The sequence below is a fragment of the Microbacterium sp. nov. GSS16 genome, assembly GCF_028198145.1.
GTDB lineage: Bacteria > Actinomycetota > Actinomycetes > Actinomycetales > Microbacteriaceae > Microbacterium.
In genome coordinates this window covers 2,333,140-2,389,013 of sequence record NZ_CP116338.1, presented here as the reverse complement: position 1 = coordinate 2,389,013, position 55,874 = coordinate 2,333,140, and the positions used below count along the sequence as shown (strand labels likewise).

The following is a 55,874-nucleotide window of genomic DNA, read 5'->3' as shown; positions in this document are numbered from 1 at the left end:
TCCGCCCACAGCGTGGGAGCCCGCGTGCTGCTGCCCGGCGATGCCCTCTGGCCGGACGGGCTGGGCGACCTCGATGTGCATCAGCCGGTGCTGCTGTGGGCCAGAGGCGACGCGGACGTGCTGGCGGCCGGCACGGCTGCGGCGATCGTCGGCGCGAGGGCGGCCACCGGATACGGCGAGAACGTGGCAGCAGAACTGTCGGGCGACCTCGCGAGCGGCGGCACCCTGATCGTGTCGGGAGGCGCGTACGGCATCGACGGGGCCGCCCATCGGGCCGCGCTGGGGGTGGGCGGCGCCACGGCGGCATTCCTTGCGGGTGGGGTCGACCGGGCGTACCCGATCGGGCACCAGCAGCTCTTCGACCGGATCAGGCAGTCCGGCGTGGTGCTCAGCGAGGTGCCCTGCGGCTCAGCGCCGACCAAATGGCGCTTCCTCGCTCGCAACAGGCTCATCGCGGCCGCCACACTCGCGACGGTCGTCGTGGAGGCGGGATGGCGCAGCGGCACGTTGAACACCGCGGGACACGCGTCTTCGCTGGCGCGTCCGCTGGGCGCGGTGCCGGGGCCGATCACATCTGCAGCCTCGGCCGGATGCCATCGCCTGCTTCGGGAGTACGACGCGGTGTGCATCACGAGCGCTCGCGACGTCAGGGAGCTGTGGGGGGAGTCGGATGCCACGGTCGCACCGTCCGCGACGCCGGACCACGACCGGACGAGACTGTTCGATGCGATGAGCACGCGCAGCGCGCGGGAGACGGCGGACATCGCGCGCCGAAGCGGCCTCTCGGTCGAGCGGGTGCGCTCGCTTCTCGGGCTCGTGGCACTCGACGGCCTGGTCGCCCAGCGCGACGACGGGTGGGTGCGCATCGAGTGACCGCGGGCCGATCAGCGACAACTGCGCCGACGACGCAGCCCGCATGCCGGCGGGGCAGCCCGCCCGCCATGACGCAGCACACCTGATGAGGACGCAGCCCGCGCCACGACGCAGCCCGCGTGCCGGCGGGGCGGGCGTTCTCCCGGCGCGCCCGTGCAGGAAGCGGCGGGGGAGCGGCATCCTGGAGAGGTGAGGTATGCGGACGCGGTGACATCCTTCACGTCGTACCTGGACCGGGTGCGCCGGCTCTCGCCCGCGACCGTGCGCGCCTACCGTTCCGACCTCGCCGACCTCGGCGCCGTCGTCGCTGACGCCGACGTGCGCGAGATCGACCTCGAGATGCTGCGCGAGTGGCTCTGGCGGGCCACACAGCGGGGGGACGCACGCTCGACTCTCGCGCGGCGCGCAGCGGCCGCACGTTCGTTCTTCGGCTGGGCGCACGAGAGCGAGCTCATCGCCGCCGACCCCAGCCTTCGCCTGCTGACGCCGAAACGCGGCAAGACGCTTCCCGTCGTCGCCTCCCAGGACGGCATGCGCGACCTGCTCGACCAGCATCGCGCCGCCGCGGCATCAGGTGATCCGATCGCGATGCGAGACCACGCGATCCTGGAGGTGCTGTACGGCAGCGGCATGCGCGTCTCGGAGCTGTGCGGCGTCGACGTCGACGACGTCGACCTGCACCGTCGCACGGTGCGCGTGCTGGGCAAGGGCGCCAAGGAGCGGGTGGTCCCGTTCGGCGCTCCCGCCGCCGACGCCATCGGTGCGTATCTGAGCAGAGGGCGCCCGGCGCTGATCGCCCGCGCCGAGCACACCACGCCCGCGCTGCTCCTCGGTGCGCGGGGAGCGCGAATCGGCCCCCGGACCGTCTATGCGCTCGTCGCCCGCGTGCTCAGCCCGATCGTCGGTGCCGAGCATGTCGGTCCGCATGCTCTCCGGCACTCAGCCGCCACGCACCTGCTCGACGGCGGTGCAGATCTGCGCGCCGTGCAGGAGATCCTCGGGCACGCGAGTCTCGGCACGACCCAGATCTACACGCACGTCTCGGCCGAGCGTCTGCTCGCCGGGTATCGCCTCGCCCATCCGCGGGCCTGAACCGCCGGCGTCCGGCGTGCGCGTCACCCCTCGCAGCAGGGCAGCAGGATCGCCCGCGGAACCTCCCCGAACAGGGGCAGGGGGTTGATGTAGCTCCCCTCGAGTCGCACTCCGACATGCAGCGTGCCGCGCGCCGCGTGGCCGCCCTCGGCGACCGTCCCGAGGGGGTCCCCGGTGCCGATGGCGTCGCCGGGCGACAGCGCCGATGACACCGGTTCCCACGTGCTCACGCGACCGCCACCGTGGTCGATCGTGATCAGGGGACGATCGACGACAGTGCCTCGGAACGCCACCACGCCGGGCGCGGGCGCCACGACGAGTGCATGGGTGCCGGCCGCGACATCCATCCCACGGTGTCCCGGGCCGTAATCATGCGCGGGAGCGCGGAACGGCTCGACCACCGCACGGGCACCGTCGACGGGCCATCGCCACGTCCCTTCGTCCTCGGCGGCAGCACTCGCGCCGCCGAGGGACACGAGGAGCGAGAGGACGACGGCGATGAAGCGGGCGCGCATCGTCTCACCCTCGCGCATCGAGCGCCGTCGCGCGCGGCGGGACCCCGCGTACGGGGGACAAGCGGCCGACTCGCGCCGCTGTGCAGGGCGTTTAGGCGGAGCCCGATCCTGTACACTGGGAGAGCACCTCGAAATCGAGGTGACTACGCGTGCCCACAGCGACTCAGGTCGTGGCATCCATTCCCACAGGTCCCGCTCTTCGAGCGGGCGGGCGTGTGCCGGGCACCAGGACTGCCGGTCGATCGATCGGCGAGAACAACCTCAACGACGCGACAGCGTCAGAACAAGGAGACGACCATGGCTGTGGTCACCATCCGCCAGCTGCTCGACAGCGGCGTGCACTTCGGACACCAGACCCGCCGGTGGAACCCGAAGGTGAAGCGCTTCATCCTGACCGAGCGCTCGGGCATCCACATCATCGACCTGCAGCAGTCGCTGTCGTACATCGACCAGGCGTACGACTTCGTCAAGGAGACCGTCGCCCGCGGCGGCACCATCCTCTTCGTCGGCACCAAGAAGCAGGCGCAGGAGATCCTCGCCGAGCAGGCCGACCGCGTCGGCCAGCCCTACGTCAACCAGCGCTGGCTGGGTGGCCTCCTCACCAACTTCTCCACCATCGCGAAGCGTCTCGCCCGCATGAAGGAGCTCGAGGAGCTCGACTACGACAACCCCGCAGCCTCCGGCTTCACCAAGAAGGAGCTGCTGCTCAAGAAGCGCGAGCTCGACAAGCTGCACAAGTCGCTCGGCGGCATCCGGAACCTGTCGAAGACCCCGTCTGCCCTCTGGGTCGTCGACGCCAAGCGCGAGCACCTCGCCATCGACGAGGCCAAGAAGCTCGGCATCCCGGTGATCGGCATCCTCGACACCAACGCCGACCCCGACGACTTCCAGTACCCGATCCCCGGCAACGACGACGCGATCCGCTCGGTCTCGCTGCTGACGCGCATCATCGCCGACGCCGCCGCCGAGGGCCTGCAGCAGAAGCACAACCCCGACGCCGGCGACGCTGAGCCGCTCGCCGAGTGGGAGCGCGAGCTGCTCGAGGGCGGCGAGGCGCCGGCTGAGGCAACCACCGAGGCACCGGCTGAGGCAGCCACCGAGGCACCGGCTGAGGCAGCCACCGAGGCACCGGACGAGGCAGCTGAGGCTCCGGCCGAGGCAGACGCCAAGTAAGTCACCCCCACACGTTCAGATACGAAGCAAGGAGCCACCACACATGGCCAACTTCACCATCGCCGACATCAAGGCGCTGCGCGAGCAGCTCGGCACCGGAATGGTCGACACCAAGAAGGCGCTCGAGGAGGCTGACGGAGACGTCGAGAAGGCGACCGAGATCCTTCGCCTCAAGGGCGCGAAGGGCAACGCGAAGCGCGCCGACCGCTCCACGAGCGAGGGCCTCGTCGTCGCTCGCGAGGCCGACGGCGCTGTGACGCTGATCGAGCTCGCCTGCGAGACCGACTTCGTCGCGAAGAACGAGCGGTTCATCACGCTCGCCGAGAAGGTCGCCGACGCCGTCGCGGCCGTCGCCGCCGATTCGGTCGAGGCAGCCCTCGCCGCTCCGGCCGGCGAGCAGACCGTCGAGCAGCTGATCTCGGACGAGGCCGCCATCATCGGCGAGAAGGTCGAACTGCGTCGCGTGCGCACCGTCACCGGTGACGCCGTCTCGGTCTACCTGCACCGCACCAGCAAGGACCTGCCCCCGCAGATCGGTGTCGTCGTCGCCTACAGCGGCTCCGACGCCGAGACCGCTCGCAGCATCGCGCAGCACATCTCGTTCGCGAACCCCTCGTACCTCTCCCGTGAGGACGTCCCGGCCGCCGAGGTCGAGAAGGAGCGCGAGATCGTCACCGAGATCTCCCGCAACGAGGGCAAGCCCGAGGCCGCGCTGCCGAAGATCGTCGAGGGTCGCGTCACCGCGTACTTCAAGCAGGTCGCGCTTCTCGAGCAGGACTACGCGAAGGACAACAAGCTGTCCGTGGCCCAGGTCGCGAAGGATGCCGGCATCACCGTGACCGACTTCGCGCGCTTCAAGGTCGGCGCGTAACAGTTCCCAGGGGGTTCGGATCCGAGATCCGAACCCCCTTCTTCATGCCCAGAAGGCACTATCTTGAATCGGGACGAGAGGAACCCATCCATGACCGAAGGCACCGGACGCCGGCGCGTCCTCCTGAAGCTCTCCGGCGAAGCGTTCGGCGGAGGCCAGCTCGGCGTCAACCCCGACATCGTCAGTCAGATCGCGCGCGACATCGCGGCAGCCGTGGATCGTGTCGAGATCGCCATCGTCGTCGGCGGCGGCAACTTCTTCCGGGGTGCCGAGCTCAGCCAGCGTGGCATGGACCGCGGCCGTGCCGACTACATGGGCATGCTCGGCACCGTCATGAACGCCCTGGCGCTGCAGGACTTCCTCGAGCAGGCCGGGGCCGCAACCCGCGTGCAGTCGGCCATCTCGATGACGCAGGTCGCCGAACCCTACATCCCGCTGCGTGCAGAGCGTCACATGGAGAAGGGGCGTGTGATCATCTTCGGCGCCGGCGCGGGCCTGCCGTACTTCTCCACCGACACCGTCGCCGCCCAGCGCGCCCTCGAGATCGGCGCGGATGAGGTGCTGGTCGCGAAGAACGGCGTCGACGCCATCTACACTGCCGATCCGAACAAGGATGCCAGCGCCGAGCGCATCGAGCGCGTCACCTATCGCGATGCTCTGCAGCGCGGTCTCAAGGTCGTCGACTCGACCGCGTTCAGCCTCTGCATGGACAACAACATGGATATGCGCGTGTTCGGGATGGAGCCGGCAGGCAACGTCACGAAGGCGCTGCTCGGCGAGCCGATCGGCACGCTCGTCACGCCCTGACCGCCTCGTCACTCAGGGTTCTGCGGCACATCGCCGGATAGAATCGTTCGAAAACCACGACCTAAGGAGCACCCGTGATCGCGGACGTCCTCGCAGATACCACCGCACGCATGACCCGCGCGGTCGACGCCGCCAAGGAGGACTTCGCCACCGTCCGCACCGGGCGCGCGAACCCCCAGCTCTTCCAGAAGCTGATGGTCGACTACTACGGCTCGCCGACGCCGATCGCGCAGCTGGCGTCGATGGCGAATCCGGAGGCGCGCACTCTGATCGTCACCCCGTACGACAAGAGCGCGCTGAAGGCGATCGAGCAGGCCATTCGCGACATGCCCAACCTCGGCGCCAACCCTACGAACGACGGCAACATCGTCCGCGTGACGATGCCCGAGCTGACCGAGGAACGGCGCAAGGAGTACGTCAAGCTCGTGCGCTCGAAGGGCGAGGATGCCAAGGTGCAGGTGCGCGGCATCCGTCGCAAGGCCAAGGATCAGCTCGACGCTCTGAAGAACGAGGTCGGCGAGGATGAGATCGCTCGCGGGGAGAAGGACCTCGACGCGCTAACCCGCCAGTACGTCGACGCCATCGATGACGCGCTCAAGCGCAAAGAGGCAGAGCTGCTCGAGGTCTGAGGCATGTCAGGCGACAGCGATCCCGGCGAACAGCCGCTGACCCGTCGAGAAGCCCGGCAGGGGCCCTCTGACGGCGAGGCTTCGCCGCGCCCGGCCTCCGGCGATCGAAGCGGCGGTGCGTCCGATCCGGGGCGGCCCTTGTCGGATGCGGCGTTCCCGGCGTTCGACACCGGGCGCATCCCTCCTCGTCCTCCCCTGCCGGTCGGGGAGGGCGCGGAGTCCCACGCCCTGCGCGAGCAGTGGCGTGCCAGACGCGATGAGTTCGAGTCGCACGTCACGCAGGCTCGTGAGCAGTTCGATCAGGCCAACGAGCGGATCAAGCAGCGCACCGGACGCGATCTGATCGTGGCCATCCTGATCGGCGTCGCATTCGGCGCCGTGCTGATCGCCTCGCTGCTGTTCATCAAATGGCTGTTCCTGCCGATCGCGATCGCGGCCGGACTGCTCGGCACCTACGAGCTCTCCCGTGCGCTTCGAGCAGGAGGCCGTCGCGTCGACATCGCCCCGCAGCTCATCGCGGGCGCGGCCGTGCTGCTGACCGGACCGTTCGCCGCGCTGTGGCTGAGCTGGGTTGTGCTCATCGCTGCGGTCGCGTTCGTCAGCGTCTGGCGGATGATCGGGCAGATGATCGCGGCAGACGGCCGAACGTACGGCGCCGTGCTCGCAGACGTCGTCGTCGGCGCCTTCGTGCAGGTCTACGTGCCCTTCCTGACCTCGGTGGCCCTCATGCTGCTGAGCCGGGAGAGCGGGGAGTGGTGGGTGCTCGGCTTCATCGCCGTCGCGGTCGCCGCCGACACGTGCGCCTACGCCGCGGGTCTCGCGCTCGGCAGGCACCCCATGGCTCCGCGAATCAGTCCGAAGAAGACCTGGGAGGGTTTCGGCGGTGCGGTCGTCGGGTCGCTCGCCGTGGGCGTGCTGCTCGCGATCTTCCTGCTTCAGCTCCCGTGGTGGTGCGGTCTGATCTTCGGCGCCGCGATCCTCATCTGCGCCACGCTCGGGGACCTGGGCGAATCGATGCTCAAGCGCGACCTCGGCATCAAGGACATGAGCTCGTGGCTGCCGGGGCACGGCGGTCTGCTCGACCGTCTCGACAGCATCCTTCCGTCGACCGTTCCCGCTCTCGCGCTGTACTACCTGCTCACCCCTCTGATCGGATCCTGATGACTGATTCCGACCTCGAGACGCTCGTGTCGTCGCGTGACGAGACGCCGCCCGCATTCCCGCTCACCACGGGACGCCATCGCGGATACCATCGAGCGGCGGTCGACAGCTTCCTCGACTCCGCCCGCGCGGCGTTCGAGGAGTCGCGCGCCGACTTCGGCGCCGACGACGTGCGGGCCGCATCCTTCCCTCTCGTCAGGGGAGGCTATGTGATCGCCGATGTCGATGCCGCGCTCGCGCGGGTGGAGGATGCGTTCGCGCAGCGCGCCCGCGAGCGGGCGATCAGCAGCGTCGGCGTCGACGCCTGGGTCGCCCAGGCTCGCGAGGACGCCCAGCGGGTGCTCGATCACCTCAGCAGGCCGCGCAGGAAGCGGTTCGCGCGCACGACCATCCTCACCTTCGGCTACCGGGTGGACGAGGTGGACCACGTCGGCGACCGCATCGCGGCATTCCTGCGCGACGGTGAGCCGCTCGACGTCGAGCAGGTCCGCGGCGCCGCCTTCCGAATGCAGCGCGGCGGCTATCGGGAGGAGCAGGTGGATGCCCTCCTCGACGCGACGGTGGAAGTCATCCTCTCCGTGCGATGAGGTGTTCTCGGTGAGTTCTCATGGATGTGGAGCCGAGGTGTGCGTAGACTGATGGCCATCGTGACTCCCGATAACGAATTGATCTCGAACGCGCCGCGCCCGAACGCATCGCGTGCGATGAAGAAGAACAAGACGCGTCATCGCGTCAGCGCTGTGCTGGCCGGTCTCGCCGTCGTCGGCATCTCGGCGGCCATGATGGCGCCGAGCGGTGTCGCCGTCGCCGATCCCGAGCCGACCGAGACGCCCGTGACGGCGTTCTCGCTGGCGGCCGCCGACACGCAGAGCATCACGGTCTCGGTCGAGGGCGCAGACATCGCTCCCGTGGCCCGCAACGGCTTCGAGGTCTACGTCAAGCCGAAGCCGACCCCGCCGCCCGCACCTGCGCCGGTCGCGAAGGCGGCAGCCGCTCCGAAGAGCAGCGCACCTGCCCAGCCGCCGCGCTATACAGGTGGCGGCTCGAAGGAGGAGTGGATGGCGGCCGCCGGCATCGCCGGCAGCGACTGGCCGTATGTCGACTACATCGTCTCCAAGGAGAGCGGCTGGAATCCGAACGCGACGAACAAGTCGTCGGGCGCGTGCGGACTCGTCCAGGCGCTTCCCTGCAGCAAGGTCCCCGGCAATGGATACGACCCGGTGGACAACCTCCGCTGGGGCAACGGCTACGCCGTGGGGCGCTACGGAAGCTGGGCCGGCGCGTACAACTTCTGGACCCGCAACCACTGGTGGTGAGCAGGCGGCATGCCACGCTCCCGTCGACGCAGACCTGAGCGCTCCGCGTCCGATGAGTCTTTCGACCGGCTCCTGGCCGGGTGGAAGCGCACCGAGACCAGACGGGGTCGGGACTGGGTCGTCCAGCCGATCTCAGCGGTGAAGGCTGTCAAGGAGTACCGGTGCCCCGGCTGCGCGGGTATGGTCGCGCCAGGGACGGCGCACGTCGTCGTCTGGCGCGCGGACGGCGTGATGGGCGAGAGCGCGGATCTCGCCGCCCGGCGCCACTGGCATTCGCACTGCTGGCGCATCGCCTGAATGCGCCGGCCCCGCTCAGCGCTCGTTCATGCGGGGGATCAGCACCTGCCGGTAGATGATCAGCACGCTCGCGGCGACGGGGATGGCGATCAGCGCACCGAGGAGCCCGAGCAGCGCGCCGCCGGACAGCGCCGCGATGACGACCACGGCTCCGGGAACCGACACCGCGCGGCTCATGATGCGGGGTGCGATGAAATAGGCCTCGACCTGCATGTAGATCAGGTAGTAGATCGCGGCGGCCAGAGCCGTCCCGGGCGATCCGACCCCGGGCAGCAGGCAGGCGAGCACGATGATCGTCGAGCCGGTCAGCGTCCCGACCAGCGGGATGAGCGAGAAGAAGAAGGCGACCACGGCGAGAACCGCGGTGAACGGCGCGTCGATGATCGACAGGAAGACCATGCTCAGGATGCCGTTGATCACGCCGAGCGTGACCTGGCCCATGACGTAGTGGCCGACCGAATCGGTGATCTGGTCGGCGATGTCGATGAAGCGCTCGCGCCTGGAAGCCGGCACGAGCTGATAGACGGCGCGCTTGAGCGACGGTGTCGAGGCGGTCATGTAGATCGTGAGGATCAGCACGATGAACGCACCGAACGCCCCGGCCAGCACGGCGCCGCCGACGACCCACACGCCTTCGCCGATCGTGGTGCTCCACTGGGTCACGTTCTTGGTCCACTCCTCCGACGTGATCCAGCTGTCGATGTAGTCGAAGACCAGGTTCACCTCGAGATCGGGGAACGCGTCCGCCAGCCAGGCCTTGATGTCGCTCACGGTCTGCTCGCCGTTCACGAAAAGCGGGGTGATGCGTGTCACCAGCTGCGTGATCTGATCGGTCACGACCGGCAGCACGATCAGCACGACCGCGGCGAAGACGCCCAGCACGGCGAGGATGGTGAGCAGCACGGCGGCCCAGCGGGGCAGTCCGCGGCGCTCGAGGAAGGTGACGAGCGGGTCGAGTCCGAGACTCAGGAAGAGGGCGGTGCCGATGTAGAGGATGACCGTCGACAGGGTCTGCACGCCGGTGAGCAGCAGAAGCCCCAGCCCCACGCCGAGCGTCGCCACCAGCGCGGTGCGAAAGGGACTGTGAATCTTCATGGCTCTCCTGATCGACCTGCGATGATCCTAGTTGCTGCTCGGTTCGGCGCCCCCGCGACGGGCCGCAGCACGCGCGGCCCCGTCGCACGCCGCGCTTCGTGGGCAACGCCCAGGTGGTTTCGCTAGTCTGAAACGTCGAGCGGACCGGCGGCGAATGCCCGGTCACGTAAGGAGTTGATTCGTGCGTTTCGTATGGGCCGTCGTGGCCTTCGTGCTGGCCACGGTTCTCATCGGAGCCGGGATCGCCCAGCGCACCATCTTCATGGGACCCACAGAGCAGACGATGGCGCTCTCGGCCGACGAGCCGCAGCCCTATCTGCTCGTCGATGCCGAGGTGCTCAGTGCGCACCCGGGTCTGCAGACCCTGCTCGTGCGCGACGATGGCGAGATCTTCGTCGCGTACGCACGCACCGCCGACGCCGAGGCGTGGCTGTCCGACACGAGTTACACCAGCGTCACCCTGGGGAAGGGCGACGAGCCGGTCAGCGAGACGGTGGCGCCGCAGCAGACACCGACCGAAGGCGGCGAGACCTCGGGGCGCAACCCGGCAGGATCCGACCTGTGGCTGGACTCGTTCGTCGACGAGGACTACCTCATCACCGAGATGCAGCTGACGCCTGGCCACAGCGTGCTCATCGCCCGCGACGGCGTCGAGCCCGCGCCCGACGACGTCGTCATCAGCTGGGGTGTCGACACCCGCACACCGCTGGCTGGTCCGCTGATGACCGCCGGCGGCGTCCTTCTGCTCGCAGGTCTCGTGCTCTACATCCTGGCGATCCGCCATCAGCGGCGCGGACGCGGCCCGCTGCGCAAGGGCCCAGGACCGCTGCCCGAGACGCAGCCCATCGAGATGCAGGGCGCGCCGCGGCGCGAGGCGATCGAGCCCGGTGACGCGCCGGCAGCCGATCCCGACGGCGCAGCGACCGATAGAACCGATGCGCCCGCAGGCGCGTCCGCCGCGGACGATCGGCCCTCCGGCCGCACGCAGCGGAACGCACTGCGACGGCGCCTGGCCCTGGGCCTGCCCGCGCTGACCCTGACCGCCGTGCTCGCGACCGGCTGCACGGCGGAATCCTGGCCGGAGTTCGGCGCTCAGAGCCCGACGCCGACCCCCACGCCGACGGTCGTGACACCCGAAGACCAGAAGCCCCCGGTCGTGACGAAGAAGCAGGGTCAGCGCATCGTCTCCGAGATCGCCGAGGTCGTGCAGCAGGCCGACACGGATCTCGACATCGCCCGTGCAGAGACGCGTCTGGCGGGCCCCGTGCTGGAGGGCCGGCGCACGGAATACGCGCTCCGCGGCAAGATCGCCGAGCGCACCGAGCCGCTGACCGCACCGCGGGACAAGGTCAAGATCCTGCTTCCGGAGGCGACCGACAGCTGGCCGCGCTCGGTGCTCGCTCTGACAGTCTCGGAGAAGGACGACACTGCGGCGCCAGTGCTGCTGACGATGACGCAGGACGACCCCTGGTCGAACTACCGCATCTCCGAGATGGCCGACATGCCCGCCGCGTCGGAGTTCCCCGACGTCGCTCCGGCTTGGCTCGGCACCACCCGCATCCCGGCCGACTCGCCGTTCCTGGCGCTCGCCCCGGAGCAGCTGGCCGAGGCGTTCTCCGACTTCGTCGACAATGGCGACAAGAACGAGTTCGCCGGCCGATTCGACGCGACTGCCGAGAAACTCGCGCAGAGCATCCGCGACAGCCGCACCGCCATCCTCACCGGCCTCAAAGAGAAGCAGGCCGACACCACGTCGGCGGTCGCGTTCGACATGACGGCGCCTGAAGAGACTCCTCTCTCCCTCGCCACGCTGGGCAGCGGTGCGGTAGTCGCCGTGCGTGTCGACGACATCGAGACGATCACGCCGACGTCGGCTGACGCGGTGATCAGGATCGGGGAGAATCAGGAGGCGAGCGTGCTGACGGGTGTGAAGGAGTCGGCGAAGGGCTTCACGACGACCTACGGCATCCAGCTCTTCTTCTCCGTGCCCGCGCAGGGCTCCAAGGAGCAGATCCGTCTGCTCGCCTACCATCAGGACCTCCTCAGTGTGAAGGTGAACCAGTGACCGATATCTCCGCTGCCGCGCTGCGCGGCGCCGTCGATCTTTCCTCTCTGCGCAACCGCCCGGCCGCCGCCCAGGCGCCGTCGGGTGCGGCAGCCCCGGCCGCCCCCGGCGATGGCGCGTCCGACGTCGTCGTCGACGTCACGGACCAGTCGTTCGGCGAGATCCTCGAGCTGTCGCGCTCCGTTCCGGTGGTCGTCGATCTCTGGGCCGAGTGGTGCGGGCCCTGCAAACAGCTCAGCCCGATCATCGAGAAGGTGACCCGTGAGCAGCGCGGACGCGTCGTGCTCGCCAAGGTCGACGTCGACGCCAACCCGCAGGTCGCCCAGGCGTTCCGCGCCCAGTCGATCCCGATGGTCGTCGCGCTCATCGGCGGACAGCCCGTTCCGATGTTCACCGGTGCGGTGCCCGAGGAGCAGGTGCGTGAGGTCTTCGCGCGTCTGCTGGAGGTCGCCGCGCAGAACGGCGTCACCGGATCGGTGCCGTACGGCGACGACGACGCTCCCGTGGCCGACGCCGATGAGCCGGCGCCCATGCCGCCGCTGCACGCGGAGGCTTTCGAGGCCATCGAAGCCGGCGACTACGCCCGCGCGATCAGCGCGTACGAGAAGGCTCTGGCCGAGAACCCCCGTGACGAAGACGCGAAGGCAGGACTCGGTCAGGTGCGGCTGCTGCACCGGGTGCAGGGTCTGGACCTGCAGCAGGTTCGCGCTGCGGCGGCCGCCGCGCCCACGGATGTCGACGCGCAGTTCCGGGTGGCCGACCTCGACCTCGCGGGCGGCCATGTCGATGACGCGTTCGGCAGGCTGCTGGACCTGTTCACCGCGGCCGACTCCGACGGCCGCACCCGCATCCGCGAGCGGCTGGTCGAGCTGTTCGAGCTCATCGGCGCCACCGATCCCCGCGTGACCGCCGCGCGCACAAGGCTCACCTCGCTGCTCTTCTGACGCAGCGCAGCGCTGGAACGACAGCGCCCGGCCCCTCAGGGCCGGGCGCTCGTTCGTTCACCAGTGGCTGGGTGTCGGCAGGTGCGGGTCGGGCTGGTACCGGAACCACAGCGTCGACAGCGCGGGAAGCGTGACGGTCGCGACAGCAGGGTCGTCGTCACTCTCCCTGTGCGCGCTGATCATGCCGAGGTTGCCGGCGTCGTGCCCGCCGAAGACAGCGGCATCCGTGTTCAGCACCTCCTGCCAGGATCCCTCGACCGGCAGCGCGAGGCGATATCCGGTGCGCGTCACGCCCGCGAAGTTGGAGATGACGACGAGGCGGCCGCCATGGGCATCCCTCCGCTCGAAGGCGATCACGCTGGGGTCCCAGCTGGGAGCGCCCAGACGCGAGAACGACGAGCCGTCGTTGTCGCGCTCCCACAGCGGCGCGTGCGCGCGGTACGTGGCGTTCAGCGAGCCCACCAGCTGCTGCAGCTGAGCGTGCGACGGCTGGTCGAGCAGCCACCAGTCCAGCTCGCGGTCTACCGACCATTCGCCGATCTGACCGAATTCCTGACCCATGAACAGCAGCTTCTTGCCGGGATGGCCCCACATGAAACCCAGGTAGGCGCGCAGGTTCGCGAGCTTCTGCGCGTGGTCGCCCGGCATGCGCGATACCAGGCTTCCCTTGCCGTGCACGACTTCGTCATGGCTGATCGGCAGCATGTAGTTCTCGCCGAAGGCATAGACGAACGAGAACGTCATCTCGCCCTCGTGGTGCGAGCGATGCAGCGGGTCGCGCTTCATGTACTCGAGCGAGTCGTTCATCCAGCCCATGTTCCACTTGAAACCGAAGCCCAGTCCGGCATGGTCGGTGGGGGCGGTCACGCCGGGGAAGGCGGTCGACTCCTCGGCGATCATGACGATGCCCTTGTGCAGCCGATAGGCGGTGGCGTTGACCTCCTGCAGGAAGTGGATGGCCTCGAGGTTCTCCCGGCCGCCGTGGATGTTCGGCTCCCATTCGCCCGCCTTGCGCGAGTAATCGAGATAGAGCATCGATGCGACGGCGTCGACGCGCAGCCCGTCGATGTGGAACTCGCTGAGCCAGAACAGGGCGTTGGCCACGAGGAAGTTGCGCACCTCGCTGCGGCCGTAGTCGAAGACCAGGGTGCCCCAGTCCTGATGCTCGCCGCGCCGCGGGTCCGCGTGCTCGTACAGCGCGGTGCCGTCGAAGCGCGCCAGAGCGAACTCGTCCTTGGGGAAGTGGCCAGGCACCCAGTCCATGATCACGCCGATGCCCGCCTGATGCAGGCGGTCGATCAGATAACGCAGATCGTCGGGGGTGCCGAACCGGCTCGTCGCCGCGTAGTAGCCGCTCACCTGATAGCCCCACGACCCGCCGAACGGATGCTCGGCGAGGGGCATGAACTCCACGTGCGTGAAACCCGTCGCGAGGACGTGCTCGATCAGCGGATCCGCCGCATCGCGATAGGTGAGGCCGCCGCGCCAGGATCCGAGGTGCACCTCGTACACCGACATCGGCTGCGCGACCGCATGCGCCGAGGCTCGGCGGCGCAGCCACGACTCGTCGTTCCAGCGGTAGGCGCTCAACGTGACGACGGACGCGGTCGCGGGCGGCAGCTCCGCCTGCTGGGCCATCGGGTCGGCCTTGAGTCGCCAGTGCCCGTCGGCACCGAGGATCTCGTACTTGTAGCGTGCGCCGACGGGAACATCGGGGATGAAGAGCTCCCAGACGCCGCTGCCGCCCATCGAGCGCATCACGTGACCTTCGCCGTTCCAGCCGTTGAAGTCGCCCACCACACGCACCGCCCCGGCGTTCGGAGCCCACACGGCGAAGTCGACGCCCTGCTCGCCGTCCAGGGCCCGCGGGTGCGACCCCAGGACCTCCCACAGCCGCTCGTGGCGCCCCTCGGCGATGAGGTGGATGTCGAGTTCTCCGACCGCGCTGAGGTGACGATAGGGGTCGCCGGCGATCGTCTCCTCGCCGTCCTCGTAGGTCGTCGCAAGGCGGTACGCCACAGGAGGCCCGCTGTGGGTGCCCTCCCAGATCCCGTGGGCGACGTGTGCGAGGTCGAGTCGCGACCCGTCATCGAAGACCGCCTGCACAGCGCGGGCGAACGGCCGGCGTGCGCGGATCGCGGTGGTGGTGCGTCCCACGGAATCGGTGCGCGGATGCGCTCCGAGCACGGCGTGGGGATCGTGATGGGTGGATTGCGACACCGCGATCCACTCCGCCGACGCAGAGACGTCTTCGAGATAGCTCATGATCGCTCCTTCACCTTCAGGATGTGCACGGGCTCGGCGAAGGCGTCGAGTCGCACATAGTTGTGGTCTGTCCAGGTCCAGACTGCCCCGGTGAGCAGATCCTCGACCTCGAACGCGTCGCCGGGTTCGATGCCCCAGACCGTGGTGTCGAGGTGCACGGTCGTCTCGCGCACGGAGTGCGGGTCGACGTTCGCCACGACGATGATGGTGTCGGCGTGCCCGGTGCCGGTGAAGGCGGCATCCAGGTGCTTGGAGTAGACGAGCACGGCGTCGTCGTCGCTCCAGTGCGCAGAGAAGTTGCGCAGCTGCCCCAGAGCCGGATGCTCGCGACGGATCTCGTTCAGACGCCGCAGCAGCGGCGCGAGTGACTCACCACGCTGCTCAGCACCCTCCCAGTCGCGGAACTTGTACTCGTACTTCTCGTTGTCGATGTTCTCTTCCGACCCGGGCCTGGCCACGTTCTCGATCAGCTCGTACCCCGCGTACACGCCCCAGATCGGAGCCGCGGTCGCCGCGATGCACGCCCGGATGCGGTAGGCCGCCTGTCCGCCGTACTGCAGGTACTCGGTGAGGATGTCGTGCGTGTTCACGAAGAGGTTCGGGCGCATGTAGTCGCTCGTCTCCTGCGACACCGAGGTGAGGAACTCCTCGAGCTCCGCCTTGGTGTTGCGCCACGTGAAGTACGAGTAGCTCTGCTGGAAGCCGACGGCGGCCAGCGCGCGCATCACGGCGGGACGGGTGAACGCCTCGGCGAGGAAGATCACATCGGGGTCTGCGGCGTTGACCTCGGCGATCAGCCACTCCCAGAACTGCAGCGGCTTGGTGTGCGGGTTGTCGACGCGGAAGATCTTCACCCCGAGCGCGACCCAGTGCATGACGACGCGCAGCATCTCGGCGTAGCTGCCGGCCGGATCGTTGTCGAAGTTGATCGGATAGATGTCCTGATACTTCTTCGGCGGGTTCTCGGCGTAGGCGATCGTGCCGTCGGGGAGGGTCGTGAACCACTCCGGATGCTCGTCCACCCAGGGGTGATCGGGAGACGCCTGCAGCGCGAGATCGAGGGCGACTTCCAGGCCCTCCTTCGCCGCGGCGCGGATGAAGAAGCGCAGGTCCTTCTCGGTGCCGAGTTCGGGGTGGATGGCGTCGTGCCCGCCGTCCGCGGAGCCGATCGCGTACGGCGATCCCGGATCGCCCGGCTCGGTGGTGAGCGTGTTGTTGCGACCCTTGCGGTTGGTCGCCCCGATCGGGTGGATCGGCACGAGGTACACCACGTCGAAGCCCATCCCGGCCACGCCCGGCAGCCGCCGCGCCGCGGTGCGGAACGTGCCGCTCTTCACGGTGCCGTCCTTGCGGCGCACCGCACCCTCCGAGCGGGGGAAGAACTCGTACCAGGCGCCGACACCCGCCCGTCGACGCTCCACGCGCAGGGGCAGCCAGTCGGTGACCGATCCGAGCGCGGCGAGCGGGCGAGCGGCGAAGGCGTCGTGCAGGGTGCCGTCGACGGCGACGGTGCGCAGCGCCTCGGCATCCGCTGTCTTCTGAGCCCTGCGCAGCGTCGTCGCCGCGGCCTTCAGGATGCGCGCCTCGGTGGAGGGCCGGTCTCCTTCGGCGGCGGCAGCTGCGAGCAGCTGCACGCCCAGCGCGCACATCACGGGCACGTCGACGCCGGCGAGCGCCTTGACGTCGGCGGCGTGCGCCCAGGTGCCGAAGTCATCTGAGAACGCCTCGAACCGGTAGCGCCAGTCGCCTGCGAGGTCGAGCGCGGCGGTCGTGCGCCAGCGGTCGGTGCCGTCGTCGAGCGCGTCGAGGCGGTGCAGCGTCTCACGCCCGTCCGGAGCGGAGAGGCGCAGATGCACGCCGATGAGATCGTGCCCTTCGCGGAAGGCCACGACACCGAACGGCACGGCTTCGCCGACGAAGGCCTTCGCCGGGTACCCCTGGGGCACATGCGGTGTCGGCGAGAAGAGCGGGATCCGCCCGGCCCTGAGGCCGGGGGCATGCGTCGTCTCAGCGGCAGGGCGCAGAGGGATCTGGGCGGGGCTTCTCAGACCCGCAGAGTCACGTGCTGTCGGTGCTGCCACACCTCGAATGTACCGTGCCTGATGGTGGGCGTCACTCGACGCGGAAGAGCAGCATCGAGGTGCCGGGTATCGGCAGCACATCACCAGGCGCGTATCGGCGCTGCTCGCTGCGCGGCGTCTCGTCTGCGCTGGACCAGAGTGCGGTGAAGCCGGCTGCGTCTTCGAGCCCGTCAGGCAGGCGGACGTCGATCGGCGCCTCGGTGCCGTGCACGATCAGCAGGATGCGGTTGCTCTCACCGTCGCGTGGATCGCTCGTGGCGACGTACTGCAGGGTGCGATGGCGAGGATCGTTCCACTGCTCGGCCGACATCGTCTCGCCGTTCTGGTCGAACCATTCCATCTCCGATGCCTCGGGCACGTGCTCGCCGAGCACGGCGTAGCGTGCCGGCCGCAGGGCGCGGTTCTCGGCGCGCAGCCGCGTGAGCCGCGTGATGTGCGCCAGCAGATCCTGCTGCCACGGCTCGTGAGTCCAGTTCAGCCACGTGAGCGGGGAGTCGTGGCAGTACGCGTTGTTGTTGCCCTTCTGCGTGCGTCCGAACTCATCGCCCGCGGTGATCATCGGGATGCCGGCTGAGAGCAGCAGGGTTCCCATCAGGTTGCGCATGGCCCTTCGACGCGCCGCCAGGATCGCAGGGATGTCGGTCTCGCCCTCGACACCGTGGTTGAACGACCGGTTCACGTCGGCCCCGTCGCGATTCTGCTCGCCGTTGGCCTCGTTGTGCTTGACGTCGTAGCTGACCAGGTCGTGCAGAGTGAAGCCGTCGTGCGCGGTGATGAAGTTGATGCTCGCCAGCGGGCCACGCTCGGGTGAGTATGTGTTGGCCGAGCCGGCGAGGCGGTTGGCGAAGCCGCCGACGCCGACCGGCGCCGAAGCCCGTCGGGCATAGTCGATGTCGCTGAGCCAGAAGTTGCGGGCACGGTCGCGGAAACGGTCGTTCCATTCGCTCCATCCCGCGGGGAAGTTGCCCGTCTGCCAGCCGCCGAGCCCGACGTCCCATGGTTCGGCGATGATCTTCACATCCTCCAGCGCCGGGTCCTCGCCGATGGCACGCAGCAGCGGGTGTTCGGGGTCGTACTCGTGGCCGCTGTCACGGGCCAGCGAGGTCGCGAGGTCGAAGCGGAATCCGTCGATCTGCATCTCGGTCGCCCAGTAGCGCAGCGAATCGAGCACGAGACGCGCGGGCGCGTCGGCAGACGTGTTGAGCGTGTTGCCGCAGCCGGTGGTGTCGACATAGGCGCCGTCTTCGAGCTGGCGGTAATAGAGCGCGTTGTCGATGCCGCGGAAGCTGGATCGCGGGCCGCCGAGGCCCTCTTCGCTGGTGTGGTTGTAGACGACGTCGAGGATGACCTCGAGGCCCGCCTGATGCAGCAGCTTGACCATGCCCTTGAACTCGTCGAGCACGGCCTCGGGACCGGCGCGGCGCGCGGCTTCGGTGGCGTACGCGGTGTGCGGGGTGAAGAAGTTCAGTGTGTTGTAGCCCCAGTAGTTGGTGAGGCCCCGCTCGAGCAGCCGGGGCTCCGGTACGAACGCCTGCACCGGCAGCAGCTCGACGCTCGTCACGCCCAGCCCCGTCAGATACTCCGTCATCGCCGGGTGCGCGAGACCGGCGTACGTGCCGTGCAGCGCTGCGGGCACGCCGGGGTGACGTTTCGTGAGGCCCTTGATGTGACCCTCGTAGATGACGGTCTCGTCCATCGGCACGGCGGGCTTTCGCACATCGCCCCAGTCGAAGCCGTCCGCGATGACGACGGATCGCCACTCCTGGTATCCGCCGCCCTGAGCGAGCCCGCGCGCGTACGGGTCGAGCAGCAGAGTCTCGGAGTTGAAGACGTTACCCGGACCGAGTGGCCCGTCCACGCGCAGGGCGTAGCGTGCGCCCGGTCGCAGCAGCTCGGTGCTCACCTGCCAGACGCCCGCTGTCTGCCGCTCGAGTGGCAGAGTTGCGGTCTCCCAGTCGAGGTCGTGCTCGTCGAAGAGGACGAGCTCGACGGACGACGCGTTGCGGGACCAGACGCGCAGCGTTCCGCCACCGTCGTGCAGGCGCACGCCGAGGTGGTCGAGAGCGTCGCCGCCGAGCGGCAGTGCGGGCAGAGCGGGCATGGGCAACAGCCTAAACGGGGCGGTCCGTCGACGGTGAATCTGCGTCCCGTGCGCAGTGACTCTCAGTCCCGCAGAGGGCGGCGGTGGGAGAATGGCAGGATGCGGCACTATCTCGATCACGCGGCGACGACGCCGCTGCGCGCCGCAGCGCGCGACGCGTGGATCGCCGCGTCCGAGATCGTCGGCAACGCGTCGTCTACGCACGGCGCGGGTCAGGCCGCCCGCCGTCTGCTCGAGGACTCGCGCGAGCGCGCCGCCGCCGTCATCGGCTGCGACCCGATAGAGGTCGTGTTCACCTCGGGCGGCACCGAGTCGATCAACACGGCCGTGCACGGCATGTGGGTCTCCCGATCCACGGACGCCGGAGCGATCGTGCTGCCCGACGCAGAGCACCACGCCACCATCGACACCGTCTCGGCTCTCCAGCGCCAGGGAGCCGACGTCCGCCCGGTGCGCGTGGACGCGCTCGGCCGGATCGACGTGTCGGCGTTCACCGCTGCCCTGGCCGGCGCGACCCTTGCAACCGCTCTCATCGCGAACAACGAGGTCGGCACCGTCAACGACGCGGCCGCACTGAGCCGGTCGGCGGGGACGGCGGGCGTTCCGCTGCACCTCGATGCCGTCTCCGCCTTCGGTCACCTGCCGGTCGTGTTCCGCGGGTTGAGGGGCGACGCCCCGGTCGATGCCGGTCTGGTGGCGATGAGCATCGCCGGGCACAAGATCGGCGCGCCCGTCGGAACCGGCCTGCTGGTCGTCTCGCGCGGCGCGCGGATCGCTCCGCTGCTGCACGGCGGATCGCAGCAGCGCGGTCTGCGTGCCGGCACGCAGGACGTCCCGGGGGCGACAGCCCTCGCCGCCGCGCTGGAGGAGGCCGAAGCCGAGCGGACGCGCGAGAGCGCCCGGCTCGCGGCTATGCGCGACCGCCTCGTCGCGGGCGTCCTGGCCGCGGTGCCAACGGCGGCGCTGCTGGGCGATCCGGCGAATCGGCTGCCGGGCAACGCGCATCTGCTGTTCCCGGGGACGGTGGGGGAGAGCCTGCTGTTCCTGCTCGACATGGCCGGCATCTCGGCATCCACCGGCTCGGCATGCCAGGCCGGCGTCGCCGAGCCCTCGCACGTGGTGATGGCGATGGGTCGCAGCGAGCAGGACGCGCGAAGCGTGCTGCGGTTCACACTGGGCTCGACGTCCACTGCGGCGGATGTCGAGGCGGTGCTCGCCACGATCCCGGATGCCGTCGCGCGAGCCTCACGCTGACGGGAGCCGCCCAGGCGAGCACTCGTAGACTGGAGACCATGCGAGTTCTTGCGGCGATGAGCGGCGGTGTCGATTCGGCCGTGGCGGCGGCTCGCGCCGTCGACGCGGGCCACGAGGTCGTCGGCGTGCACCTGGCGCTGTCCCGCGCCGGCGGCACGCTGCGAACGGGCAGCCGCGGCTGCTGCACAGTCGAGGACGCGCTGGATGCCCGGCGCGTGGCCGACCTGCTCGGAATCCCGTTCTACGTGTGGGACTTCTCGGAGCGCTTCCGCGACGACGTCATCGACGACTTCATCTCCGAATACAAGGCAGGTCGCACTCCCAACCCCTGCCTGCGCTGCAACGAGAAGATCAAGTTCGCCGCCCTGCTGGAGCGGGCGATCGAGCTCGGCTTCGATGCGGTCTGCACCGGTCACTACGCGACGCTCGTCGACGGGTCCGCAGGACTGGAGCTGCATCGCGCGTCGGATTCCGCGAAGGACCAGTCATACGTGCTCGGCGTGCTGAACGCCGAGCAGCTCGCGCACACCTACTTCCCCCTCGGCGACACACCGTCGAAGGCGCTCGTGCGAGCGGAGGCCGCGGCCCGTGGGATCACCGTCGCGCAGAAGCCCGACAGCCACGACATCTGCTTCATCCCCGACGGCGACACGCGCGGCTGGCTGGCGGAGAAGGTCGGCACCGCGGCCGGCGAGATCGTCGACCGCAGCGGTGAGGTGGTGGGCAGTCACGACGGCGCCCACGCCTTCACCGTCGGCCAGCGACGGGGACTGCGCCTCGGTGTGCCGGCTCCCGACGGCAAGCCGCGCTTCGTGCTCGAGGTGCGGCCGGTGTCGAACACGGTGGTCGTCGGTCCGAAGGAGGCCCTCGCGATCGCCGAGATCGCAGGGGAGCGCTTCTCGTGGGCGGGTGCTGCACCCGAGTCGGCCGACTTCGCCTGCGAGGTGCAGATCCGAGCGCACGCCGAGCCCGTTCCCGCTCGCGTGCACGTCACCGACGGCGGTGTGCGCGTCGTGCCCGAGGTGCCGCTCGACGGGGTGGCGCCGGGCCAGAGCGCGGTCATCTATGTCGGCACGCGCGTGCTCGGGCAGTTCACCATCGACACGACGGTCTCCGCCGTACCCGTCGGCGCCTGAGCGCACGGCTCTGACGCACGACGGGTCCGGCGTCAAGCCCCGCGGTCTGTCGGTGCTCGCTCATAGACTTGCCGGGTGCCTGAGAACATCTCGCTGACCGACGCCCGTGCCGAAGCCGAAGAGCTCACGACCCGCATCCTCGAGGCCAAGGACGCCTATTACGGGCGTGACACGTCGCTCGTCGATGACGCGACCTACGACGGGTGGATGCGACGGCTCGAAGAGCTCGAGCGTCTGCATCCAGAGCTGCAGGGGCAGGATTCGCCGACGCAGATGGTGGGCGCGGCAGAGGCGACCGGACTCGCGACGATCGAGCATGCCGAGCGGATGCTCAGCCTCGACAACGTGTTCTCGCTCGACGAGCTGCGCGAATGGGCAGCCAAGACGAAGGCATCCGCCGGGCGGGAGATCGCCTGGCTGACCGAGCTGAAGATCGATGGACTGGCGATCAACCTGCGGTACGAGAACGGCGTGCTCACCTCGGCCGCCACCCGCGGCGACGGGCGGGTGGGCGAGATCGTCACCGAGAACGCCCTGCGTCTGGCCGACATCCCGGAGCGCCTGGTCGGGCACGGGCACCCTGAGATCGTCGAGGTGCGCGGAGAGGTGTTCATCCCGGTGGCCGCGTTCGAGCGGCTCAATGCCGCGCAGGCATCGTTCCGGGACCGGGTCTACGCCGAAGCGCGGGACAGATGGGAGGCTCGTCCCGCCGCGAAGAGGCCGTTCGACGACGAGAAGGCGCGAACGGCTGCGGCGCGCCGGTTCCCCGCCTTCGCGAATCCGCGCAACGCCGCGAGCGGAGGACTCCGGCAGCAGATCGATAAGAAGAGCGGGCTCGAACTCGAGGCCGGTCTGCTGCGCATCGAGTCCCTGTCGCTGTATGTGCACGGCATCGGCGCGTGGGCGAATCCGCCCGTCGCGGCACAGAGCGAGGTGTACGAGCTGCTGGCGGAGTGGGGGCTGCCGACCAGCCCGCACACCAAGGTCTGCCACAGCATCGACGAGGTGGAGGAGTTCGTGGCCTACTTCGGCGAGCACCGCCACGACATCGAACACGAGCTCGACGGCATCGTCGTCAAGGTCGACGAGCTCGCGCTGCACGACGAGCTGGGCACCACCAGCCGCGCCCCCCGCTGGGCGATCGCCTACAAGTACCCGCCGGAGGAGGTGCAGACCCGGCTGCTCGACATCGTCGTCTCTGTCGGTCGCACCGGGCGAGCCACCCCGTTCGCCGTCATGGAGCCGGCGCACGTCGCCGGATCGGTGGTGCGCCAGGCCACCCTGCACAACAAGGACGTCGTGAAGGCGAAGGGCGTGCTGATCGGTGACACCGTCGTGCTCCGCAAGGCCGGTGACGTGATCCCGGAGGTGCTCGGGCCGGTGGTCGACCGGCGCGACGGCAGCGAACGCGAGTTCGTCATGCCCGAGGGATGCCCCGAATGCGGAACGCCGCTGCGCGCCATGAAGGAAGGCGATATCGATCTGCGCTGCCCGAACGCTCGCTCCTGCCCCGCCCAGGTGCGCGGCCGGGTGGAGCACATCGGGTCGCGCGGAGCCCTCGATGTGGAGGCACTCGGCGAGGTGACCGCCGCGGCACTGACCCAGCCGACCCGCCCCGCGGAGCCGCCGCTCGAGACCGAGGCAGGACTCTTCGACCTCACCCTCGAGCAGATCGTGCCCATCGAGGTGGTGGTGCGCGATTCCGAGACCGGACTGCCCAAGGAAGACGACGACGGCGTCATCAAGACCCGTGCGCCCTTCCGGCGCAACCCCACCGCGGCAGAGAAGAAGCAGGGACTCGAGGGGCCGCAGCCGTCATCGCAGGCGGTGAAGCTGCTCGCCGAGCTCGAGAAGGCGAAGACCAAAGAGCTCTGGAGGCTGCTCGTCTCCCTGAACATCCGCCACGTCGGCCCGGTCGCCGCTCGTGCCCTCGCCCAGTGGTTCGGGTCGCTCGACGCCATCCGCGCCGCGAGCCGCGATGAACTGGCCGCCGTCGAAGGCGTCGGCGGGATCATCGCGGATTCGCTGCTGAGCTGGTTCGACGTCGACTGGCACCAGGACATCGTGCAGAAGTGGGCGGATGCCGGTGTGCAGTGGGCCACGCCAGGACACCCGGGGCCGGGTGCAGCGGTCGTGGAGGGCGGAGTGCTCGACGGCCTCACCGTGGTCGCCACCGGGAGCCTGGAGGGCTACTCGCGCGAGGGCGCTCAGGAGGCCATCATGAAGGCCGGCGGCAAGGCGGCCTCATCCGTGTCGAAGAAGACCGACTTCGTGGCGGCGGGTCCCGGCGCCGGGTCGAAGCTCGCGAAGGCCGAAGCGCTGGGCATCCGCATTCTCGACGCGGCCCAGTTCCACGTCCTCGTCACCCAGGGGCCGGACTTCCTCGACGCCTGACGCGCACGAGCCGCTCGTCCCCGCGGCCGATGTACGCGGGGACGAGCGGAGCGCCTCAGCTCCTGTGCCGCGGCTTGCGCGCGGGACGATCGTCGCGCGAGTGCCCGCCGCGATCGTCGCGCGAGTGCCCGCCGCGGTCGTCGCGCGAGTATCCACGTCCGCTGCGGTCGTCGCGGCCTCGGTCGTACCCGCCGCGCTCGTCGCGATCGCGCGGCGCGCGGCGGTTCGGCACACCTCGGTCGGGGCGGATCTCGATGAGTTTGCCCGAGATACGGGTGTCGCGCAGTCTGTCGAGCACGGACGGGTCCATATTGACCGGCAGCTCGACGATCGAGAAGTCGGGCTTGATGGCGATCGCGCCGAAATCGTCGCGTCCGAGTCCGCCCTCATTGGCGAGCGCACCCACGATCTGGCGCGGCTCGACGCGGTGGCGACGGCCGACCTCGATGCGGTACGGCGCGTAGTCGCCGCGGCCGCGGCGCTCGCGAGAGCCGCGGTCGCTGCGGTCGGATGCGCGGTCGCCGCGCTCGCGCGGTGGACGGTTGTCGCGCTCCACCGCGCGCGAGAGTTCGTCGTTCTCGGGGTCGAGCAGCAGTGGCGTCTCGCCCTGTGCGACCACAGCGAGCGCCGCGGCGACGTCCGCCTCGGGCACGTCGTGGTTGCGCACGTAATGCGCGATGATGTCGCGGAACGCCTCGATGCGGCGCGTCTCCTCCAGAGCTGCGGTGATCGCGTCGTCGAAGCGCGCGAGACGCGTGGTGTTGACGTCCTCGGTCGTGGGCAGCTGCATCTGCGTCGGCTGCTGGCGGGTCGCCTTCTCGATGTGCTTCAGCAGGTAGCGCTCGCGCGGCGTGATGAAGCTGATGGCATCACCGGTTCGGCCTGCACGGCCCGTGCGCCCGATCCGGTGCACGTACGACTCGGTGTCGGTGGGGATGTCGAAGTTCACCACGTGGCTGATCCGCTCGACGTCAAGGCCGCGGGCGGCGACGTCGGTGGCGACGAGGATGTCGAGCTTGCCGTCCTTGAGCTGATTCACGCTGCGCTCGCGCTGGACCTGCGGCACATCGCCGTTGATCGCAGCCGCGGAGTAGCCGCGGGCGCGCAGCTTCTCGGCGAGAGTCTCGGTCTCGTTCTTCGTGCGGACGAAGATGATCATCCCGTCGAAGTTCTCGATCTCGAGGATGCGGGTCAGGGCATCCACCTTCTGCGCGTACGAGACGACGAGGTAGCGCTGGGTGATGTTCTGGTTGGTGGTCGTCTTGCCTTTGATGGCGACCTCTTCGGGCTCGTTCAGGTACTGCTGAGCGAGGCGGCGGATCGTCGCGGGCATCGTCGCCGAGAACAGCGCGACCTGCTTGTCCTCGGGCGTCTGCGCGAGGATCTGCTCGACGTCCTCGGCGAAGCCCATCTTCAGCATCTCGTCGGCCTCATCCAGCACGAGGTACTTCAGCTCCGAGAGGTCGAGCGTGCCCTTCGCCTGGTGATCCATGATGCGGCCCGGGGTGCCTACGACGATGTGCACGCCCCGGCGCAGCGCAGACAGCTGCACGCCGTACGCCTGCCCGCCGTACACGGGAAGCACGCGCACGTCCTTCATCCGGGCCGAGTACGCCTCGAAGGCCTCGCACACCTGCAGGGCGAGTTCGCGTGTGGGGGCGAGCACGAGCACCTGCGGCGTCTTCTGACCGAGATCGAGGTTCTCGAGCACGGGCAGCGCGAAAGCCGCGGTCTTGCCGGTGCCGGTCTGCGCCGTTCCGAGAACGTCGCGCCCCTGCAGCAGCAGGGGGATCGTCGCCGCCTGGATGGGCGACGGGGTCTCGTAGCCGAGATCCTTGATCGCCCTGAGCAGCGAGCCGGTGATGCCCAGCTCCTCGAATCCGGGAGCGGTCGCGCCCTCGTCAGGGGTCTCGGGCGCGTCAGGGGTCTCGGGCGCGTCAGGGGCAGGGGCGATGTCGTCGGCAGTCACCTGTCAACGATAGTGGGTGCGGATGGGAGAGTGCTGGCCGTTCAGCTGCCCGAGGTCAGCGCCAGCAGGCGCTCCTTCACCTGCCGGCGCAGCACCTTGCCGATCAGCGACTTCGGCAGCTCGTCGACGACGAAGACGCGACGCGGCACCTTATACGGGGTCAGGATGCTGCGCGCGAACGCGCGGATGGCCTCGACATCGACGTCCTTGCCATCCTCCACGACGATCGCGGCGACGACCTCCTCGCCGGAGCGGTCGCTCGGCAGTCCCACGACGGCCGCGTCGACGACATCCGGATGCTGGCGCAGGGCCACCTCGACCTCGGTGGGCGCCACGTTGAAGCCGCCCGTGATGATGAGCTCCTTGATGCGGTCGACGATGCGCACGAAGCCGGCCTCGTCGATCGTGACGATGTCGCCGGTGCGGAACCAGCCGTCGACGAACACCGCCTCGGTCTCCTCGGGCTTGCCGTAGTAGCCGGAGAACACCTGCGGACCGCGCACGATCAGCTCGCCGGCAGAGCCTGCCGGCACGTCGACGGTCGGATTCTCGGGGTCGACCACGCGGCACTCGGTACCGGGAAGCGGCAGGCCGACGGTTCCGGCCACCCGGTTCTCGGCGACGGGGTTGGCCATCAGCACGGGCGAGCACTCGCTCAGCCCGTAGCCCTCGACGAGATAGCCGCCGCTGGCCTCTTCGAACGGCACGACGAGATCGTGAGACAGCGCCATCGCCCCCGAGATCGCGATCTCGGTGCCGGCGAGCGACACGCCCTTCTCCTTCGCCGCGGCCAGCAGCCGTTCGGCGATCGGCGGCACGAGCGGCAGGAAGGTGGCCGGATGCTTCTTCGTCACCTGCAGCACGAGGTCGGGCTCGAACTTCGGGAACAGCACGAGCCGCGCGCCCATCGACATCGCGAAGGTGAGGCACAGCGTGAGCCCGTACGCGTGGAACATGGGCAGCACCGCGTAGACGACGCAGCCGTCGCCGCGCGTGATCGACGGCACCCACGCCTGAGCCTGCGCCGCGTTGGCGAGCAGGTTGCGGTGGGTGAGGGCCGCACCCTTGGGCGTGCCCGTGGTGCCTGAGGTGTACTGGATGATCGCGAGGTCGTCGGTTGCGGGACGCGGGTGCGTGGACGGGAGCGGTGCGGACTGCACCAGCGAGTCCCAGCTGATCGCGCCGCGCACCTTCGAGGTGAGCGCCGCACGCGACTCGCGGGCCTTCGCGATCGGCAGCTTCAGCATCAGCTGCATCCTGCGCGGCATCGCCGTCGTCACGTCGACCGAGATCAGGCTCGCGACCGCGAGATCGGCGGGGAACTCCTGCACGGTCTCGACCACCTTGCTCCACACGATCGCGTGGCGGGCGCCGTGGTCTTCGAACTGCTTGCGCAGCTCACGCGGGGTGTACAGCGGGTTGTGCTCGATCGCCACGGCGCCGAGACGCAGCACGGCGTAGAACGCGATGATGTGCTGCGGGCAGTTCGGCAGCACGATCGCCACCGGATCGCCCGGGCCGACACCGAGGTCGCGCAGGCCGGCGGCTGCCCGCTCGATGGCATCCTGCATCTCGCGGTAGGTCGTCTCGCGCCCGAAGAACTGCAGCGCCGGGGCATCCGGATAGTCGCGCACCGACGCCTCGACGATGTCGATCAGCGAACCGGTCACCGGCGGCAGGTCCTGCGGGACACCTTCGGCGTAGCTTGCGGTCCATGGGCGCGGGGGAACGAACTCGGTCACGAGTTCCAGCTTACGTGTGCGCACCTCGCGCTCTCGTAGACTGGTGTGGTGTCTGAAATCACCCCTGATCTCGTACGCCATCTCGGCGTGCTCGCGCGCATCCAGCTCTCCGACGACGAGGTGACTCAGCTGACCGGTCAGCTCGACGCCATCGTCGACAACATCGCGAAGGTGTCGGAGGTGGCCACGCCAGACGTCGTCGCCACCAGCCACCCGATCGCGATGAGCAACGTCTTCCGCCCCGACGAGGTCGGCGAGACGCTCACGCTCGAGCAGACGCTGAAGAACGCCCCGGATGCCGCCGATGGCCGCTTCCGTGTGACCGCGATCCTGGGAGAAGAGCAGTGAGCGACATCATCCGGCTGACCGCCGCGGCACTCGGCGAGAAGATCTCCGCCGGCGAGATCTCCAGCGTCGAGGCGACGCAGGCCCACCTCGACCGCATCGCCGCGGTCGACGGTGACGTGCACGCTTTCCTGCATGTGAACGAGCACGCCCTCGCGGCGGCCGCCGAGGTCGACGCGCGCCGTGCCGCGGGCGAGCAGCTCGGCCCGATCGCCGGTGTGCCGCTCGCGGTCAAGGACGTGCTCGTCACGACCGACATGCCCTCCACGAGCGGCTCGAAGATCCTCGAGGGCTACATGTCGCCGTTCGACGCCACCGTCGTGGCGCGCTCCCGCGCCGCAGGCCTCGTGCCGCTCGGCAAGACGAACATGGACGAGTTCGCGATGGGCTCGTCGACGGAGTTCTCCGCTTACGGTCCGACCCGCAACCCGTGGGACCTCGACCGCATCCCCGGCGGTTCGGGTGGCGGCTCCGCCGCGGCCGTCGCGGCCTTCGAGGCCCCGCTCGCGCTCGGCTCCGACACCGGCGGATCGATCCGCCAGCCCGCGCACGTCACCGGCACCGTCGGCATCAAGCCGACCTACGGCGGCGTCAGCCGCTACGGCGCGATCGCGCTGGCATCCAGCCTCGACCAGGTCGGCCCGGTCACCCGCACCGTGCTCGACGCCGGTCTGCTGCACGATGTGATCGGCGGTCACGACCCGAAGGACTCGACCTCCCTCCCGCAGGAGTGGCCGTCGTTCGCGGCCGCCGCGCGCGAAGGCGCGAGCGGTCAGGTGCTCAAGGGCCTGAAGGTCGGCGTCATCACCGAACTGCCCGACTCCGGCTTCCAGGCCGGCGTCGCCGCATCGTTCCGCGCCTCGCTCGCGCTGATGGAGGCGCAGGGTGCCGAGATCGTCGAGATCTCGGCTCCGCACTTCGAGTACGGCGTCGCGGCGTACTACCTGATCCTTCCCGCCGAGGCCTCGAGCAACCTCGCCAAGTTCGACTCGGTGCGCTTCGGCCTGCGCGTCACACCCGAAGGCAATCCCACGGTCGAGGACGTCATGTCGGCGACCCGTGACGCCGGCTTCGGGCCCGAGGTCAAGCGCCGCATCATTCTGGGCACGTATGCGCTGTCGGCCGGCTACTACGACGCCTACTACGGCAGCGCCCAGAAGGTGCGCACGCTCATCCAGCAGGACTTCGACCGGGCGTTCGCGCAGGTCGACGTCATCGCGACGCCGTCGGCACCGACCACTGCGTTCCGGATCGGCGAGAAGATCGATGATCCGCTGCAGATGTATCTGAACGACCTGACGACGATCCCGGCGAACCTCGCCGGCGTTCCCGGCATCTCGATCCCCTCGGGCATCGCGGCCGAAGACGGTCTGCCCGTCGGTATCCAGTTCCTCGCGCCCGCACACGAGGATGCTCGTCTGTACCGCGTCGGCGCGGCTCTCGAGGCTGCGCTCGTGGACTCGTGGGGCGCGCCGCTGCTGTCGAAGGCGCCTGCCCTTCGACAGGCCCAGGGATCCAGTCGACAGGCTCAGGGACCCAAGGAAGGGGGAGCCCGCTGATGGCGACCGCCAAGCTCATGGACTTCGACGAGGCCCTCGAACTGTTCGAGCCCGTGCTCGGCTTCGAGGTGCACGTCGAGCTGAACACTCGCACGAAGATGTTCTCCGACGCGCCCAACCCGGCGAACGACGAGTTCCACGGCGCCGAGCCGAACACGCTCATCGCGCCGGTCGATCTCGGTCTGCCGGGGTCGCTGCCCGTGGTCAACGCGACGGCCGTGCGCTCGTCGATCAGCCTGGGTCTCGCACTCGGCTGCTCGATCGCGGAGTCCAGCCGGTTCGCGCGGAAGAACTACTTCTACCCCGACCTGGGCAAGAACTATCAGATCTCGCAGTACGACGAGCCGATCGCGTTCGAGGGATCGGTCGAGGTCGAGCTCGAGGATGGCACGCTCGTGACGATCCCCGTCGAGCGCGCGCACATGGAGGAGGACGCGGGCAAGCTCACCCACATGGGCGGGGCGACCGGCCGCATCCAGGGCGCGGAGTACTCGCTGGTGGACTACAACCGTGCCGGAGTGCCGCTCGTCGAGATCGTCACCAAGCCGATCTTCGGCGCCGAGCACCGCGCGCCCGAGTACGCCAAGGCGTACATCGCCGCGATCCGCGACATCGTGCGCGGCCTCGGCATCTCGGAGGCGCGTCTCGAGCGCGGCAACCTGCGCTGCGACGCGAACGTGTCGCTGCGTCCCCGTGGCCAGGAGAAGCTCGGCACCCGCACCGAGACGAAGAACGTCAACTCGATGCGCTCGGTCGAGCGGGCCGTGCGCTACGAGATCCAGCGTCAGGCCGCGATCCTCGCCGACGGCGGCACGATCACCCAGGAGACGCGGCACTGGCACGAGGACACCGGTACGACGTCGCCGGGTCGCCCGAAGTCGGACGCCGATGACTACCGCTACTTCCCCGAGCCCGACCTGCTGCCTGTGCAGCCGTCGCGCGAGCTCGTGGAGGAGCTGCGTGCCGCGCTGCCCGAGCAGCCGGTGGCGCGCCGCCGTCGCCTGAAGGCCGAGTGGGGCTTCACCGACCTCGAGTTCCAGGACGTGCGCAACGGCGGTTTGATCGACGAGGTCGAGGCCACGATCGCGGCCGGTGCCGCTCCGGCGGCCGCCCGCAAGTGGTGGACGGGCGAGATCACCCGCGTCGCCAATGCGCAGGAGCGGGATGCGGCCGGGCTCGTCTCGCCGGCCGACGTCGCCGCCCTCCAGGCACTGGTGGATGCCGGCACGCTGACCGACAAGCTGGCCCGCCAGGTTCTCGAAGGAGTCATCGCCGGAGAGGGATCGCCTCAGGAGGTCGTGGACTCGCGCGGACTGGCGGTCGTCTCGGACGACGGCGCGCTGATCGCCGCGATCGACGACGCATTCGCCGCGCAGCCGGACGTGCTGGCGAAGATCAAGGATGGCAAGGTGCAGGCCGCCGGGGCTGTCATCGGCGCCGTGATGAAGGCGATGAAGGGCCAGGCCGACGCCGCGCGCGTGCGCGAGCTGATCCTCGAGCGCGCTGCGCAGTGACCAGCGGGTGCCACCGACGCGATGTCGGTGGCACCGGTCAGGATGGATGCATGGGACGCGGTGATGGATCGGGCCGCATCGTCTCGCCCGAGGGTGCGGACGACAGCGGCACAGGCATCCTGCATGTCGACATGGATGCCTTCTACGCGGCGGTCGAGGTGCTCCACGACCCGTCTCTGCGCGGACTGCCGTTGATCATCGGGGGACGCGACGGACGCTCGGTGGTCTCCAGCGCGTCATACGAGGCGCGTCGGTTCGGCGTGCGCAGCGCCATGCCCGTCGGGCAGGCGCTGCGACTGTGTCCGACGGCGCAGGTCGTTCCGCCGGACTTCACCCGCTACCGGGCCGTCTCGGCGCAGGTGATGGAGATCTTCCAGAGCATCACCCCGCTGGTGGAGCAGCTCTCGATCGATGAGGCGTTCCTCGACGTGCGCGGAGTGCGCCGCCTGTGGGGCAGCCCCGGCGAGATCGCGGCCCTCATCAGACGACGCGTGCGAGACGAGGTCGGCATCACGTGCAGCGTCGGCGTCGCGGCGACGAAGCACGTTGCGAAGATGGCATCCACCGTGTCCAAGCCCGACGGGATGCTCGTGGTTCCCGCCTCGCGCACGCAGGAGTTCCTCGATCCGCGACCGGTCGGCGCCATGTGGGGAGTCGGGCCGAAGGCCGCCGAAGCGCTGCAGCGCCGGGGCATCCGGCTGATCCGTGACGTGCGTGAGGCACCCGCCGAAGCACTCGAGCGCGCCGTCGGACCTGCCCTCGGCCAGCGGATGCAGGCTCTCGCCCGCGGTCTCGACGCGCGTTCCGTCGAGACGGAGCGGGTGGAGAAGAGCGTCGGGCACGAAGAGACCTTCGACCGCGACATCGACGATCGAGACCTGCTGCGCGCAGAGCTCCTGCGCCTCGCAGATCGAGTCGGGGCACGCCTGCGTACCTCGGGGTGGCATGCCGGAGCGGTCGCGATCAAGATCCGGTTCGCGGACTTCACCACGGTCAGCCGTACCGTCTCGCTGTCCGAGCCGACGGATGTCGGGCAGCGGATCGGCGAGACGGCGATCGCCCTGTTCGCGCAGATCGAGCGCAGGGACCCGGTGCGGCTTGTGGGCGTGCGCGCCGAGAGATTGAGGCCGGCCGGGACGTCGGCCATCGCGCTGTGGGATGACGATGAGGATCAGCGCCGCCTCGAAGGCACGCTCGACGATGCGCGCGCACGATTCGGGGTCGGCATGATCACGCGTGCTCGTCACGTCGGAGCAGCGGATCGGCGCGCAGGCGGGGGAGTCGAGCCGCGGCCGTTCGGCCGCGAGTGACCGATGGCGTCGTTCGATAGCGTGGATGCCATGCCGCCAGCTTCTTCCCCTGATCTCTTCGGAGAGCGGCTGAGCGCGGCCACGGCCCGCATCTGCGATGCGGTCACCGCGGTGTCGGCATCGAATCCCGTCGTCATCATCGACGGTCGCAGCGGTGCGGGCAAGAGCAGCCTCGCGGCTCGCGTCGCGCGAGCCTGGCCGCTGCACACGCCAGTGCAGTTGCTCGCGCTCGACTCCGTCTATCCCGGCTGGGGCGGACTCGAGCGCGGTGCGGAGATCGCCCGCGAGCAGGTGCTGCGCCCGCACGGGCGCGGTTTGATCGGCATATGGCGGCGCTGGGACTGGGAGCGGCAGGAAGAGGCCGAGGCTCATGCCGTCGATCCGGCTCTCGGCCTGATCGTCGAGGGCTGCGGTGCGCTGACGCCCGCGTCGGCCGCGCTCGCGGATGTCGCCGTCTGGGTCGACGGACCCCGCGACTCACGGCGACGACGCGCGCTCGAGCGTGACGGCGACGGATTTTGTCGTCACTGGGACATGTGGGCAGCCCAGGAGGAGGCGCACATGACCCGGAACGAGCCGCACAAGCTCGCGAGCATCACCGTGGCTACGCCGTAGCGGCATCCGCCTCGTCGGCGCGCTGAATGAGGTCGTCCAGCCGATACCCGAGCCAGTCGTACACGTGGAACCGTGCGTCGTCTGCGTCGTGACGGTCTTCGAGATCGACGCCCAGGCGCGACGCGACGACGAGCCGGATCGCGGTGAGCGTGCGCATCCACGCATCGACGTGGGCGAGGGGGATGCCGATGACGTGCATGCCGAGCACGTCCCGATCGTCGGCGTCGGCGTCGGTGTCGAAGTCGCTGAGATCCGCGCGCATCACGCGGGCGTCGTCACGGCGGCGGTCGAACAGCTCGTCTCGCGTGCCGCGGCGGAATTCCGCGGCGGCGATGTCGTCATCGGGATAGGCGACCGGGGTCAGCCGCGCCAGGGCGGGGTCGGAGTCCGGGCGCGGGCCGCCGATGAGCTCGAGGAACTCATCGATCAGGTGCAGCAGATTGCGTGCTTCGACCCAGGTGATCGATATCGACGGGTTCACTGCGGAACCCGTCGGATGGTGGCCCACAGGCCGAAGTCGTGCATCGCCTGAGCGTGCACCTCCATCGTCTCCCGCGGCCCGGTGGCGACGACGGCGTGTCCTTCGTTGTGCACCGCGAGCATGAGTGCCGTCGCGTGCTCCTCGGCGTATCCGAAATAGCGCCGGAACACGCGCACCACGTAGCTCATGAGGTTGACGGGATCGTCCCAGACGACCAGCTGCCACGGCACGAGCGGCGCGACCGTGAGCTGCTCGTCGAGCAGAGGAGTGGATACCGGGATGCTCATGCCCAGCCCAGTTCGTGCAGCTGCTCGTCATCGATGCCGTAGAAGTGCGCGATCTCGTGCACGAGTGTCGTGTGAACCTCGTCGCGCAGCTCGTCCTCGTCGGAGCACGCTGCGAGGTGCGCGCGGCGGTAGACGATGATGCGGTCGGGCAGCTCGCCCATGCCATACTGTGCTCGTTCGGTGAGCGCGAATCCCTCGTACAGGCCGAAGAGGTCGCTGCCGTCGTCTGGTTCGTCCTCGACGACGAAGACGACGTTGTCGAGTCCGTCGATCATGTCGTCCGGCAGCCGGTCGAGTTCCTCGACGACGAGCGCCTCGAAGGCCTCGACGGTCATCTCGATGCCGCCGTCGGGCAGAGCCTGCGCGTCGGAGTCGAGTGAGGAGGACATGCTTCGATGCTAGCCGGGCGCACTCGGCCCCGGGCGACTCTGCCGACGGCTCATAGCCTCGATCGGTACGGTGCGACGGGGAGAACGGGCCACGCGCAGTACTCCCCGCGACAGACCCGCCGAGACGATGAGGAACACGATTCGACATGCGCATCCGCCCGATCATCCCGACCGTCGTCCTCGCCCTCGCAGGCGCTCTGCTGCTGACCGCCTGCTCACCCGCCGAGCAGGCGCCCGCGGAGCGCGGCGGTGCGGCGGCGACGGCGCCCGACGGCTCGGCAGAACTGGAAAAGCTCTCGCGCACCGACGTGCGCACGGTGGTCGACCGGCTCGATCGCGCGCCGCTCGATGAGCGGGATGATGCGGTGGCGGCATCGATCCGCACCGACCGTGTCGTGCTCAGCGACGTCGATGGATCCCAGGTGGAGCTGGCGATGCCGGACGGCCTCACCTACATCTCCTTCGCCCCGTATCGCACGCAGAACCACGACTGCACCTTCCATGCGCCGAGTTCGTGCGTCGGGGAGCTGCGCAACACCGAGCTGCAGCTGACCATCACCGATCTTGCGACGGGGGAGACGCATGTCGACGAGAAGACGCAGACGTTCGACAACGGCTTTGTCGGTGCATGGCTGCCGCGGGGCATCGACGCGGAGGTCGTGATCGTCGTCGCCGACAGCGAGGCGAGAGCCGTGATCTCCACCGTGAACGACGACGACCCGACCTGCATCACGACCCTGCCGCTCGCCGAGCGCGGCTGACACGACGAAGCCCCCGGGTTCATGACGAACCCGGGGGCTTCTCTGGGGTGAGTAACGGGGCTTGAACCCGCGACCCCCGCGACCACAACGCGGTGCTCTACCAGCTGAGCTATACCCACCATGTGCCTGCCGGAGCGGGCAACTCGATAAGTCTATTACATGTTCGGAGTGAACTCTGACACGGTGCGGGCGGCGATATCGCGGGCCTGCTCTGACGAGGGTCCTGGCGCGTCCGTGAACACCGCGGCGCGGTAGTAGCGAAGCTCGCGGATCGACTCGAGGATGTCGGCCAGGGCTCTGTGGCCGCCGTGCTTCTCGGGAGCCTGGAAGAACACGCGCGGATACCAGCGGCGGGCGAGCTCTTTGATGCTCGAGACGTCGACGTTGCGGTAGTGCAGGTACTGATCGATGTTCTGCATGTAGGTGGCCAGGAACATCCGATCGGTGCCGATCGTGTTGCCGGCCAGCGGTGCCCGGCGCTCGAGCGGGACGAAGCGCTTGATGTATGCGAGGGTCTGCTCCTCGGCATCCGCAAGGCTGACGCCGTCCGGGATCTCGTCGATGAGACCCGATGCACGGTGCATGTCGGTGACGAAGTCGTTCATGTTCGCGAGCGCGGCATCGCTCGGCTTGATGACGATCTGAAAGCCGGGATCGAGCAGGTTCAGCTCGAAGTCGGTGACCACGACCGCGATCTCGACGAGCTCGTCGACCGAGAGGTCGAGGCCCGTCATCTCGCAGTCGATCCAGACGAGCCGGTCGTTCTCAGTCGCAGAAACCATGGTTCGATCCTAGCGACGGGGCCCGACACGGTAATCTGGACCCGGTACGCCTCCTTAGCTCAGAGGAAGAGCATCGGCTTTCTAATCCGTTGGTCGCAGGTTCGAATCCTGCAGGGGGCACAGCTTCACCCGCGCAGGGCGGCCACCGCATCGTCGGCATCCCAGAACTCGCCCACCAGGCGGAAGCCTCCGGATGCCAGGTGCAGGCGCTCCGCGCGGAACCGGATGCCGAGCGGGTCGGCGATCACGCGCAGATGCCCGCGGATCGTGCCACGGGCGTCGACGACGCGCCAGAGGTGGTCTCCTGCCCTGTCGAGGTGCTCGGCCCGCGTGCGCAGGAACGGTGTCTCCCACAGAAGAGCGGGCTGTGTGTCGGTCAGCGAAGTCATGCTGTCTCCTTTCGTGATTCGAACATATGGACGGCCACCGACATTCCGTCCCGTAGACTCGGCCGCATGCCCGTGACCTCTCCGTACGCCGCTCGTCTCGCCGAGATCCCGGTAGAACGACGCGAGGTGCAGGTGCTGGGGGCGACCACGGCGTACTGGGTCTACGGCGAGGCGGCGGAGGATGCGCCGACCATCGTCGCGGTGCACGGCTTCCGAGGCGAGCATCACGGTCTCGAGCCGATCGTGGCGTACCTGCCGGGCATCCGGATCATCTCGCCGGATCTGCCCGGCTTCGGCGAGACGCCGCCGATCCCGGATCGCGAGCACGACCTCGGGCTCTACACCGGCTGGCTGTGCGAATTCGCCCGCGCTGTCGCCCCGGGGGCGATCATCCTCGGGCACTCGTTCGGGTCGATCGTCTCAGCCGCAGCCGTGGCGGGCGGCCTCGAGACGCCTCGCCTCATCCTGATCAACCCCATCGGGGCACCCGCACTAGAGGGCCCGAAGGGCGTGCTCACCCGGATCGCCGTGCTCTACTACGCGCTCGGCGCCAGGCTGCCCGAGCGATGGGGCACGGCGCTGCTGCGGCATCCGCTCACGGTGCGGGCGATGAGCGTGGCCATGGCCAAGACCCGCGACCGGGCGCTGCGCAGGTTCATCCACGATCAGCACGACACCTACTTCTCGCGCTTCGCCGATCGCGAGGTGCTGCACGACGCCTTCGTGACCAGCGCCTCGCACGATGTGCGCGCGTTCGCCGGCGTGATCGACGTGCCGACGCTGCTGATCGCGGCTCAGCGCGACGACATCACGCCGATCGAGGCCGAGCGGCGCCTCGCCATGATGTTCCCCCAGGCCGAGCTCGTCGAGATCGCCGAGGTCGGACACCTCATCCACTACGAGACGCCGGCGGAGGCGGCAGGGGCGATCCGGCGCTTCCTCAGGCTTCCCGCCGCGCCAGTCCGATGAGTCCCGCGACCCGGAACGGGATGACCTCGCCCATCGCGAGCGAGGTCTCGGTGCGCTCGACCCCCTCGATAGACAGGATCCTTGCGTCGGTGTCGAACAGGTGACGCGCGTCGCGGCATGCGACTCGAGCGAGCAGATCGATCGATCCGCTCAGCCCATGCGCCTGCACGATCTCGGGAACCCGTGACAGCTCGGCGATGATGCGCGGCAGCTCGGTCTGACGCACGCCGATGCTGATGAACGCCTGCAGCGGGAACCCCAGCACCTCGGTCGAGAACGAGCGTTCGTACGACTCGAAGACGCCCGTCTGCTCGAGCCGGGCCATCCGGGCCTGGATGGTGTTGCGAGACAGACGGAGCCGATCGGCGAGCTTGACCACGGTCGTGCGCGGATCCTCCGCCAGGGCGGTGAGCAGTTCGAGGTCTGTGCGATCCAGGATGGGCATAGTGCCACACGATAGCAGGGCGCCTGAACCGAGCATTGTGCAACATGCTCAGCAACCGGAGACATGCTTGAGCGAGGTGTCAGCCCGACGTAGCATTCGAGCAGGCCCGACGCAGCAGTCGGGAAGCCGTGCATGCCCCACGAAGGCCGCCACGTCAGGAGGACGCCGATGTCACCGAACACCAGCCCGATCGTCGACGCGCAGAACGATCTCGAACTCACGGAGCGCATCCTCGCTCCCGACGGCACCCGAGTGCGCAACCAGCTGCTCGACCGCTGGATAGGCGACATCGACTACGCGGCGATGCGCGCGCTGCACCGCGACATGGTGGTGCTGCGGCGCATCGACACCGAGGGCGTCGCGCTGCAGCGACAGGGCCAGCTGGGTCTCTGGGCGCCGTGCAACGGCCAGGAGGCCGCGCAGATCGGAACCGCCCGCGCACTGGCGGCGAACGACTTCGTCTTCCCTAGCTACCGCGAGACCGGGGTGATGTACACCCGCGGTGCCGAACCGGGCGACTACGTGCGCATGTGGCGCGGCGAGGAGGGCGCGGCGTACGACCCCGCGCGACTCGGCATCGCTCCGCTGCAGATCATCATCGGGGCGCAGACCCTGCACGCGGTCGGGTACGGCATGGGCATCCTGCATGATGGAGCCGATGAGGTCGCGGTCACCTACTTCGGCGACGGCGCGACGAGCCAGGGCGACGTGAACGAGGCGATGATCTTCGCGTCGTCCTATCGCGCGCCCGTCGTGTTCGTCTGCCAGAACAACCACTGGGCGATCTCCGAGCCGGTCGGTCTGCAGTCCCAGTACCCGCTCGCCGGCCGTGCGCCCGGATTCGGCATCCCCAGCCTGCGCGTCGACGGCAACGACGTGCTCGCCTGCATGGCGGCGATGCGCTGGGCGCTCGACCACGCGCGCTCGGGCAAGGGGCCGGCCTACCTCGAGGCGGTGACCTACCGCATGGGCCCGCACACCACAGCCGACGACCCGAAGCGCTACCGCGACGATGCAGAGCTCGCGCTGTGGCGCGAGCGAGACCCGATCGCCCGCCTCGAGGCGCACCTGCGCGCCGCCGGCGAACTCGGCGACGATCACCTCGAAGCCGTCCGCACCGCCGCCGACGACGTCGCCCGTGACATGCGCGCCGCGTGCATCGACATGAAGACGCGGCCCGCTCTCGCCGTCTTCGACCGCGTCTACGCCGAGCCGCACTCCGGACTCGAGCGCCAGCGCGACGAGTACGCCGCGTACCTCGCGTCGTTCGAGGAGGCCTGAGATGACGATGATGACGATGGGCAAGGCGCTGAATGCGGGGCTGCGCCAGGCCATGCTCGACGACGAGAAGGTCGTCCTCATGGGGGAGGACATCGGCACGCTCGGCGGTGTGTTCCGCATCACCGACGGTCTCAAGGACGAGTTCGGCGCGAAGCGCGTGATCGACACTCCGCTCGCCGAGTCCGGCATCGTCGGCACGGCGGTCGGTCTCGCATTCCGCGGCTACCGCCCGGTCGTCGAGATCCAGTTCGACGGCTTCATCTACCCCGCGTTCGACCAGATCGTCTCGCAGGTCGCCAAGCTGCACTACCGCACGCAGGGCCGGGTCAAGATGCCGATCACGATCCGCGTGCCCTGGGCGGGCGGCATCGGCGCGGCCGAGCACCACTCCGAATCGCCCGAGGCGTACTTCGTGCACACCGCCGGGCTGCGCGTGATCGCCGTCTCCGACCCGCAGGACGCGTACCGCTGCCTGCGCCAGGCCATCGCGTGCGACGATCCCGTGCTGTTCTTCGAACCCAAGCGCCTGTACCACCACAAGGGCGAGGTCGACCTGTCGGCACCCCTCGCCGACGCCCCGCCGATGGGCCTCGCCCGCGTCGTGCGTCAGGGCGCGGATGCGACGATCATCACATACGGCGCCATGGTCAGCACGGCGCTCGACGCAGCAGCGGCGGCGGAGGACGAGGGTGTGTCGCTCGAGGTCATCGATCTGCGCTCGCTCTCTCCCGTCGACTACGAGACGGTCTCGGCCTCGGTGCGTCGCACGGGGCGCGTGGTCGTCGTGCACGAGGCCTCCCGGGAGGCGGGAGTGGCCGCCGAGGTGATCGCGAGCATCACGGAATACTGCTTCGAATACCTGGAGGCCGCGCCCGTGCGCGTGACCGGACACGACATCCCCTATCCGCCCGCGAAACTCGAGAAGTTCCACCTTCCCGATCTCGACCGCATCCTCGATGCCGTCGATCGCCTGCTCGATCGTCCGCACAGCCTGAGTGCGGCGACCGCGAAGGGAGACGAGCGGTGATCGCCGAATTCCGCCTGCCCGACCTCGGCGAGGGGCTGACCGAAGCCGAGGTCGTCCAGTGGCTGGTGCAGCCGGGTGACGCCGTAGCGCTGAACCAGACTCTCGCCGAGGTCGAGACGGCCAAAGCCGTGGTCGAACTGCCCTCCCCCTACGAGGGGACCGTCGCGTCGCTGCACGCCGATGCGGGGGAGACGGTGGCCGTCGGGGCGCCGCTGATCGCGTTCGACGTCGTCGGAGAAGAGACCGATGCGCCGTCGGCACCCGCCGGAGCCGAGCAGGAGGAGAAGACGCAGCCCAATCTCGTCGGATACGGCGCCGCTCCCGCATCCGCCGGTCGTCCGGCCCGACGCGCCAGACGAGGCGGTGCCGCCCCCGCGTCGGCGGCGGACGCCGAGGTCCTCGTGGCGGCTCCGCACGATGCACTGCCGCCGAGCGTCGCCGAGCCCGCGGTGGGAGAGCGGCCCCGCTCGACCCCGCCCGTGCGCGCCCACGCGAAACGCCTCGGCGTCGATCTCGCGCTGGTCGCAGCCGACGTCGGCGACCGGGTGATCACCCGCGAGGACGTGGATGCCTACGCCGAGCGCACCGGGGCGGCCGGCGCCGCGAGCGCGCCGGCGACGGAACCGGCGCCGATGCCGTCGTCCGCGCCGGCTGCGATGCCGTCGGGGGAGCGGGCGCAGACCCGCATCCCGGTCAAGGGCGTGCGGAAGCACACCGCTCAAGCGATGGTGCGAAGCGCCTTCACCGCTCCGCACGTCACCACGTTCCACACCGTCGACGTCACGGCGACCATGGAGCTGATCGATCAGCTCAAGGCCGACCGGACGCTCTCCGAACACCGCATCGGGCCACTCGCGGTGGTCGCGAAGGCGGTCGCTCTCGCACTCGGCCGCAATCCGTCGCTCAACGCGACCTGGGATGAGCCGGCGGGCGAGATCGTGCACAACCACTTCGTCGATCTGGGAATCGCGGCGGCGACCGAGCGCGGTCTGATCGTGCCGATCATCCGGGATGCCGAGCGCCTCTCGCTGACCGGGATCGCCGACGCGCTCACCGAGCTGACGCAGACCGCCCGCGCCGGCAGGACCAGCCCGGCGGAGCTGGCGGGAGGCACCTTCTCGATCACGAACATCGGGGTCTTCGGCATCGATGCGGGCACCCCGATCCTCCCGCCCGGGCAGTCCGGCATCCTCGCCGTCGGAGCCGTGCGGCGCCAGCCATGGGAGCACCGCGGCGAGATCGCGCTGCGTCAGATGATGACGCTGAGCCTGTCTTTCGACCACCGCCTGGTCGACGGAGCTGACGGTGCGCGCTTCCTCAAGGACGTCGCCGACATCCTCGAGGAGCCCGGCCGGGCGCTGCTGTACTGAGCTGCGCGCCATCGATGCGGGTCGGCCGCCGACGTGGGGATCGTCGGCGGCCGATCTCGGTCGAGACCCCAGGACAGCGGGTCACCCGTGAGCGGCGGTCAGCGCCGCGATCGCCATCGCCGCGAGCACGCGTGACGTGTCGGCGCGGGTGCGGAGGGCTGCAGAGGTGCTGTGCGGAGTGGAGTTCAGCAGCCCGAAGCACGCCTGCACGCGAAGTCGCAGCTCGTCTCGATCCGCGGCGACGAGGGCGCTGAGCGCGTCGATCCACAGGCCGACGTACGCACGCTGCAGGCGTCGCACGTCGGAGCGCGACTCCTCCGTGAGGTGTGCGAGATCGCGATCCTGAACCCGGATGACGTCGGCGTTGCGCAGAGCGAAGTCGACGTGGAAGTCGACGAGCATCGCCATTCGGGTGCGTTCGTCGGCGGCGCCTTGCACGACCGCCGTGCCACCGGCGACGAGGTCTTCGCTCACGCCGATGAGCAGCGCGCCGAGCAGGGCCTGCTTTCCCGCGAAGTGCCGGTAGACGGCCGGGCCGGAGATGCCGACGGCCGCTCCGATGTCCTCCAGGCTCACGCTCGAATAGCCGCGGGCGCCGAAGAGCTCGGCGGCCGCGACGAGGATCGCATCGGTCCGCTGCGCCTTCGCGCGGTTGCGCGCCGTGACGGTCGTTGTCATTTCGGTTAATCCTCGCTAACCTGAATTACCGGGGTTAGTGAACACTAACCCTTCTGGTGTGTTTTTCCGCAATGGTCAAGGAGGACCCGCGATGCCGGTCACCCAGCAGGCTCTCGCCGAGGAGTTGCGCGAGCGCCTCTCCACCGCGGCGCTCGGAGGTCCCGAGCGCTCCCGTGAACGGCATGTCGCCCGCGGCAAGATGCTGCCGCGCGACCGGGTCGACCGGCTGCTCGACGAGGGCAGCCCGTTCATCGAGATCGCGCCTCTGGCAGCGAACGGGCTCTACGGCGATGAGGCGCCGGGCGCGGGGGTGATCGCGGGCATCGGGCTGGTGCACGGGCGGCACGTGATGGTCGTCTGCAATGATCCGACGGTCAAGGGCGGCACCTACTTCCCGATGACGGTGAAGAAACACCTGCGCGCGCAGGAGATCGCGCTCGAGAATCACCTGCCCTGCCTCTACCTCGTCGACTCCGGGGGCGCGTTCCTGCCCAAGCAGGACGAGGTATTCCCCGACCGCGACCATTTCGGCCGCATCTTCTTCAATCAGGCGCGCATGTCGGCCGAGGGCGTCCCGCAGCTGGCGGCAGTGCTCGGCTCGTGCACCGCGGGCGGAGCGTACGTGCCGGCGATGAGCGATCAGACCGTGATCGTGCGCGGCCAGGGCACGATCTTCCTCGGCGGTCCGCCGCTGGTGAAAGCGGCGATCGGCGAGGTCGTCACCGCCGAGGAGCTGGGTGGGGGAGAGCTGCACGCCCGACGCTCGGGCGTCGTCGATCACCTGGCCGACGACGACGAGCACGCACTCGAGATTCTCCGCGACATCGTCGCGACTCTGCCGCAGCCCGCCCAGCCGGCGTGGCACGTCGCGCCGAGCATCGCACCCCGCGAGTCCGGAAGCCTCTACGATGTCGTGCCCGTCGACGTGAACGCCGCGTACGACGTGCACGAGGTGGTCGACCGGCTCGTCGACGCCGACAGCGTCAGCGAGTTCAAGCCCGAGTACGGCGCGACGCTCGTCACCGCGTTCGCCCGGCTGCACGGACACCCGGTCGGGATCGTCGCCAACAACGGCGTGCTGTTCAGCGAATCCGCCCAGAAGGGCGCGCACTTCATCGAGCTCTGCGACCAGCGCGGCATCCCGCTGCTGTTCCTGCAGAACATCACCGGGTTCATGGTCGGCACCGACGCCGAGGCGGGCGGCATCGCCAAGGACGGCGCGAAGATGGTGACCGCCGTGGCCACCACCCGCGTGCCGAAGCTGACCGTCATCATCGGCGGCTCGTTCGGCGCGGGCAACTACTCGATGTGCGGTCGGGCGTACTCGCCGCGGTTCCTGTGGAGCTGGCCCGCCAGCCGCATCTCGGTCATGGGCGGCGCTCAGGCGGCGTCCGTCCTCGCGACCGTGAAAGAGGATCAGCTCACCGCTTCCGGAACGCCGTGGACGCCCGAGCAGCGCGCCGACTTCGAAGCGCCCGTCCGCAGCCAGTACGAGGCACAGGGCGAGCCCTATTACGCCACAGCGCGGCTGTGGGACGACGGGATCATCGACCCGGAGCAGACCCGCGATCTGCTCGGACTCGCCCTCGACGTCGTCTCGCGGACATCGCTGCCAGAACCCCGCTTCGGCCTCTTCCGGATGTGATCGCAATGACCATCGACACCGTGCTCGTCGCCAATCGCGGCGAGATCGCCCGCCGCATCATCCGCACCCTGCGCGAGCTCGGCATGCGCAGCGTCGCCGTGTACAGCGACGCCGACGCACACGCCCCGCACGTGCGCGAAGCCGACCAGGCCGTCCACATCGGCGGGTCCGCTGCATCGGACTCGTATCTGAACGTGCAGGCCATCATGGCGGCAGCCGCGGCATCAGGCGCACAGGCCATCCACCCGGGTTACGGCTTCCTCTCCGAGAGCGTCCAGCTGGCGCGCGCGTGCGCGAGCGCCGGCGTGGCCTTCATCGGCCCTGGTGAGCGGGCGCTCGAGATCATGGGAGACAAGGCCACGGCGCGCGACCACGTCGCGCGGCACGGCGTGCCCGTGGTGCCCGGCTTCACCGCGGCGGGCCTCGACGACGGCCAGATCCGGGCCCGCGCCGACGAGATCGGCTACCCGCTTCTGGTCAAGCCCAGCGCAGGTGGCGGCGGCAAGGGGATGGAGATCGTCCGCTCGGGCGACGAGCTCGCGGGTGCGCTCGCGACGGCGCGCCGCGTGGCTGCTGCGGCCTTCGGCGACGACGCGATGGTGCTCGAGCGCCTCGTGCAGCGCCCTCGGCACATCGAGGTGCAGGTCTTCGGCGACGCGCACGGCACCGTGATCGCGCTCGGCGAGCGCGAGTGCACGCTGCAGCGTCGTCACCAGAAGGTCATCGAAGAGGCGCCGGCCGCCCATCTTCCCGATCCGGTGCGCCGGCGACTGCTCGACGCTGCGGTCGCGGCGGCCAAGAGCGTCGACTACGTCGGCGCCGGGACGGTGGAGTTCCTCGTCGAGGCGGATGCCGTCGACGACGTGTTCTTCATCGAGATGAACACCCGTCTGCAGGTCGAGCATCCGGTGACCGAGGAGGTGACCGGCCTCGATCTCGTCGCCCTGCAGCTGCACATCGCCGCGGGAGGGGCGATCGGCGAGCCTCCCGTCGTCCGCGGTCACGCGGTCGAGGCACGCGTGTACGCCGAATCGCCCGAGCGGGGGTTCCTGCCCTCCACCGGGCGGGTGCTGCTGTTCGACCCGCCGCGCGACGTGCGGGTGGATGCCGCGATCGAGACCGGCTCGGAGATCAGCGGGTTCTACGACCCGATGATCGCGAAGGTCGTCGCGTACGGCCCCGACCGGGCGACAGCCCTCCGCCGCTTGGACTCCGCGCTCGCCCGCACCGTCGTGCTGGGAGTCGAGACGAACATCGCCTTCCTCCGCGCGCTGATCCGCGACGAGCGAGTGCGGCGCGGTGACCTCGACACCGGTCTGATCGAGACGATGCTGCCGTTCGTCGCGCCCCAGCCGACACCCCCCATGCTGGCGACGGCCGCGCAGGCGGTGCACGTCGGCGGCGCCTCCGCTGCCGCGGACATCTGGCACGAGCTCGCCGGCTGGCGCATCGGCCGACCCGCGGTGCTGCCGCGCACGATGCTGCTCGCCGACGACGGCGCCGTTCTCGAGGCCCCCGACGCCTACGCGCCGGGCATCCCGGCGGCGACCGACGACGAAGGAGCCGTGTGGGTCTTCGCCGACGGCATGACAGCGCGGCTGCGGCCACTCTCGCGCCGCGAGCGCCTGCACCGCCGTCTGGCCGAGCGGGAGCGCGCGTCGCGTCCTCGCCATCCCGAGGGACGCGCCCCCATGCCGGGCAGCATCGTGGCCGTCCATGTCGCCGACGGCGACCTGGTGCACGCGGGAGACCCCCTCGTCTCGATCGAGGCGATGAAGATGGAGCATCCGGTGCTCGCGCCCCACGACGGCACGGTGCACCTGCTGGTCGCTCTCGGCGACCAGGTGCGACGGGACCAGCCCGTCGCACGAGTCAGCGAAGAGGAGACAGCATGAGCGCCCAGACCGAACTGACCGGTGTCGACCTGAACGAAGAGCAGCGCGAACTCGCCGCGATGGTGCGGGAGTTCGCCGAAGAGGTCGTCGCGCCGCAGGCGTACGAGGCCGACCGCACGCACACGCTGAATCTCGACGTCGTGCGGCAGATGGGGGAGATGGGATTGTTCGGTCTGCCGTTCTCGGAGGAGCACGGCGGGCAGGGCGGGGACTACCTGGCTCTCGGGCTGGCGATCGAGGGCATCGCCCGAGTCGACCAGTCGCTCGCGATCACCCTCGAGGCCGGAGTCAGCCTCGGCGCCATGCCGATCTACCGCTTCGGCACCGAGGAGCAGAAGCGGGAGCATCTGCCCGCCCTGCTCGCAGGCCACGCGCTGGCGGGCTTCGGTCTCACCGAGCCGGAGGCCGGCAGCGATGCGGGCGCCACGCGCACGACCGCGCGCCTGGAGGGCGGGGAGTGGGTGCTGAACGGCAGCAAGCAGTTCATCACCAACTCCGGCACCGCCATCACGCGCTTCGTGACCATGACCGCCGTCACCGGCACGACGCGGCGCCCCGACGGCGGGGAGCGGAAGGAGATCTCCACCATCATCGTCCCGAACGGCACCCCGGGCTTCACCGTCGAGCCGGCGTACGACAAGGTCGGCTGGAACGCCTCCGACACGCACCCGCTCACGCTGAACGACGTCCGCGTGCCGGAGGAGAACCTGCTCGGCGAGCGCGGCCAGGGGTTCCGCAGCTTCCTCAGCATCCTCGACGAGGGCCGGATCGCGATCGCCGCTCTCGCGACGGGCGCCGCGGAAGGATGCCTGGAGGCGGCCGTCGACTACGCCGGCAAGCGCACGGTCTTCGGCGCGGCGCTGAGCACGAGGCAGAACGCGCAGTTCACGCTGGCCCGCATGCGCGCCCGCGTGCACACCGCGCGCCTCGCGTGGCAGCACGCCGCACGGCTTCGTGACGCCGGTCGTCCGTTCGCTGAGGAGGCGGCGATCGCCAAACTCGTCTCGGGCGAGGCGGCGATGGACAACGCGCGCGACGCGACGCAGATCTTCGGCGGCAACGGCTTCATGAACGAGTACCCCGTGGCGCGGCACTACCGGGACTCGAAGATCCTCGAGATCGGCGAGGGCACCACCGAGGTGCAGCTGCTCGTCATCGCCCGGTCGCTGGGCCTGGTCGGATAGCGTGCGAGCATGACCGACATCGTTCAGCGCGGACTGTACTTCGAGGAGCTCGAGGTCGGCGCCCGCTACCTGCACCGGCCGGGGCGCACCGCGACCGAGGCCGACAACGTGCTCTTCACGACGCTCACCATGAACACGCAGGCGCTTCACCTCGACGCCGCCTTCGCCGATGGGCAGGAGCCGTTCGGCCAGCGGCTGATGAACTCGATGTGGACGCTGTCGACGATGGTGGGCGCGTCGGTGACACAGCTCACTCAGGGCACCCTGGTCGCGCAGCTGGGGCTCGGTGACATCTCGTTCCCGCATCCGCTGTTCCACGGCGACACGCTGTACACCGAGAGCGTGATCGTCGACAAGCGGCTCTCGGCATCCCGCCCCGGCCAGGGCATCTGCACGATCGAGCACACCGGACGCAATCAGGACGGCGTTATCGTGGCGAAGGCCACCCGCACCGCCCTGATGCGCTGCCTGCCGGAGGGCGAACGGTGACCCTCGGCATGGGCCCCGCGCTGCTGTTCTGCCCCGCCGACCGGCCCGAGCGCTTCGCGGGGGCGATGCAGAAAGCAGATGCCGTGATCCTCGATCTCGAAGACGCTGTGCTTCCGGATGCCAGAGCGCAGGCGCGCGAGAACATCATCGCCGCTGACATGGACCCCGACCGTGTGATCGTCCGCGTGAACGCGCCGGAGACCGCGGAGTTCGCCCGCGACGTCGATGCGCTGCAGCGCACCCCGTTCCGCACGGTGATGGTGGCGAAGAGCGAGGATCCGGCGGCATTCGACGCGTTCGGCGCCGAGTTCGGACTGATCGCCCTGTGCGAGACCGCGCGCGGCGTGCACCGGGCGGGAGAGCTCGCCGCTCACGAGCGCGCCGTCGGACTGATGTGGGGCGCGGAGGATCTCGTGGCGTCTCTCGGCGGGATGTCGAGCCGCTTCCCGGACGGGCGGTACCGCGACGTGGCCCGCTCGGCGCGGTCGCTGGTCCTGCTCGCGGCCGGAGCGCACGGCCGGACGGCCATCGACGCGGTGCACCTCGACATCGATGATGCAGACGGTCTCGCCGCCGAGGCCGCGGATGCGGTGGCATCCGGATTCGGCGCGACCGCATGCATCCATCCGAAGCAGGTCGCGGTGATCCGGGACGCCTACCGACCAGACGAGTCGACGATCACGTGGGCTCAGGCGGTGCTGGCGGCCGCCGAGGGGGAGCGCGGCGTGTTCCGCTTCGAAGGGCGGATGATCGACGAGCCGGTGCTGCGCCACGCCCGTGCCGTGCTCGAAAGGAGCTGAGCTGTGCTTCGGCAGGCTCGGCATCCCATGTGGTGGGTCCCTGAGCCTGTCGAAGGCCCCTGAGCCCGTCGAAGGGTCAGATCGGGATCGCCTCGAGCAGGCGCAGCGTGCCCCGCTCGGCGACGAAGCGGTGGACCGAGCCGTTGTGCAGCGAGTCACCCACCCTCGGCAGCGAGCCGCCCGAGACGTGCATGAGCAGCGAGCGGATGACCCCGCCGTGGCTGACGACGATGATCGACTCCGCTCGCGGCGCCGACCGTCGACGCGAGGCGCGCGCGATCCGCTCGAGGGAGTCCATCGCACGATCGCGCACCTCGTCGAGGGTCTCCGCGCCCGGCACCGCCGAGGTCCAATCGCCCCAGGTCTTCAGGTAGTCCTCGACGAGCATCCCCTCGCCGTCGCCGAAGGTGCGCTCGCGCAGCCCGCGGGTGAGCGCAGGCGCCCCGAGGCCGAGTTCGTCCGCGATGATCTGCGCCGTCTGCTGCGCGCGCACCAGCGGGCTCGCGTAGATCGCGTCGTACTGCTCACCGGCGAGCGCGGCGGCGGCCCTGCGGGCGTCGTCTCGCCCGGTGTCGTTGAGCGGGATGTCGGTGGTGCCCTGGATGCGACGGGCGAGGTTCCAGTCGGTCTGTCCGTGGCGTACGAGTGTCAGCAGGGTCACCCCTCGAGCCTACGGGAGGCTCCGGTGCGCCCCGCTCAGAGAGCTCCGAGGCGGGTCGCCAGCGCGGAGAGGACCTCGGTCGTCCCGCCCTCGATGACCTCGTCAGCCCAGGCATCCGCCCTGGTCGGCTCGTGATTGACGATCACGATCGGCATGTCGCGCCTGCGCGCCCGCTCGATCACCCGGATACCGGAGTTCACGGTGAGAGACGTGCCCGCGACGACGAGTGCCGACGAGGCGTGCACGAGGGACTCCGCGAGCGCGAACCGACGGATCGGCACGAACTCGCCGAAGTACACGACGTCGGGCTTCAGCATCCCGCCGCAGATCTCGCATGTCGGGATGACGAAGCCCGCCGTGCTCTCCGGCGAGACGTCTCCGTCGGGGTTGAGCACGATGTTCTCCGGCACGAGGATCCACGGGTTCAGCTGCTCGATGCGCTCGGCGATCGCCCTGCGGTCGTACACCTGCCCGCAGTGCAGACAGAGCGTGCGGTGCATCGTGCCGTGCAGCTCCACGACGCGCCGGCTGCCGGCGCGCAGGTGCAGCCCGTCGACGTTCTGGGTGACCACGCCGGTCGCTGCTCCCGCGCGCTCCAGCGCCGCCAGCGCGAGATGCCCGCCGTTCGGATCCGGCGCCGTGAACGCCCGGTAGCCGAGATGACCGCCGAGCCAGTACCGCCGACGTGCGGCCTCATCGGAGAGATAGGTCTGGATGGTCATCGGCTTCGAGCGCGGCGGTGCGCCTGCGCCGCGGTAGGCCGGAATGCCCGAATCGGTCGAGATGCCCGCTCCGGTGAGCACGGCGAAGGGAAGGCCGCTCAGCAGCCCGGCCGTGCGATCGACGGCGTCGGCGACGGTGTCCGAGAGCTCGAGCGATTGCACCTCGGAAGTCTATTCGGGCGGGCGCGGCTGCGGGGCCGTTTCGACCTGCAAGCATGGACGGATGCAGCTGCACCACATTCGCGACCCGCACGACCCGGTGCTCGACGACTACCGCTCGCTCACCGATACGGCTCTGCGCCGGGTGCGGGAGCCGGAAGGCGGGCTGTACATCGCCGAGTCGGCGAAGGTCATCGAGCGCGCTCTGCAGGCGGGTCACCGTCCGCGTTCGATGCTCATCCAGCAGAAGTGGGCGGACGCCGTCGTGGAGCTGCTCGGCGAACGCGACGTGCCCGTCTACGTCGTGACGGATGAGGCAGCCGAGCAGCTCACCGGTTTCGCCGTGCATCGCGGGGTGATGGCGGCCATGCACCGCCCGGAGCCGGCGCCCGTGGCCGATCTGCTCGCGCGGATCGACAGCGCACGCCCGCGGCTCGCCGTGCTGGAGGGACTCACCGACCACACCAACGTCGGAGCGATCTTCCGATCGGCGGCGGCGCTCGGCGTCGACGCGGTTCTCGTCAGCCCCACCTGCGCCGACCCGCTGTACCGCCGTTCGGTGCGCGTGTCGATGGGCACGGTGTTCCAGGTGCCGTGGACGCGCATCGACACCTGGCCGGCGGGCATCGACGAGCTGCGCTCGGCCGGGTACCTCGTCGCCGGCATGTCGCTCGGAAGCGGCGCGATCACGCTCGACGATCTCGTCGCGGAGTCGCCGGAGCGTCTCGCGCTGATCTTCGGCACCGAGGGCGACGGCATCCGCCCCGAGACCGACCGCCTGCTCGACCGACGGGTCACCATCCCCATGAGGGCCGGGGTGGATTCCCTCAACGTCGCCGCCGCGTCCGCGGTGGCGTTCTACGCGACGCGCTGAGCGCGGCCGGCGATCGGATCAGCCGACGTCGCCGCGCAGGAACGGCATCGCATCCGGGCGCTTCGCGGAGATCGTGTCGCCCGAGGACTGGTGACGCAGACGCCGCAGCACCCAGGGCACGAGGTGCTCGCGCGCCCAGCCGATGTCTTCGGTGCGCGCCTCGCGCCACGTGCGCACCGGCATGGGATCAGGCTGCATGGGCTGCAGCGTGTTCGGCACGTTCAGCGCGCGCAGCACCATGCGCGCGACCTCATGATGGCCGAGCGCGTTCAGGTGCAGCCGATCATCGGCGAAGAACCGCGTGTCCTGGATGACCTTCAGCGCCCACTGGTCGGCCACGATGCAGTCGTGCCTGTCGGCGATCGCGCGCACGTTCTCGTTGTAGATCGCGACCTTGCCGCGGAACGCACGGAAGACCGGGGTGAAGTGCGTGTCGATGCCGGTGAAGAGCACGACCGCGGCTCCCGTCGACGCCAGGCGTGCGACGGCGCGCTCGAGCTGCGCGGCGATGTCGTCGGGATCGGTGCGCGGACGGATCACGTCGTTGCCTCCCGCGCAGATCGAGACCAGATCAGGATTCAGAGCGACCGCCGGCTCGATCTGCTCAGCGGCGATCTGGGCGATCAGCTTTCCCCGCACGGCGAGGTTGGCGTACGCGAAGTCATCGACGTCCTGTGACAGCACCTCGGCGACGCGGTCGGCCCATCCGCGGTGCCCTCCGGGAGCAGCCGGGTCGGGGTCGCCGATGCCCTCGGTGAACGAGTCGCCGACCGCCACGAATCGACGCCACGGGTGCGGACCCTCGTTGGCGACGTAGGGGGTGCGCGAGGAATCCTGATCGACCATCGTCTCTCCTTCGACAGGAACTGCCGCGGGTGCCGGCAGCACAGCATCCGAGCCTACCCCCGGCCCCGAACCGAACTGTCGGCGGCCTGGATTATCGTAGATGCGATGCTCTCTCCGTCCTTCCCTCAGCGCGCCCCGTGGGGTACCGCCGACAAGCTGAGGGCATGGCAGCGCGAGGCGCTCGAGCAGTACTTCCAGGCCGATCAGCGCGACTTTCTCGTCGCAGCGACCCCTGGCGCGGGCAAGACCACCTTCGCTCTGACGCTGGCGGTCGAGCTGCTGCGGATGGGCGAGGTGAACCGGGTCATCGTCGTCGCGCCGACCGAGCACCTCAAGACGCAGTGGGCCGACGCCGCAGCGCGCGTGCACATCCGTCTCGACCCCCGCTTCCGCAACAGCCACTGGGCCCCGTCACGGCAGTACCACGGCGTCGTCGTGACCTACGCGCAGGTCGCCGCGAAGTCGTCCGTGCATCGGCATCTGACCGAGGACGCGAACACGCTGGTGATCCTCGACGAGGTGCACCACGGCGGTGACGCGCTGAGCTGGGGCGATGCGATCCGCGACGCGTACGGTCCGGCCAAGCGCCGCCTGCTGCTCTCGGGAACGCCGTTCCGCAGCGACACGGCGCCCATCCCGTTCGTCGAGTACCTGCCAGACGAGTCGGGCGCGCGGGTGTCGAGCACCGACTACGCCTACGGCTACGGCCGGGCCCTCGAAGACGGCGTCGTGCGGCCGGTGCTCTTCCACATGTACTCCGGCAAGATGCGCTGGCGCACGAGCGCCGGCGACGAGCTCGAGGCGCACCTCGGCCAGGACAACACCAAGGACGTCACCTCGCAGGCCTGGCGGACGGCTCTGGACCCGGAGGGGGAGTGGATGCCCGCCGTGCTGCGCGCCGCCGACCGGCGCCTCTCCGAGATCCGCCACCACGTGCCCGACGCCGGCGGACTCGTGCTCGCCACCGACCAGACCGTCGCGCGCGCCTACGCGAAGATCCTGCACAGCATCACCGGGCAGCAGCCCACCGTGGTGCTGAGCGACGACGCGTCGGCGTCGGAGCGGATCGAGCGGTTCAGCGCCGACGACCGGCGCTGGATGGTCGCGGTGCGGATGGTCTCGGAGGGCGTCGACGTGCCGCGCCTCGCCGTCGGCGTGTACGCCACCTCTTCGTCGACGCCGCTCTTCTTCGCGCAGGCGATCGGGCGCTTCGTGCGCGCCCGCCGCCGTGGCGAGGCGGCCAGCGTGTTCCTGCCCAACGTGCCTGTGCTGATGACTCTCGCGAACGAGATGGAGAAGCAGCGCGATCATGCACTCGACCGTCAGACGAAGGATGACGACGGCCTCGAGGATTCTCTTCTCGAGAGCGCCAACCGCGAAGACGACGCATCGGATGCCCTGACCCAGGAGTTCACCTACCAGGCGATCTCGTCGCTCGCCCACTTCGACAGGGTCGTGTTCGATGGCAAGGACTTCGGTCAGCTCGCCGAGCCCGGCACGCCGGAGGAGGAGGAGTTCATCGGGCTTCCCGGTCTGCTCGAGCCCGAGCACGTGCACGACCTCCTCATGCAGCGTCAGGCCAGGCAGAGCAAGCTGCGTCAGGCGCGTGAGGCCGCGGCTCCTCCCGAGCAGGAGTCGACCCTGCCCGCACCGCTGCACCGCACGCTGCGCGAGCAGCGGCAGCTGCTCAACAGCCTGGTGGGGCTGTACGCCCGCCAGAGCGGCGAGCCGCACGGCGCGGTGCACGCCGAACTGCGTCGCGTGTGCGGTGGTCCCGCCGTCCCGCAGGCGACGGTCGCGCAGCTGCAGTCCCGGATCGACGTGCTGCGCAAGCGCGTGCGCTCCTGAGCGGCGCGCTTCGGGCATCCGAAATCCTGTCAATCGCTGTGCTGACGCAGTCTCTGGGCACCGCCGTCGATACCGTTGACTGTTCCCCACAGCACGGAGGATGCATGAACGCGCCCGCACAGCCCACCCCAGCCGATCGCCGGCAGTGGGCACGCTATCTCGTCGAGGAGCGCGCCGAGGGCGCGGTCTACACGAACCTCGCGGCACGCCGCGAGGGCGAGGAGCGCGAGATCCTGCTCTCGCTCGCCGAGGCCGAGCGCCGACACGAGCAGCACTGGCTCGACCTTCTGGGCGGAGAGCCGTCGAGGCTGCCCAGGGCGGGTCTGCGCTCGCGGATGCTGGGCTGGATGGCCTCCCGCTTCGGATCGATCTTCGTCCTCGCGCTCGCACAGAGCGCCGAGGCGCGATCGCCCTACGACACCGAGGAGTTCGCGACTGCCGCGATGCGCGCCGACGAGAAGGTGCACCACGAAGTCGTCCGCGGCCTCGCCGCGCGCGGGCGCCGCCGGCTGTCGGGCTCGTTCCGCGCTGCGGTGTTCGGCGCGAACGACGGTCTCGTCTCCAACCTCGCACTCGTGCTGGGAATCGGAGCCACGGGCGTGAGCGGCGGTTTCGTGCTCTTCAGCGGCATCGCCGGACTGCTGGCCGGCGCCCTCTCGATGGGGGCGGGCGAATTCGTGTCGGTGCGCTCCCAGCGCGAGCTGCTGGCATCCACGGAGGAGAACAGCGATGCCGACGCCACAGCGGGCGACCTCGACATCGATGCCAATGAGCTGGCACTCGTGTACCGCGCGCGCGGCATGGCGCAGGACGAGTCGCTGGTGCGCGCGCAGCGCGTCGTCGAGGCGGCGCAGGCGGGCATCCGGCGCGACGCGACAGGGCCGATCGGAATCCACGCCGACCACGAGGTGATCGGCAGCGACTGGGCTGCGGCGATCTCCAGCTTCCTGCTGTTCTCCTCCGGCGCGATCATCCCCGTGCTGCCGTGGATCTTCGGACTCAGCGGCACCGCGGCGATCCTCGTCGCCCTCGTGCTGGTGGGGATCGCGCTGCTGGCCACGGGGGCGATGGTGGGCATCCTCTCCGGCGGTCCGCCGCTGAAGAGAGCCCTCCGTCAGCTCGCGATCGGCGTGGGCGCCGCCGCGATCACCTACGGTCTCGGTCTGGCGTTCGGCGTCGGCGCAGTCTGAGTCGACCTCTCCGAGTCCCGTCGTCAACCCCCTCGCGCGAAGCACCGTGTTCGGGCTGACTGGGATCTCCATCCCAGAAGCGAGGAGTTGAAAATGCCCCAGATCATCGAGACCGTCGACGTGAACGTCCCCGTGAGCGTCGCCTACAACCAGTGGACGCAGTTCGAGAGCTTCCCGCACTTCCTCGACGAGGTCGTGTCGATCACGCAGATCGACGACACGCACAACCACTGGGTCGTCAACGTCGGGGGAGCGGAGCGCGAGTTCGACGCCGAGATCACCGAGCAGCACCCCGACGAGCGGGTCGCCTGGAAGAGCATGGGCGGCGAGACCGAGCACGCCGGCGTCGTCACGTTCCACAAGCTCGATGAGAACACGACGCGCGTCACGGCTCAGATCGACTGGGACCCGCAGGGTCTGCTCGAGAAGGTGGGAGCGCTGGTGGGCGCGGGCTCCCATGCCGTGAAGAAGGATCTCGACAACTTCAAGAAGTTCATCGAGGGGCGCGGCGGCGAGACCGGCGCGTGGCGCGGCGACGTCGACGCCTGAGCGTCGTTGCGCGTATCGGTCGTCATCCCGGTGCGGGATGACGCAGAGCTGCTGACGTGCTGCCTCGCCGCATTGCGCGAGCAGACGCGACCGGCCGACGAGGTGATCGTCGTCGACAACGCATCCTCGGATGCGTCGGCGGCGATCGCCGCGTCCGCAGGGGCACGGGTGGTGTTCTGCCCGGAGATCGGCATCCCCGCCGCCGCGGCGGCGGGATACGACGCGGCGGCCGGCGATCTCATCCTGCGACTCGACGCCGACTGCGTCCCGCCGTCGACCTGGGTGCAGGATGCCATGGCGTGGTTCGCGCGCTCTCCGGAGTGCATCGCGGCGACGGGCGGTGCACGATTCATCGACGGGCCGCGGGCACTGCGCTGGACCGCGTTGATCTATCTCGGTGCGTACGAGGCCACCACGAGAACCGCGCTCGGTCATCGGCCGCTCTTCGGCTCGAACATGGCGATGCGGGCGGATGCCTGGCACGCAGTGCGCGAGCAGGTGCATCGGCACGACGCCGAGACACACGACGACCTGGACCTGTCGTTCCACCTCGGCTCGCTCGGCCGCATCGGGTGGATGCCGGGGCAGCGGATGGGGATCTCCATGCGACCGCTGTGGCCTGGGCGCGCCTTCGGCCGCCGGATGAGACGGGGCACCCGCACCGTCCGGCTGCACTGGCCCGAGGATTTCCCGCCGTACCGGTGGCGGCGACTGCGGGTGCGGAACTGAGACGAAGAAGGCCCGGATCCACCGGATCCGGGCCTTCTTCGCTCTGTGCGCGAGGGGGGACTTGAACCCCCACGCCCTATGCGGGCACTAGCACCTCAAGCTAGCGCGTCTACCTATTCCGCCACCCGCGCAGGTGATGAATGTTCGTTGCCGAACGAAGATCGACTCTAGCACGGCCCACGGGGCTGTTCGAACCAGCGCGACTCCCGGGCGTGGCATCGCGGTTGGGTAGCCTGGGCTCATGCCCGATACTGAGCTGCCTGAGGTCGTCCGCATCGCCCGCGACCTGATCCGCATCGAC

53 protein-coding genes and 3 tRNA genes (2 of these 56 only partly in view) are annotated in these 55,874 nt (G+C 69.5%); 37 read left to right on the top strand and 19 right to left on the bottom strand.

What is annotated here, in order from left to right; genetic code table 11:
- Together PGB26_RS11380 and PGB26_RS11375 are read left to right on the top strand one after the other, a co-directional pair.
- On the top strand, window positions 1–873 hold the 3' portion of the coding sequence (locus tag PGB26_RS11380; protein WP_271637723.1) for a DNA-processing protein DprA. Its footprint begins 303 nt before the window's first position; 873 of the gene's 1,176 nt are visible here — the last part of the coding sequence; its start codon lies off the left edge, out of view; the stop codon is at window positions 871–873.
- A gap of 189 nt (window positions 874–1,062) precedes the next feature.
- Entirely contained in the window at window positions 1,063–1,965 is a 903-nt protein-coding gene (locus PGB26_RS11375; protein ID WP_271637722.1) for a tyrosine recombinase XerC, read from the top strand.
- A gap of 23 nt (window positions 1,966–1,988) precedes the next feature.
- On the opposite strand, the gene PGB26_RS11370 is transcribed toward PGB26_RS11375, so the two are convergent.
- Window positions 1,989–2,480 (bottom strand): murein hydrolase activator EnvC family protein, encoded by a 492-nt coding sequence (locus tag PGB26_RS11370; RefSeq protein WP_271637721.1) that lies wholly within the window; start codon window positions 2,478–2,480, stop codon window positions 1,989–1,991.
- A 297-nt stretch (window positions 2,481–2,777) separates the two neighbouring features.
- On the opposite strand from PGB26_RS11370, the gene rpsB reads away from it, so the two are divergent.
- The 8 genes from rpsB to PGB26_RS11330 all read left to right on the top strand — a co-directional run bounded on the left by rpsB (window position 2,778) and on the right by PGB26_RS11330 (window position 8,734).
- The gene (gene rpsB, locus PGB26_RS11365) at window positions 2,778–3,653 is read left to right on the top strand and encodes a 30S ribosomal protein S2 (protein ID WP_271637720.1); all 876 of its coding nucleotides are present in this window, start codon (window positions 2,778–2,780) and stop codon (window positions 3,651–3,653) included.
- Window positions 3,654–3,696: 43 nt separating this feature from the next.
- Window positions 3,697–4,524 (top strand): translation elongation factor Ts, encoded by an 828-nt coding sequence (tsf, locus tag PGB26_RS11360; protein ID WP_271637719.1) that lies wholly within the window; start codon window positions 3,697–3,699, stop codon window positions 4,522–4,524.
- Window positions 4,525–4,614: 90 nt separating this feature from the next.
- Complete coding sequence (pyrH, locus tag PGB26_RS11355) at window positions 4,615–5,331, top strand: UMP kinase (RefSeq protein ID WP_271637718.1); 717 nt, start codon at window positions 4,615–4,617, stop codon at window positions 5,329–5,331.
- Between the two features lie 74 nt (window positions 5,332–5,405).
- The gene (frr, locus tag PGB26_RS11350; protein WP_271637717.1) at window positions 5,406–5,960 is read left to right on the top strand and encodes a ribosome recycling factor; all 555 of its coding nucleotides are present in this window, start codon (window positions 5,406–5,408) and stop codon (window positions 5,958–5,960) included.
- Window positions 5,961–6,098: 138 nt separating this feature from the next.
- Complete coding sequence (locus tag PGB26_RS11345; RefSeq protein ID WP_271637716.1) at window positions 6,099–7,121, top strand: phosphatidate cytidylyltransferase; 1,023 nt, start codon at window positions 6,099–6,101, stop codon at window positions 7,119–7,121.
- A complete protein-coding gene (locus PGB26_RS11340; protein WP_271637714.1) occupies window positions 7,121–7,708 on the top strand; it encodes a DivIVA domain-containing protein in 588 nt (195 codons plus the stop codon). Before PGB26_RS11345 ends, PGB26_RS11340 begins: the two co-directional genes overlap by 1 nt.
- 60 nt (window positions 7,709–7,768) lie before the next feature.
- Window positions 7,769–8,437, top strand: coding sequence for a transglycosylase SLT domain-containing protein (locus tag PGB26_RS11335; RefSeq protein ID WP_271637713.1), 669 nt, complete (start codon window positions 7,769–7,771; stop codon window positions 8,435–8,437).
- 9 nt (window positions 8,438–8,446) lie between these two features.
- Entirely contained in the window at window positions 8,447–8,734 is a 288-nt protein-coding gene (locus PGB26_RS11330) for a hypothetical protein (protein ID WP_271637712.1), read from the top strand.
- Window positions 8,735–8,749: 15 nt separating this feature from the next.
- Here PGB26_RS11330 and PGB26_RS11325 read toward each other — a convergent pair whose 3' ends face one another.
- Complete coding sequence (locus PGB26_RS11325) at window positions 8,750–9,829, bottom strand: AI-2E family transporter (protein ID WP_271637711.1); 1,080 nt, start codon at window positions 9,827–9,829, stop codon at window positions 8,750–8,752.
- Window positions 9,830–10,010: 181 nt separating this feature from the next.
- Between PGB26_RS11325 and PGB26_RS11320 the strand changes: the two genes are divergently transcribed.
- Complete coding sequence (locus PGB26_RS11320) at window positions 10,011–11,894, top strand: glycosyl transferase (RefSeq protein ID WP_271637710.1); 1,884 nt, start codon at window positions 10,011–10,013, stop codon at window positions 11,892–11,894.
- A complete protein-coding gene (locus PGB26_RS11315) occupies window positions 11,891–12,838 on the top strand; it encodes a tetratricopeptide repeat protein (protein ID WP_271637709.1) in 948 nt (315 codons plus the stop codon). Before PGB26_RS11320 ends, PGB26_RS11315 begins: the two co-directional genes overlap by 4 nt.
- Before the next feature lie 57 nt (window positions 12,839–12,895).
- Here PGB26_RS11315 and glgB read toward each other — a convergent pair whose 3' ends face one another.
- From glgB to glgX, 3 genes are read right to left on the bottom strand one after another with little or no spacing between them, the layout of a single operon-like run.
- Complete coding sequence (glgB, locus tag PGB26_RS11310) at window positions 12,896–15,103, bottom strand: 1,4-alpha-glucan branching protein GlgB (RefSeq protein ID WP_271637707.1); 2,208 nt, start codon at window positions 15,101–15,103, stop codon at window positions 12,896–12,898.
- Complete coding sequence (locus PGB26_RS11305) at window positions 15,100–17,184, bottom strand: alpha-1,4-glucan--maltose-1-phosphate maltosyltransferase (protein ID WP_271637706.1); 2,085 nt, start codon at window positions 17,182–17,184, stop codon at window positions 15,100–15,102. Before PGB26_RS11305 ends, glgB begins: the two co-directional genes overlap by 4 nt.
- A gap of 31 nt (window positions 17,185–17,215) precedes the next feature.
- The gene (glgX, locus tag PGB26_RS11300; protein WP_271637704.1) at window positions 17,216–19,285 is read right to left on the bottom strand and encodes a glycogen debranching protein GlgX; all 2,070 of its coding nucleotides are present in this window, start codon (window positions 19,283–19,285) and stop codon (window positions 17,216–17,218) included.
- A gap of 99 nt (window positions 19,286–19,384) precedes the next feature.
- Between glgX and PGB26_RS11295 the strand changes: the two genes are divergently transcribed.
- The 3 genes from PGB26_RS11295 to ligA all read left to right on the top strand — a co-directional run bounded on the left by PGB26_RS11295 (window position 19,385) and on the right by ligA (window position 24,069).
- Window positions 19,385–20,539: a cysteine desulfurase family protein gene (locus tag PGB26_RS11295; protein WP_271637702.1), complete on the top strand. Its 1,155-nt coding sequence runs from the start codon at window positions 19,385–19,387 to the stop codon at window positions 20,537–20,539.
- A gap of 38 nt (window positions 20,540–20,577) precedes the next feature.
- Window positions 20,578–21,675 carry a tRNA 2-thiouridine(34) synthase MnmA gene (mnmA, locus tag PGB26_RS11290; protein ID WP_271637701.1) on the top strand — a complete coding sequence of 366 codons (1,098 nt, stop codon included), beginning with the start codon at window positions 20,578–20,580 and terminating at the stop codon, window positions 21,673–21,675.
- A gap of 75 nt (window positions 21,676–21,750) precedes the next feature.
- Window positions 21,751–24,069, top strand: coding sequence for an NAD-dependent DNA ligase LigA (ligA, locus tag PGB26_RS11285; RefSeq protein ID WP_271637700.1), 2,319 nt, complete (start codon window positions 21,751–21,753; stop codon window positions 24,067–24,069).
- Between the two features lie 55 nt (window positions 24,070–24,124).
- Here the strand turns inward: ligA and PGB26_RS11280 are convergent, their stop codons facing one another.
- Both PGB26_RS11280 and PGB26_RS11275 read right to left on the bottom strand, forming a co-directional pair.
- On the bottom strand, window positions 24,125–26,038 hold the full coding sequence (locus PGB26_RS11280) for a DEAD/DEAH box helicase (RefSeq protein WP_442922982.1): 1,914 nt from the start codon (window positions 26,036–26,038) through the stop codon (window positions 24,125–24,127).
- Window positions 26,039–26,079: 41 nt separating this feature from the next.
- Window positions 26,080–27,780 carry a long-chain-fatty-acid--CoA ligase gene (locus tag PGB26_RS11275; protein WP_271637699.1) on the bottom strand — a complete coding sequence of 567 codons (1,701 nt, stop codon included), beginning with the start codon at window positions 27,778–27,780 and terminating at the stop codon, window positions 26,080–26,082.
- A gap of 48 nt (window positions 27,781–27,828) precedes the next feature.
- Between PGB26_RS11275 and gatC the strand changes: the two genes are divergently transcribed.
- The 5 genes from gatC to PGB26_RS11250 are packed head-to-tail and all read left to right on the top strand — an operon-like array spanning window position 27,829 to window position 33,123.
- A complete protein-coding gene (gatC, locus tag PGB26_RS11270; RefSeq protein WP_071644104.1) occupies window positions 27,829–28,128 on the top strand; it encodes an Asp-tRNA(Asn)/Glu-tRNA(Gln) amidotransferase subunit GatC in 300 nt (99 codons plus the stop codon).
- Complete coding sequence (gene gatA / locus PGB26_RS11265; protein ID WP_271637698.1) at window positions 28,125–29,684, top strand: Asp-tRNA(Asn)/Glu-tRNA(Gln) amidotransferase subunit GatA; 1,560 nt, start codon at window positions 28,125–28,127, stop codon at window positions 29,682–29,684. The genes gatC and gatA overlap by 4 nt, the downstream gene beginning before the upstream one ends.
- Window positions 29,684–31,198: an Asp-tRNA(Asn)/Glu-tRNA(Gln) amidotransferase subunit GatB gene (gatB, locus tag PGB26_RS11260; RefSeq protein WP_271637697.1), complete on the top strand. Its 1,515-nt coding sequence runs from the start codon at window positions 29,684–29,686 to the stop codon at window positions 31,196–31,198. Before gatA ends, gatB begins: the two co-directional genes overlap by 1 nt.
- Before the next feature lie 50 nt (window positions 31,199–31,248).
- Window positions 31,249–32,508: a DNA polymerase IV gene (gene dinB, locus PGB26_RS11255; protein ID WP_271637696.1), complete on the top strand. Its 1,260-nt coding sequence runs from the start codon at window positions 31,249–31,251 to the stop codon at window positions 32,506–32,508.
- A 30-nt stretch (window positions 32,509–32,538) separates the two neighbouring features.
- The gene (locus PGB26_RS11250; RefSeq protein WP_271637695.1) at window positions 32,539–33,123 is read left to right on the top strand and encodes a hypothetical protein; all 585 of its coding nucleotides are present in this window, start codon (window positions 32,539–32,541) and stop codon (window positions 33,121–33,123) included.
- On the opposite strand, the gene PGB26_RS11245 is transcribed toward PGB26_RS11250, so the two are convergent.
- From PGB26_RS11245 to PGB26_RS11235, 3 genes are read right to left on the bottom strand one after another with little or no spacing between them, the layout of a single operon-like run.
- The gene (locus tag PGB26_RS11245; protein WP_271637694.1) at window positions 33,113–33,604 is read right to left on the bottom strand and encodes a DUF2017 family protein; all 492 of its coding nucleotides are present in this window, start codon (window positions 33,602–33,604) and stop codon (window positions 33,113–33,115) included. The two genes, PGB26_RS11250 and PGB26_RS11245, sit on opposite strands and share 11 nt — an antisense overlap.
- Entirely contained in the window at window positions 33,601–33,891 is a 291-nt protein-coding gene (gene clpS / locus PGB26_RS11240; RefSeq protein ID WP_271637693.1) for an ATP-dependent Clp protease adapter ClpS, read from the bottom strand. Before clpS ends, PGB26_RS11245 begins: the two co-directional genes overlap by 4 nt.
- Window positions 33,888–34,226, bottom strand: a complete 339-nt coding sequence (locus tag PGB26_RS11235) for a metallopeptidase family protein (protein WP_271639654.1) — start codon at window positions 34,224–34,226, stop codon at window positions 33,888–33,890. The genes clpS and PGB26_RS11235 overlap by 4 nt, the downstream gene beginning before the upstream one ends.
- Before the next feature lie 200 nt (window positions 34,227–34,426).
- On the opposite strand from PGB26_RS11235, the gene PGB26_RS11230 reads away from it, so the two are divergent.
- The gene (locus PGB26_RS11230) at window positions 34,427–35,041 is read left to right on the top strand and encodes a CueP family metal-binding protein (protein ID WP_271637692.1); all 615 of its coding nucleotides are present in this window, start codon (window positions 34,427–34,429) and stop codon (window positions 35,039–35,041) included.
- A gap of 43 nt (window positions 35,042–35,084) precedes the next feature.
- Here PGB26_RS11230 and PGB26_RS11225 read toward each other — a convergent pair.
- Window positions 35,085–35,160: transfer RNA gene (locus PGB26_RS11225), tRNA-His, on the bottom strand.
- A gap of 36 nt (window positions 35,161–35,196) precedes the next feature.
- Window positions 35,197–35,823 (bottom strand): oligoribonuclease, encoded by a 627-nt coding sequence (gene orn, locus PGB26_RS11220; RefSeq protein ID WP_271637690.1) that lies wholly within the window; start codon window positions 35,821–35,823, stop codon window positions 35,197–35,199.
- A 48-nt stretch (window positions 35,824–35,871) separates the two neighbouring features.
- Here orn and PGB26_RS11215 point away from each other — a divergent pair.
- Window positions 35,872–35,943 (top strand) — tRNA-Arg (locus PGB26_RS11215).
- A 5-nt stretch (window positions 35,944–35,948) separates the two neighbouring features.
- Here PGB26_RS11215 and PGB26_RS11210 read toward each other — a convergent pair.
- Window positions 35,949–36,212, bottom strand: a complete 264-nt coding sequence (locus PGB26_RS11210; RefSeq protein WP_271637689.1) for a hypothetical protein — start codon at window positions 36,210–36,212, stop codon at window positions 35,949–35,951.
- A gap of 66 nt (window positions 36,213–36,278) precedes the next feature.
- On the opposite strand from PGB26_RS11210, the gene PGB26_RS11205 reads away from it, so the two are divergent.
- Window positions 36,279–37,181: an alpha/beta fold hydrolase gene (locus tag PGB26_RS11205; RefSeq protein ID WP_271637688.1), complete on the top strand. Its 903-nt coding sequence runs from the start codon at window positions 36,279–36,281 to the stop codon at window positions 37,179–37,181.
- Here PGB26_RS11205 and PGB26_RS11200 read toward each other — a convergent pair.
- A complete protein-coding gene (locus tag PGB26_RS11200) occupies window positions 37,153–37,626 on the bottom strand; it encodes an Lrp/AsnC family transcriptional regulator (RefSeq protein ID WP_271637687.1) in 474 nt (157 codons plus the stop codon). The two genes, PGB26_RS11205 and PGB26_RS11200, sit on opposite strands and share 29 nt — an antisense overlap.
- Before the next feature lie 168 nt (window positions 37,627–37,794).
- Between PGB26_RS11200 and PGB26_RS11195 the strand changes: the two genes are divergently transcribed.
- From PGB26_RS11195 to PGB26_RS11185, 3 genes are read left to right on the top strand one after another with little or no spacing between them, the layout of a single operon-like run.
- The gene (locus tag PGB26_RS11195) at window positions 37,795–38,907 is read left to right on the top strand and encodes a thiamine pyrophosphate-dependent dehydrogenase E1 component subunit alpha (RefSeq protein WP_271637686.1); all 1,113 of its coding nucleotides are present in this window, start codon (window positions 37,795–37,797) and stop codon (window positions 38,905–38,907) included.
- Window position 38,908: 1 nt separating this feature from the next.
- Entirely contained in the window at window positions 38,909–39,934 is a 1,026-nt protein-coding gene (locus tag PGB26_RS11190; RefSeq protein WP_271637685.1) for an alpha-ketoacid dehydrogenase subunit beta, read from the top strand.
- The gene (locus PGB26_RS11185) at window positions 39,931–41,304 is read left to right on the top strand and encodes a dihydrolipoamide acetyltransferase family protein (RefSeq protein ID WP_271637684.1); all 1,374 of its coding nucleotides are present in this window, start codon (window positions 39,931–39,933) and stop codon (window positions 41,302–41,304) included. Before PGB26_RS11190 ends, PGB26_RS11185 begins: the two co-directional genes overlap by 4 nt.
- A gap of 81 nt (window positions 41,305–41,385) precedes the next feature.
- Here PGB26_RS11185 and PGB26_RS11180 read toward each other — a convergent pair whose 3' ends face one another.
- Window positions 41,386–41,982, bottom strand: a complete 597-nt coding sequence (locus PGB26_RS11180; RefSeq protein ID WP_271637682.1) for a TetR/AcrR family transcriptional regulator — start codon at window positions 41,980–41,982, stop codon at window positions 41,386–41,388.
- 91 nt (window positions 41,983–42,073) lie between these two features.
- Here PGB26_RS11180 and PGB26_RS11175 point away from each other — a divergent pair, with 91 nt between their 5' ends.
- The 5 genes from PGB26_RS11175 to PGB26_RS11155 are packed head-to-tail and all read left to right on the top strand — an operon-like array spanning window position 42,074 to window position 47,995.
- Entirely contained in the window at window positions 42,074–43,627 is a 1,554-nt protein-coding gene (locus PGB26_RS11175) for a carboxyl transferase domain-containing protein (RefSeq protein ID WP_271637681.1), read from the top strand.
- A gap of 5 nt (window positions 43,628–43,632) precedes the next feature.
- Window positions 43,633–45,522, top strand: coding sequence for an acetyl/propionyl/methylcrotonyl-CoA carboxylase subunit alpha (locus PGB26_RS11170; protein ID WP_271637680.1), 1,890 nt, complete (start codon window positions 43,633–43,635; stop codon window positions 45,520–45,522).
- Window positions 45,519–46,706, top strand: a complete 1,188-nt coding sequence (locus tag PGB26_RS11165) for an acyl-CoA dehydrogenase family protein (RefSeq protein WP_271637679.1) — start codon at window positions 45,519–45,521, stop codon at window positions 46,704–46,706. Before PGB26_RS11170 ends, PGB26_RS11165 begins: the two co-directional genes overlap by 4 nt.
- Window positions 46,707–46,715: 9 nt before the next feature.
- Window positions 46,716–47,195: a MaoC family dehydratase gene (locus PGB26_RS11160; RefSeq protein WP_271637677.1), complete on the top strand. Its 480-nt coding sequence runs from the start codon at window positions 46,716–46,718 to the stop codon at window positions 47,193–47,195.
- Entirely contained in the window at window positions 47,192–47,995 is an 804-nt protein-coding gene (locus PGB26_RS11155) for an HpcH/HpaI aldolase/citrate lyase family protein (RefSeq protein WP_271637676.1), read from the top strand. Before PGB26_RS11160 ends, PGB26_RS11155 begins: the two co-directional genes overlap by 4 nt.
- Before the next feature lie 76 nt (window positions 47,996–48,071).
- Here PGB26_RS11155 and PGB26_RS11150 read toward each other — a convergent pair whose 3' ends face one another.
- Complete coding sequence (locus tag PGB26_RS11150; protein ID WP_271637675.1) at window positions 48,072–48,656, bottom strand: histidine phosphatase family protein; 585 nt, start codon at window positions 48,654–48,656, stop codon at window positions 48,072–48,074.
- Window positions 48,657–48,691: 35 nt separating this feature from the next.
- On the bottom strand, window positions 48,692–49,540 hold the full coding sequence (locus tag PGB26_RS11145) for a Sir2 family NAD-dependent protein deacetylase (RefSeq protein ID WP_271637674.1): 849 nt from the start codon (window positions 49,538–49,540) through the stop codon (window positions 48,692–48,694).
- A 61-nt stretch (window positions 49,541–49,601) separates the two neighbouring features.
- Here PGB26_RS11145 and PGB26_RS11140 point away from each other — a divergent pair, with 61 nt between their 5' ends.
- Window positions 49,602–50,411 carry a TrmH family RNA methyltransferase gene (locus PGB26_RS11140; protein ID WP_271637672.1) on the top strand — a complete coding sequence of 270 codons (810 nt, stop codon included), beginning with the start codon at window positions 49,602–49,604 and terminating at the stop codon, window positions 50,409–50,411.
- 18 nt (window positions 50,412–50,429) lie between these two features.
- Here PGB26_RS11140 and PGB26_RS11135 read toward each other — a convergent pair whose 3' ends face one another.
- Complete coding sequence (locus tag PGB26_RS11135) at window positions 50,430–51,257, bottom strand: SGNH/GDSL hydrolase family protein (protein ID WP_271637670.1); 828 nt, start codon at window positions 51,255–51,257, stop codon at window positions 50,430–50,432.
- Between the two features lie 105 nt (window positions 51,258–51,362).
- Here PGB26_RS11135 and PGB26_RS11130 point away from each other — a divergent pair, with 105 nt between their 5' ends.
- The 4 genes from PGB26_RS11130 to PGB26_RS11115 all read left to right on the top strand — a co-directional run bounded on the left by PGB26_RS11130 (window position 51,363) and on the right by PGB26_RS11115 (window position 55,573).
- Window positions 51,363–53,105 (top strand): DEAD/DEAH box helicase, encoded by a 1,743-nt coding sequence (locus PGB26_RS11130; protein ID WP_271637669.1) that lies wholly within the window; start codon window positions 51,363–51,365, stop codon window positions 53,103–53,105.
- A gap of 104 nt (window positions 53,106–53,209) precedes the next feature.
- A complete protein-coding gene (locus PGB26_RS11125) occupies window positions 53,210–54,295 on the top strand; it encodes a VIT1/CCC1 transporter family protein (RefSeq protein ID WP_271637668.1) in 1,086 nt (361 codons plus the stop codon).
- A gap of 93 nt (window positions 54,296–54,388) precedes the next feature.
- Entirely contained in the window at window positions 54,389–54,844 is a 456-nt protein-coding gene (locus PGB26_RS11120; RefSeq protein WP_271637667.1) for an SRPBCC family protein, read from the top strand.
- A 6-nt stretch (window positions 54,845–54,850) separates the two neighbouring features.
- A complete protein-coding gene (locus PGB26_RS11115) occupies window positions 54,851–55,573 on the top strand; it encodes a glycosyltransferase family A protein (RefSeq protein WP_271637666.1) in 723 nt (240 codons plus the stop codon).
- 46 nt (window positions 55,574–55,619) lie between these two features.
- Here the strand turns inward: PGB26_RS11115 and PGB26_RS11110 are convergent.
- Window positions 55,620–55,704 (bottom strand) — tRNA-Leu (locus PGB26_RS11110).
- 110 nt (window positions 55,705–55,814) lie between these two features.
- Here PGB26_RS11110 and PGB26_RS11105 point away from each other — a divergent pair.
- Window positions 55,815–55,874, top strand: partial view of a M20/M25/M40 family metallo-hydrolase gene (locus tag PGB26_RS11105; RefSeq protein ID WP_271637665.1) — the beginning only. It continues 1,236 nt past the right edge of the window; 60 of the gene's 1,296 nt are visible here — the first part of the coding sequence; the start codon lies at window positions 55,815–55,817; the stop codon falls past the right edge of the window.

Excerpts from the sequence above, each read along its gene's own strand:
- mnmA (WP_271637701.1), top strand. The coding sequence starts at position 20,578 with ATGCGAGTTCTTGCGGCGATGAGCGGCGGTGTCGATTCGGCCGTGGCG.
- PGB26_RS11180 (WP_271637682.1), bottom strand. The coding sequence starts at position 41,982 with ATGACAACGACCGTCACGGCGCGCAACCGCGCGAAGGCGCAGCGGACC.
- PGB26_RS11340 (WP_271637714.1), top strand. The coding sequence starts at position 7,121 with ATGACTGATTCCGACCTCGAGACGCTCGTGTCGTCGCGTGACGAGACG.
- PGB26_RS11170 (WP_271637680.1), top strand. The coding sequence starts at position 43,633 with ATGACCATCGACACCGTGCTCGTCGCCAATCGCGGCGAGATCGCCCGC.
- PGB26_RS11370 (WP_271637721.1), bottom strand. The coding sequence starts at position 2,480 with ATGCGCGCCCGCTTCATCGCCGTCGTCCTCTCGCTCCTCGTGTCCCTC.
- rpsB (WP_271637720.1), top strand. The coding sequence starts at position 2,778 with ATGGCTGTGGTCACCATCCGCCAGCTGCTCGACAGCGGCGTGCACTTC.
- PGB26_RS11235 (WP_271639654.1), bottom strand. The coding sequence starts at position 34,226 with ATGACCGTCGAGGCCTTCGAGGCGCTCGTCGTCGAGGAACTCGACCGG.
- PGB26_RS11230 (WP_271637692.1), top strand. The coding sequence starts at position 34,427 with ATGCGCATCCGCCCGATCATCCCGACCGTCGTCCTCGCCCTCGCAGGC.
- PGB26_RS11200 (WP_271637687.1), bottom strand. The coding sequence starts at position 37,626 with ATGCCCATCCTGGATCGCACAGACCTCGAACTGCTCACCGCCCTGGCG.
- PGB26_RS11130 (WP_271637669.1), top strand. The coding sequence starts at position 51,363 with ATGCTCTCTCCGTCCTTCCCTCAGCGCGCCCCGTGGGGTACCGCCGAC.
- glgX (WP_271637704.1), bottom strand. The coding sequence starts at position 19,285 with ATGCCCGCTCTGCCCGCACTGCCGCTCGGCGGCGACGCTCTCGACCAC.
- pyrH (WP_271637718.1), top strand. The coding sequence starts at position 4,615 with ATGACCGAAGGCACCGGACGCCGGCGCGTCCTCCTGAAGCTCTCCGGC.
- PGB26_RS11195 (WP_271637686.1), top strand. The coding sequence starts at position 37,795 with ATGTCACCGAACACCAGCCCGATCGTCGACGCGCAGAACGATCTCGAA.
- PGB26_RS11210 (WP_271637689.1), bottom strand. The coding sequence starts at position 36,212 with ATGACTTCGCTGACCGACACACAGCCCGCTCTTCTGTGGGAGACACCG.
- gatB (WP_271637697.1), top strand. The coding sequence starts at position 29,684 with ATGGCGACCGCCAAGCTCATGGACTTCGACGAGGCCCTCGAACTGTTC.
- PGB26_RS11175 (WP_271637681.1), top strand. The coding sequence starts at position 42,074 with ATGCCGGTCACCCAGCAGGCTCTCGCCGAGGAGTTGCGCGAGCGCCTC.
- PGB26_RS11135 (WP_271637670.1), bottom strand. The coding sequence starts at position 51,257 with ATGGTCGATCAGGATTCCTCGCGCACCCCCTACGTCGCCAACGAGGGT.
- PGB26_RS11125 (WP_271637668.1), top strand. The coding sequence starts at position 53,210 with ATGAACGCGCCCGCACAGCCCACCCCAGCCGATCGCCGGCAGTGGGCA.
- PGB26_RS11140 (WP_271637672.1), top strand. The coding sequence starts at position 49,602 with ATGCAGCTGCACCACATTCGCGACCCGCACGACCCGGTGCTCGACGAC.
- PGB26_RS11120 (WP_271637667.1), top strand. The coding sequence starts at position 54,389 with ATGCCCCAGATCATCGAGACCGTCGACGTGAACGTCCCCGTGAGCGTC.
- PGB26_RS11325 (WP_271637711.1), bottom strand. The coding sequence starts at position 9,829 with ATGAAGATTCACAGTCCCTTTCGCACCGCGCTGGTGGCGACGCTCGGC.
- PGB26_RS11250 (WP_271637695.1), top strand. The coding sequence starts at position 32,539 with ATGCCGCCAGCTTCTTCCCCTGATCTCTTCGGAGAGCGGCTGAGCGCG.
- PGB26_RS11165 (WP_271637679.1), top strand. The coding sequence starts at position 45,519 with ATGAGCGCCCAGACCGAACTGACCGGTGTCGACCTGAACGAAGAGCAG.
- PGB26_RS11205 (WP_271637688.1), top strand. The coding sequence starts at position 36,279 with ATGCCCGTGACCTCTCCGTACGCCGCTCGTCTCGCCGAGATCCCGGTA.
- PGB26_RS11330 (WP_271637712.1), top strand. The coding sequence starts at position 8,447 with ATGCCACGCTCCCGTCGACGCAGACCTGAGCGCTCCGCGTCCGATGAG.
- tsf (WP_271637719.1), top strand. The coding sequence starts at position 3,697 with ATGGCCAACTTCACCATCGCCGACATCAAGGCGCTGCGCGAGCAGCTC.
- PGB26_RS11295 (WP_271637702.1), top strand. The coding sequence starts at position 19,385 with ATGCGGCACTATCTCGATCACGCGGCGACGACGCCGCTGCGCGCCGCA.
- clpS (WP_271637693.1), bottom strand. The coding sequence starts at position 33,891 with ATGAGCATCCCGGTATCCACTCCTCTGCTCGACGAGCAGCTCACGGTC.
- glgB (WP_271637707.1), bottom strand. The coding sequence starts at position 15,103 with ATGAGCTATCTCGAAGACGTCTCTGCGTCGGCGGAGTGGATCGCGGTG.
- PGB26_RS11160 (WP_271637677.1), top strand. The coding sequence starts at position 46,716 with ATGACCGACATCGTTCAGCGCGGACTGTACTTCGAGGAGCTCGAGGTC.
- orn (WP_271637690.1), bottom strand. The coding sequence starts at position 35,823 with ATGGTTTCTGCGACTGAGAACGACCGGCTCGTCTGGATCGACTGCGAG.
- PGB26_RS11190 (WP_271637685.1), top strand. The coding sequence starts at position 38,909 with ATGACGATGATGACGATGGGCAAGGCGCTGAATGCGGGGCTGCGCCAG.
- dinB (WP_271637696.1), top strand. The coding sequence starts at position 31,249 with ATGGGACGCGGTGATGGATCGGGCCGCATCGTCTCGCCCGAGGGTGCG.